This is a genomic window from Gordonia sp. HS-NH1 (genome assembly GCF_001418765.1).
Taxonomy (GTDB): Bacteria; Actinomycetota; Actinomycetes; order Mycobacteriales; family Mycobacteriaceae; genus Gordonia.
On sequence record NZ_LIYC01000042.1, the window covers coordinates 1 to 40,970 of the forward strand.

Below are 40,970 nucleotides of genomic sequence, written 5' to 3' on the forward strand. Positions count from 1 at the left end.
GAAATCCCGGGAGGGATCAGTCGCAGCGTGCGCGGTGTCGGTCAGCAGCGCCAGACTTCCCGTGATCACCGACCCGACCAACTGGGCCACGACAATGATCCCCGTCAGAACAAACGCTATCGCCAGACGGACACGCAGCGACGAGTCGCTGGACGCAGGATCGGTTGGTCCGTGGTTGTGTCCGGCTCCCATACTTCGTACTCCCTCTCATCCACACCCAGATAGCCACGCTACCCCTATATATCAATACATGCGCATGTGACTATATGACAGACCGGGCCGGAACGGTACCAGCGGATCACGTCACGACTGACTCGGGATGTGCTGAGATGGCCCGACGTTGGCGGCGTGGAGGCGGTGGTTGTTCGGTCTCGTGAGGGTGCGGTGACCGGAAACAGGGGGACGCTGTGGACGTCGAATCGGGGCCGCCACCACAGGGCTCAGATGGGTAGTTGAGTATCGGTGATGAACGCGTCGCGCACCCACACGATGAATTGGTCCCACAGGCCGGTGATCAAAGCGATGCCCACCGCGATCATCATGGCCCCGCCGGCGATCTGGATCATGCGGGCGTGGGTGCGCAACCAGCCGAGGCTTCGCAACGCCCACGCCGAGGAAAACGCAAGCACAACAAAAGGAATGCCAAGGCCGGCGCAGTACGCCACGATCAGCGCGACGCCCTTGGCTGCGGTGGCGCCTTCGGTGCCGCTGGCCGTAGCAATGACTGCCGCGAGTGTGGGCCCCAGGCACGGGGTCCACCCGAGTGCAAAGACCCCGCCGAGCAGCGGGGCGCCGGCGATGTTGGAGACGCGGCGGGGGGCGAACCGTCGTTCCTGTTGCAGTGCCGGCACCAGCCCGATAAACACCAAGCCCATGACGATGGTGACCACACCGCCGATACGTTGCAGGACTTCACGATTCACCACGAAAGTCGTGGTGACCCCAAGTACTGTGGCGGTCGCTGCCACGAAAACCACGGTGAAACCGATGACGAACAGGCCTGCGGCGAGCGCCACACGCGAGCGACCCCGTTTATTCGACTCCCCCACCGACACCGCCGGCGCCTCGGCGCCGACCACGCCAGCCAGATAAGACAGATACCCCGGGACGAGCGGGACCACACACGGTGAGGCGAACGACACCAGCCCGGCGATCATGCATGCGAGCAGCGCCAGCAGTAGCGGACCGCTGGCGACGACGTCAGCAAACGTCTCGCCGACCGAGGCTTGCAGTTCGACTGACTGCGCCGTCATGGGCGTTGTGTCACAGGCTCAGCGACGACGCGCTGAACTGTTGCCCCGAGTTCGTCGGCGGTGATGGCCTTGAGGAACACCGCGGCCGGACGGTGGTCGCGGTCGAGCACGATGGTCGTCGGCACCACCGACGTTGGAGTGGTCAGCGCAGCCAGAGTGATGCCGGCAAAGTCGTAGATCGAGGGAAAGGCGACTTTCCTGTCGACAATGAAGTCCTTCGCCGCTTGCCGGTTGTCGCGCAGATTGATACCGAGGAACTCGACCCCCGAGGTCTTGTTCTGGGCGTAGACATGCTCGAGGTCGTCGGCTTCTCCCCGGCAGGGTCCGCACCACGAACCCCATACGTTGATGACGACGACTTTGCCTGCGAAGTCGTTGAGTCCGACGGTCTGGTCGGTCACCACATCAGGGCCTGAGACGTCAGCGATCCTCTGACGGCTTGCAGGCGGGTCGTAGGTGATGACCGTCTGCCCGCCGGGTGAGACGAACTGAAAGGTTCCCCCCTGCGCAACGGCGTCGTCGCCAGCGCTACCACAACCCGACGCTACCCACGGCACCACGCACATCAGCGCCAGGATTGCCGCCCGCACCGCGGATATCCTTCTCTCCTGCTGCACCAGCACTCCTTGACCTTGATCTACTACGCAGCGTGGTAGATTAACGTTCGCGTTGTCAACATAGCCGTAGTTTTTGCGATCTGCACCGGCCCGTAGGCCCACGTCCCGCGGCGAGGGTTCTGCCGCGTTCATCTGACGTATCGGTGCGCTCAGCTGTGATTACGCTTGATTCGGTCGAGGTCCCGAGGCTGGGCATCATTGCTTATCTGCAACTACGTTCCCTAGTAATAGAGGCCGCCAGTTGCGACTGACGCTCAACCGGATCGTGTTACTGCTGTGACCTGTGGGGCCTATGGTTCGAACGGAGGGCTGCCAATCGGGGCCTCATGTGCACCTGGCGTGCGGTGCTGAACGTCAGTGCGTCGCGCCCGTCTCCGGAAGGTCTCGCTGGCATGCCTATGTCGTCCCTCATTCGCCGCTGCGGCGTTGCACGGCCCTGTCTGAGGCTGGGGGCCGTGGGAATTGTTGCTGCGGTTCTGCTGAGCCTCTCGCTTGACGCTCGAGCGCGCGCCGACGCAGATGACACCCATGTGGCCCAGCAGTTCGCCCAACTGGTCGCCGAGACGATCTCGGCATCCTTGGGGGGGCCGGCGATGGGGGAACTAGCCGACGAGATCCGGACCGTCAGCACATGTCTGGCCGATCGTGCGCGCCCAGTCGAGCCGTCGGAGCCAACGGATGACCCCATCACTGCGGTGGGTTGCTTTGCCGCCGTTCTCAGTGCGGGACGAGCAGCCGCCGAACTGGTTGTCGACGCGCTACCGATCGGGCGGTTGCTGGCGCTGCTGGCATTTGAGATGCGTCCCCACGATCCTGCGACCCCGCATCCCGCACCGAACGGTCCACCCGTCTATTCGTCGCCGTCGCCGGGGTCCGTAGTCGCTCCGACGAATGGTCGAATCACCTCCACCTTCGGTGACGGTCGAGGTCATCAGGGCATGGACATCGGCAACGACCTCGGCGCGCCGATTTTCGCGGTCACCGACGGCGAAGTGATCAACTCCGGCCCTGCCCAAGGCTTCGGATTGTGGGTACGTATCCGACATGCCGATGGAACAGTCACCACCTACGGCCATAACGACGACAACCTCATCGAGGTAGCGGCTCCGGTCACGGTCGGCCAACCCATTGCCACGGTTGGCAACCGAGGTAACTCAACCGGCCCCCACTTGCATTTCGAGGTGGCCGATGCATCCGGTGCTGCCCTCGACCCGGTGAGCTGGCTCGCCGAACGCGGCGTCCGTCTGCCCGCCGACGGCGAACCTACTATCCCTCCCAACGAACCGCCGAGCAGCGGAAGTGCAGACCTCTGGCGGTAGGGAGCAGCGCCGCGTAACCGCGATGACCCTCCGCGCCTGATATTGGTGAGGGAGCCGACTTTTCGTTGCCGCCATGTCGGTACTCGCCCGAGATTCGGGATTCCGGGCCCAACTATGCTACCTAGTAGTTAATCGACTACAGTCCGTAGTTACGGCCCGGGAAGTCGCACGCAGGATGCGCGTGTTGCTCGATCAGGGCCACCGTTTGTCCGACTCAGATGGAGGCCTGATGACCGCGGTGTCCCCGCGCCCACCCGAGGTGGTCGCTACGCGGCCCTACCCCGAGCGGCGCAAGTCCAGAGGGTCATTCATCTACAAGCTGCTGACCACGACCGATCACAAGTTGATCGGCATGATGTACATCGTCGTGTGCTTCGCGTTCTTCCTCATCGGCGGCCTGATGGCGCTGCTGATGCGCGGCGAGCTCACGACGCCGGGCATGCAGTTCCTCTCGACCGAGCAGTACAACCAGCTGTTCACCATGCACGGCACGATCATGCTGCTGATGTATGCCACCCCCATCGTGATCGGCTTCGCCAACTTCGTACTGCCCCTGCAGATCGGCGCTCCCGACGTCGCCTTCCCGCGGCTCAACGCCCTCGGCTTCTGGCTGTTCGTCTTCGGCTCGACCATCGCGATCGCCGGCTTCATCACCCCCGGTGGTGCCGCCGACTTCGGCTGGACCGCCTACACCCCGCTCAGCGATGCCATTCACTCACCCGGCGTCGGCTCGGACATGTGGTTTCTCGGACTGACAGTGTCCGGCTTGGGCACCATCCTGGGCGCGGTCAATATGGTCACCACGGTCATCTGTCTGCGCGCACCGGGAATGACGATGTTTCGCATGCCGATCTTCACGTGGAACATCCTGGTCACCAGTGTCCTGATCTTGCTGGTGTTCCCGCTGCTCACCGCGGCACTGCTCGGCGCCGAAGTCGACCGTCAATTCGGCGCGAATCTGTTCGATCCGTCCAACGGCGGCGCCATTCTCTGGCAGCACATGTTCTGGTTCTTCGGCCACCCCGAGGTCTACATCATCGCGCTGCCGTTCTTCGGCATCGTCTCCGAGATTTTCCCGGTCTTCAGCCGTAAACCGTTGTTCGGGTACTCAGGACTGGTCTACGCCACCCTCGCCATCGCCGCCCTATCGGTCGCGGTGTGGGCACACCATATGTATGTCACCGGCGCCGTGCTGTTGCCGTTCTTCTCCTTCATGACGTTCCTGATCGCGGTGCCGACGGGCGTAAAGTTTTTCAACTGGATCGGCACAATGTGGCGGGGCCACATGACGTTCGAGACACCGATGTTGTTCTCGGTCGGCTTCATGGTCACCTTCCTCTTCGGCGGACTCACCGGTGTGCTCCTGGCCAGCCCACCCATCGACTTTCAACTCTCCGACAGCTACTTTGTGGTGGCCCACTTCCACTACGTCCTCTTCGGCACCATCGTGTTCGCCACCTACGCCGGCATCTACTTCTGGTTCCCGAAGATGACCGGACGTCTGCTCGACGAACGCCTGGGCAAGATCCATTTCTGGCTGACGTTCATCGGCTTCCACCTCACCTTCTTGGTGCAACACTGGCTCGGAGCAGAAGGCATGCCCCGCCGGTACGCCGACTACCTGCCCTCAGACGGCTTCACCACGCTCAACATCATCTCCACCGCCGGCGCGTTCGTCCTCGGCATCTCGACCTTGCCGTTCCTGTGGAACGTCTTCCGCAGCTACCGCTACGGCGAGGTCGTCACCGTCGACGATCCATGGGGCTTCGGCAACTCCCTGGAATGGGCCACCAGTTGCCCACCGCCGCGCCACAACTTCACCGAACTCCCCCGCATCCGGTCGGAGCGTCCAGCGTTTGAACTGCACTACCCGCACATGGTGGAGCGGATGCGCGCCGAAGCTCACGTCGGCACACGGCACGGTGAACCCAGCGAGACCGCAGAAGAAGTCCGCCGTGCGCCGCTGACCACCGGAGACCATGAAGCATCTACAGATCCCGACCCGGAGAGCCGACCGTGAACAACTCCCCCTTCCCTGCCCTCGACCAGGCCGCCGTCCCGCGATCGCGCCGCCCGCTGACCGTTCCTCGATGGTTCGCCATCCTCGCAGTCGGCTACACCGCGTTGATGACCTTTGCGTTGACCCTGCTCGCGGGTTCTGTCCTCGCTCAGGGCACTCCCCTGCTGCTGTGGCTGATCGCGGCGACCGCGGCAGCCTGCGCGGCCCGCGGAGCAGCCGCGATCGCGGCCCGCACAGCACAACCAGCGCGCGGCCGTGCGCTGCGGCGGTAGCCGGTCGCGTCATCCATCGGCCCAACTCTGCGTGATCAGAGCCTTGCCTGCGGGGCGTGGTGCTGCACAGCGCCACGTGGGCCATGTCGAGACTGCACGCCCCGATGCATAGCTGACGCGATCCCGGTATGACCCTGGTGACGTGGATTATGCATCCTGTTGCGACAGTCTCTCGGCTGGCGGGTCCGATGGCGAAGATGCACTCTGGGCCTCGCGGGGGCGGCGCGCGCGGGGCGTGCGCGCAACACCATGAGACACGCGCCGGTGAAGGTCGTCGTTACCGGTGGCGCAGATGAACGAAACGTCACCGGGTTTGCGACACTAACTGCTGAAGAGTGAACGTGGCGGTGCGGGGACTCACGCGGTGAGCCCATGCGCAACAACTGAGAGCACCGGAAGTGCTGCAACGGTACACAATGCGGCACCCAGAAGTGGCAGTACACTCGCCGCTGCGTACTTCGATTTGGTCGGCTCGATCACGCCATTGTCGAGCATGCGCAGCCGGTAGCGCGTGGAGTGCTGCATGGGGGTCCCGGGGCCTACGCCCTGACCGGTGACATGGGCCAGTGCGCTGCGTACCGCAGCCGTGCTGGTGACCCGGGCTGCCGACATGTCGGCATCCACTTCGATCAGGGCCGCGACCGCCGCTGGCGCCCGCCGAAACAGCGGTACGAAGGGCAGAGCACGTGCCATGACGTCGCAGACCGCCAGGACCCGGTCGTGACGAGACCTTAGATGGGCGAACTCGTGTGCCAGTACTGCTGCCCGCGCCTCGGCCGGCACGCGTGTGCGCAGCGCGCTGGTGGCTACCACGAAACCGCTGCGTCCGCCGACGCAGTAGGCCATGGGGTGGGGATGATCGATCCAGAGTACGTCGGGGGTATCGGGTTCGGTGCTGCCTACCACCGCAACGACGTCGCGATGAAGGCGTTGCACACGTTGCACATCGCGCGTGTGACGAGCGCACGACATCGCGGTGCGAGCGACCACGGCGAACAGCACGACGGCGACGGTGATGCCATACACCTGGCTGAAATCGTCGCGCACCGCATGCAGGACAGCGCCAGCGCACCGAGCCAACGTGTCGACGAAACGCTCCGCAGGCGGCGCATCGGGCCATAAGGCCGACAGCGCCGACAGGAGAAGCAGTCCCACCGCAGTGGCAATGCTGCTGACCCATGCGGTGATCACTACCCGCGGTGACCATCGCTGTGGCAATCGGTCGAGAACGTAAGGACCCAACACACCCAGCACGGCCGCGCCCACCAGGTGGGCCAAAGCAACGCTCACACTCTCAGCGCCTTCTCGGACGATCCGTCCGCGTCCGGGACAAGTGTTCGCTAAGGACCTCGCGCTCCTCGGGGGTAACCATCCGCGCGAAATGCATCAGGACCGCCGTGGAATCGCCGCTGGCATCGAGCACCCGTCGCAGTGTCTGCGACGTCGCCTCCTCCCGCGACTGCAACGGGAAGTACCTGTAGGCGCGGCTGATCTTCTCGCGTCCGGCGAAGCCCTTCTTGTGCAGATTGGTTACCACGGTCAACACCGTCGTGTACGCCAGATCGCGATCGGCCAACGCATCGACAATGTCGTGCACACTCATCGCCGCAGAAGCGCCCCACAGCACGTCCATCACTGCGCGTTCCAACGAACCCAATTGAGTCACCGTCGCCTGCCTGATCGCCTTGTCTTTGCTGCCAGTCTAGAACAAACTACCCTGCTTAGTAGCCGAAGGTGGCTTCGCCAGGTTGGCCGCCACCATCTGACACACTTTTCGCATTTCCTGCGGTGCCATGACTCACCTCACCGCCTACTGAAAGCGCCACTCGTGACCGACCTCGTTGACGACACGTACTCGACCCGCCGCATCCAACTCGATGTAGGTGGCATGACCTGCGGTGCGTGCGCAGCCCGAGTGGAACGCAAACTCAACAAGATTGACGGCGTACGCGCCTCGGTGAACTACGCTACTCGGCGGGCCACCGTGGAACTCGATAGCCACGCAGGCGTGGCCGATGCGATCGACGCTGTTCACACGGCAGGCTATTCGGCTACGGAACTGACCGAGCAGGCTCCTCCTGTCAACGAGGATGCGTCGACGGCGAAGGCGCTGTTCACCCGACTGATCGTCGCGCTGGCCCTGTTCGTGCCGCTGGCCAACCTCTCCGTAGTGCTCGCCGTCATCCCGGACCTGCGTTTTCCCGGGTGGCAAGCGGTGTTGGTGGCGCTTGCCGCACCAGTCGTGACCTATTGTGCGTGGCCGTTCTACCGCACCGCGGTGCGTACGTTGCGGACCGGTGTGGCCACGATGGACACGCTCGTCTCCCTGGGAGTGCTGGCCGCGACCGCCCTGTCGATGTATTCGATGTTCTCGGCCGATGCGATGTCTGCCGCGGGTCAGGGGGTGTGGTCAGCGATCTTCTCCAGTGACTCGATCTACCTCGAAGTTGCCGCCGGCGTGACGGTCTTCGTGCTGGCGGGACGCTACTACGAAGCGCGTGCCCGCACACAAGCTGTCCAGGCATTGAGCGCGCTGGCCGCGCTACGCGCAACCGAGGCCCGCGTCGAGTGTGCAGGGGGTACGAGCATGCTCATACCCCTGGCGGAACTCAAAGTCGGTCAACGACTCATCGTGCTGCCGGGTGAGACCATTCCCTCGGACGGGCATGTGATCGAGGGCACAGCCAGTGTGGACCTCAGTGCGATGACCGGAGAGACGACGCCGGTGCAAGTATCAGCCAACCACCGCTCCACCGCAGTCGGGGGCACTACCTGCCTCGACGGGCGATTACGGGTGGAAGTCACTGCAGTCGGTGACGACACACGCCTTGCGGAGATGATCGCGCTGGTCGATAGCGCACAGATGGCCAAGGCCCGCGCTCAACGGGTCGCTGACCGTATCGCCGCGATCTTCGTACCATGCGTCATCGCCCTGGCTGTGAGCACTGTCGTGGGCTGGTCACTAACCGGAGCGTCCTGGGAGCACGCCGTGAGCGCCGCGGTGGCCGTGCTGGTCATCGCCTGCCCGTGCGCGCTGGGCCTGGCCATGCCGATGGCCCTGGTGATCGCCACCGGGCGCGGCGCCCAACTGGGAATCTTCCTCAAAGGGCATTCCGCATTGGAACTGTCCGGGACGATCGATGTGGTGGTCTTCGACAAGACCGGCACTCTCACCAATGGGCGACCTCAGGTCAGCGGCGTGTACACCGTCGACAACAACAGCACGGAGTTGATCCTTGGCTGGGCCGCGACACTCGAGCAGCACACCAGCCACCCCATCGCTACCGCTATCGCCGCAGCGGCCGGTCCGCAGTCCCTTCCTGCACCGGTCGAGGTGGTCACCGACGTCGGCAGTGGCGTGCGTGGAGTGATCGACGGCCTGAGGGTGCAGGTGGGCTCGCCGACGTGGATTGCCCGTACCGCTGCGGTGCCTGCCGCGCTCGACGCGCAGCGCGCTGACGTCGAACGCTCTGGTGGCACCGCGGTGTACGTCGCGGTCGACGATGCAGTTCGGGGCCTCATCGACATTCGCGATAGCGCCAAACCCTCTGCTCGCCAGGCAGTCGATGAGTTGCACCGCATGGGACTTCGCACGTTGTTGGTCACCGGCGACAACGCCGGCGCAGCGCAGCGCGTAGCAGCGCAGGTCGGCATCGATGACGTGACCGCCGGGGTGCTCCCGGCTGAGAAAGTGGCCATCATCGACGACGCGCGCAGGAGCGGTGCCTGTGTGGCGATGGTCGGTGACGGCATTAACGACGGGCCCGCTCTGGCTTCGGCGGATCTGGGCATTGCTATCGGTGGCGGTACCGATGTCGCTATCGGCGCCGCCGACATCGTGTTGGTGCGCGACGATCTCACCACCGTCGCGTTGGCCCTGCACCTCGCCTCGGCCACCCGACGGACGATGCGCACCAATCTGGCATGGGCGTTCGGTTACAACATCGCCGCACTGCCGCTTGCTGCCGCTGGACTGCTCAACCCCCTGATCGCCGGGGCGGCAATGGCCTTGTCATCGTTTTTCGTCGTCTCCAACAGCCTGCGTCTGCAGAACTTCGCGCGTGTAGACCACTGAGGGTGACAGTTGCTGGGTCGGTGCCAGCTGAGACACCATCGCTGCGACGGTTCGAGAGTCGCTGCCATCAATGGCGACGGACTCGGGCAGATCGGGCCGGCGTTCGGCACGCACCCACTGCACCAACAGCACCAGGCAGACCACCACCATCGGAATCTCGCTGATCACTGCGGCCACCACACCGCCCGCCCACTGCGTGCGCGCGAGGTCGGGACCCCACGGCAGTTGCAACTGGCTGTAGAAGGATTCACCGATCACCGTCGTGGAGGTCATCAGTGCGATACCAAAAATGGCGTGAAAAGGCATGACGGCGAACAGCAGACCTAGGCGCGCCAGAATCGGCAACTGCTTGGGGCCCGGGTCGATCCCCACAGAGACCCAAAAGAACAGGTACCCAAGGGTGATAAACAGCACGCTCATCAAGACGTGCCCCCAGTGGTAGCGGACGAGTACGTCGAACACCGGTGTGAAGTACACCAGAAACGACGAGCCCACAAACAACGCGAACGCGACAACTGGATTGAGCAGTAGGTGCACGCCTCCAGAGCCGAGCAGAGTCAGCAGTCCCCGCCGGCACGCCGCTCCACCAGTGTTACCTGCCGTTGGCAGCACCCTCAACAGCAACGTGATCGGTGCGCCACCCACCAGCAGAATAGGTGCGATCATGGTCAAAGCCGTGTGTTCGGCCATGTGCACGCTGAACAGAGCATTGCCGTAGGCCTTCAATCCGGAGCTGGTGGATACCACCACCACAGCGCAGCCCGTGACCCATGACGCGGTCCGCCGTATCGGCCAGCGATGTCCACCGCCCCGCTCCCGCCTGGCGGCTACGACATATCCCACGGCGCTCACCACCGCTGCCACACCCACCACAAGATCAACACGCCACAACGACACCAGCGACCCGACACCGGGCGGGCCAGGAAGCGAATAACCCAGGTACACGTCCCACGCAGTGAATGGGTGGGCAATCAACCCGGGTGCGACCCGGGTGTCCATCACCGCCCAACACGCCACCGCTGCCAGCGCAGCCCCCGCGGCAAGGGAAGAAGCAGTTGCCGACATCGGCACACCCCGGCGCAGGCGCACAACATCGGCGATCACAAGCACCGCCAGTACACCCACCAACAGCCCCGCAGCGCGACCGAAAGCCGACGACCACACGCCCGGAGTCCGCAGCAGCACCACCACACACACCGCGCCCACCAGAGCTGTCACATCGGCGCCCAAGACGACATAGCTGACACGTCGGTCGGCCGCCCTGTCGATGGTCGCCGACCCCAAACCACGAGCCCTAAACCGGTCGGCCCACCGCAGCCCCACCGACACCGCCAAGCTCGCCGCGAACACAATCACCGCGCCGGTCGTGTAATCGTGGTCAGGCCCCTGCGCGGCATTACCGACCACAGGCAGCGCGAGCACCCCGACCGTCGCGGGAACCACCAGCGCCACCTGGACCGACCACCGCAGCGACACCGAACCGACCAGCACCACGACACCCGCTGCCGCCACAACCAGCCACGCCAGCGCCGGCAAACTCACACTGAACGCGTAACCAACCTTGCCGCTGGACACCATCGCGCCCACGGACACACCAGTGGTGTCCGCGGCCGACGTAACCGCCATCAGCACCGCAACAACCACACCAAACCCTGCAGCGCGGCGGACGCGGCGAAACACCGGATACACCGCAGCGTCAATGAACCCCTGCGAGTCGGGAGACGCGGTGAGCACCACCGAAACTAACCCTCCGAGGACCGCCGCAGCCAACGCAAAGCCAGCAAAATTGCCGACCACATCGGCCACAGCCGTACCCATCCCCGGGTAAGGATCCGCACTCTCGACATAGCGAGTGGCCCCGGACGCCCAGGCGTACACCGCCAACACCAGCATCAGCCCACCGACCAGCAACGGCGCCACCACCCGAAGAGGAACTGCGCGCAGCAGTCGCGACTGGATTGACGAGGTGTCAGCCTCCGGCAACGCCTTTGATTCGCCCACCAACCGTATGCTACTACTGCGCATAGTAGTTAACTCACATGGATCGAGGGCCGCGGTGATCGACGACCTACTCCTGCGGTGGATCGTCACCGCCATGTTCGCGATCGGAGCGATCGACAGCATTCGCACCCTAGCCGCCCACCGCAGCGACCTGCGGCTCTCAGTCGTGCACTGCCTCATGCTCCTGATGTCGCTGGCGATGATCGTCATGGCGTGGCCACAAGGCAATCAGCTCCCACTGCTGCCTCTGATGCTGCTCTTCGCTCTCGCCACAGCAATCGCGGTCGTCTTCGCGGTGCCGAAGACGACCGCGCGGCGGCTTTACGTCTCTACCGCAGTGATGATGGCCTCGATGGTGTGGATGTATGCGGTGATGAGCCGGCACAATTCCACATCCGCCGTTCCCGCTGCCACCGCCCCCGCACACCACGGAGGCCCGTCGGGGGCCGACGCCATCAACGAGATGACACCGCTGCACGGCCCGTCATCAGATCCCATGTGGATGGGGTCGGTCACCTTGCTACTCGTGCTCGGCTTCCTCGCGCTCACCCTCTACTGCGCAGCCCGGTCAATTCAGCTGCCACGCACCGCGGCCCCAGCGCCACCACTGTCAAACGCTGTAGCGACGCTTCGCCGCCCGCATCTAGAGTTCTCGTGGATATGCCACACGTTAACCGCCGGTGGGACAGGAATCATGTTCGCCGCTCTACTCTGACAGGCCACCCGAGCCTCAGAGTGAGCGGTCATTCCCGATATCGCTACGGCCGCCGCGCAGCGCATGCTCATCACTGTCGCGTCTGCGGCTGTTCATGACCGTAACGCAGAAGCGATATCGCCGGGAACCGGCATCGGGCGCATCAGACCGGCGGCAACACGTCCGGTGTTGCCCTCGGGGTAGCGTCCGCTCAGCGATCCGGGAGCGGAAACGATGATGCGCACCACCTGGCCGAGCGCTTCGCGCCGATCATGTTGGTGCACAGCGAATCTGAACATCGAAATGTGGTTCTGAGTATGCAACCACGGGTCCGGCTGGGACACGATGTGGGCGCGTTCAAGATGGTGCCAGCGCTGCTCTGCCACCTCGGCGGCGGCGGCCGCTGCCATCTCTGCCCGGTAGAGGTCACGGGCTGCCTCACTAATGCGAGCCATCGCCAGCCTCCTCGGCGCAGCACGGATCATCCAACGCAAGTACCAGCCCGAGTAGATCGTCGAGTGCATGACCAATCCGGCTATTAGCCAGTTCATACCGACTCCGTCGACCCTCAGGTACCGCGACCACCAAACCGCATCCCCGTAGGCAGGCCAGGTGATTCGACAACGTTTGCCGCGACACCCCAATCGCCTCAGCCAAGTCCGCCGGATAGGCTCCACCATGGCGCAACCGAACCAACACCTGCGTTCGCGTCGAATCGGATAGTGCGTATCCAAACCTCGTCAACGCGTCATGCTGCGCTTCTACCACCGTGCTCACGCCAAAATGATACATGACTCGATGTATTCACGCACATCTGAACAGTAAAGGTCAGGACTTCCGTCCGGCTCGATTAAGGCATAATCCTTTGCCTGTGCCTGACATAGCATAAGTTATCGGCGAAATATGTTGTGCTGCTTTATATTACGTCACCAGTGACGTAATGCAACGCGAACTAGCAGTTCAAGGAGACCGATCATGGCAACGCGGACCACGGTGCGCACCGAGTTCCTGTGCGACGTTTACACCTGCGCACTTGAAGGCGGTATCGGCTACTGGTCGACCTGTACCGACTATCGCTGGAGCAGTGATCCGCGAGCGACTGTCGAGGAAAGCTCCGGCGATCCGCACGTGATCACGCTCGACACGATCGCCCGGGGCGTGAACTCCATCGTCAATGGCGCAGCAATGATTCCGGATGTGCAGCGTCGTAGGATCGCCGCCGCTGTCCGCACCCACGATGCCGAGACCATCGACGCGACAGATGCAGACGCCATTGTTCAGGCGGCACTGTTTGGCTCCCTCGTCTACGGGTGAGACCAGCGGTCACTGCGGTCTCGACGAGCTGAGGTGTTTCCGATTGCGGTGCCGATGTAGTGCTGAGCGGATAGTGGGCCCTGGTCCGAGTTCTTTCGCGATCGACAGTTCGCCGGCCATCAGCAACGCCAACCACCCGAGAATGGCTAGCGTCCATCCTGCCCCGACGAAGACTCCCGACGGCCACGCGGTGGCGGTAATCCGCCAGAGCGCGCAGAAGCCAGCGAGGAGCACGCCGACGGGCAGGGTAGCCAGGCCGACCAGGCCGGTGGTCCATTTGAACCGGGCGGGCGGCGGTGTAGGTCCAAGCTCAGGGTGCGGCTGCCAGCGCACCGCCCGAACAGGTTGTGTTGCCGCGTCTATGACAGCGGCCACGCCGAATCTCGACCAGTAGACGAGGCCGCTCAGGAGCAGGATCTGCCAGACGAATCCGGCCGCTACCGCTTGATTCAATGCGGCGTCCTTTCTTCACGGTCTGAACAGGCGTGATTGGTGGCTCAATCGCCGATGCGCGATGCGCACCGCCGGCAGAAGGTACCGGTGTGTTGACGGGTATGCCCATCGGGTAGCCGTTGGGTTTCCGTCGCGAGGGTGGGGCTGTGGCCTACTACGGCGCAGATGACGGGTATCCCTGTACCGCTGTCATATTCGGCGTCGGAACGCACCCAAGAACTTCATGCGCAACGCGACAAACGCCGCGACGCCTACGCCCACGGCGATGACGATCGCCAGGGGGAATGGCAGCACCGTGCGGAAGAAAATGAGCCCGGCAATCATGATCGCCGCAGGGATCAGCAGGGTCATGACGATGAAAGAGCGAGACTCGCCGTCCTCGCTCGGTGTCTGGCGCCCTCCGAGTATGAGTCCGATAGTCGCCGCGCCCACCCAGAACACCGCAATCATCACCCATCCCACGGCCGCGCCCCATGCGCCGGACGGGACGATCGACGTGTCGGGAAAGTTGGCGTCAGCAGCAAGGATCATCGGCGTTGTCCTTCCGGATTGGTTCGACCGGTGTCGAAGCCGAGGGCACGAAGGTGCTGGACATCGGGAATGCGAACCCGCGCAATGAGGAAGCACTCGACCGCTCCCGCAACAAGCACCACAGCGCCGCACACCCACGTCGTGGTGTTTCCGTCGTTGAGGGCGGCTGCGGTGGCGCCGCATACGACTGTGATCGCCGCAAAGGTCATCGCAACTCGCTGGAATTGCCGTGCACGGGCAACAGCGGTCGCGGCGTCCTTGTGTGGGCGAGGCTGAAAACGGTTAACGCGTTGCCGAATTACCCCGGCGGTGATTATTGTGACGGCTCCGGCAAAGAGCAGGATGATCGCCGTGGTTTCCATAGGTGTTATTTCCTTCTGTTGGCGATGAGCGCGAGGACTTCGGCGACTTCCTCGTTCTCAGTGACCTCGCCGCGTGCCGAGCGGGTCAGGAACTCAATGTCGTCACGTTGCGGGTTCCAGCCGTCGAGGACGTTGTTGTCGATCGCCTGCACGACACCGCGGACCTGCAGATCGGTGAGTCCTGAGAACAACTCCGGCCAACGGGCGATCCACTGTGACTCGATCATCACTCACCTTTCGGATTGGTTCACCTGTAAGGCACTGTCGCACAGTGGTCCGACAGTCTCGCGTCGGCGACACTGCGGTGGGCGGGGGTGAGCCCTACCAAGGGCCGTCATCTCCACCATCGACGCCCGACTCGATGCCACGATGCGTCCGAGAGTCACACAGGTCATCAATCCGGAAGTAGCTGCGAAGCAGGTATGTCGAAGTGGTCAGCGATCCGGTACAGCGTCCCGACGGTGATGTTCTCACCGCCGGACTCGATCGCCGACAAGTGTGTCCGGTGCACGCCAACAGCTTTGGCTACTTCGGCCTGCGTCTGACCGCGACCGGTCCGCGCGTCACGCACCCGGCTGCCCAGCTCCCGAAGTCTCTCCACGATGTTGACTATAACCCACACCTATGTAGACTAAAACCATCATCGCTGATGATGCGGTGAACCTTCGCTGCCGACTCGGGCAGAAACAAGAGTGGTCCGCGGGTGCTGGAACACCCACGGACCCGACGCACACCACGGAAAGGGCCGTGACATGCACCAATGCCCCACTCTACTCGAACAAGCCTCCGGCTATCTCGCCGCCGATCACACCATCCGCCGCATCACCCCGACCGCCCGGGCGAGCGCCGCAGCGGCGATCCTGGCGCACTACCCGCCGACCTCGGCGTTCGATGCTGGATTCCGACAGCGGCTTGTCGAGTTCACTCCTGACGTGGCGTCTGCCGATCAGCGAAAGGGGCGGTAGGCCAATGGAGTTCGCAACTCTCGGAGTCCTGGCCGACGCAGCTCCCCTCATACCGGAGGCCCCTGAGGCCTTTGTGCAGGTGGCGGCCAATCTCGGATGGGGGGCCTCGATCATCGGGGTGGTCATCTTGTTGGGGGCGGGCCTGCGAGCCGCCATTGCGAAGAAATCAGGCGGGGGCGCCGCCGCCGTCGTTCCACTTGCGGTCGGTGGTGTCATCCTCTCCTCCGTCGGACTCGTTCTGACACTGGTCGGCCCCGGCCCGGATCGGGACAGGCAGCCAACCTCCCCCGACGCGTCCCCCGCGCCACCGCCGCCGGCCCCGGCCGAGCAGACACCGTCTGCCCCCGAGGCGCCCACCGACTACACGACGCTGTGGATCATCTGCGGAGCCGCCGCGGCCAGCCTCATCGTCATCGCTGTCGCGGTTCTCGCCTGCCACAAAGTGAGCCAAGCACGTTCTCGCCGAGCCGTTCTGGTGACGAGTGTGCGTGCTCAGTGGGTCAAGGCGGCCGACGTCCTGGGCTCCATCGACGCCGAGTACGCCGCCTACCACGCCGACCTCGCCGACCGGTTGTTCGCGCGCCCACTCCTCGACGACACCAACGATCCCCGCACCGCGGCGTTCCTCGACGCCTACACCGCGGCCCACGCTGCGGCCTACGACTCCCGGCCCCTGGACAGAGACCTCGCCGACCGTGCCGTCGCCACCGCCCTCGCTGCCCGCGACGCACGGGACAGTGCCTCACGCCATGCCCGCGAGACCGGCCTGAACATCCAGCCCGCCAAGCGTGGAAAGCTCACCCGAGCACGCAAAATGCTCGACCAGGCACTGGACCCGACCATCACCGACGCCTACCGCGACAACCTGCTCGACCGCATCACCACACTCATCGCCGAGGCCGGCGCACGCCGCATCCCACCGGTCCGGGCGCTGGTCGCAGAAGCTGTTCAGCGGCAACTCAACACGGCAGTCTGTCGGCCGCAGCTGCAACAATGACCCACATTGAACGCCACCGACCTACGAAAGGGGTCAACCGTGTGGTCCTTCCTGTACTTCGCCGTCGCCTTGCAATTGGCCGGAGTCCTCGCCCTGGCTGTCGCCAACTCGGCATACCCACACCGTCGCCGAGGGGTGCGTCTGCTCGCGGCCGCACCCCCGGTGGCCTCGACCGTCACCCTTGTGACCGGCGCAGTCCTCACGATCGCCTCCGGCCAGTACCAGGCCGGCGACGTAACTCTAATCACCCTCATGGCGATCTTCTGCACCGTCGTCAACGTTTTGATCCTCGGACTGTTCGGATTCTGGGCCGAGCTACGCCGCGCGCTGGACAACCGTCGGCGGTCGTCCGGCCCGCCGGACATCGAATCCATTCCCTGACGAAGGGTCCGCATCTAGTGAACGACAGGACGATTCGCGCCGGCACCGACCGCGCCGACTTCGTCGCGCACGTCGCCGAACGCATCCGCACCCATCCCGACCCCCTGCTGAGGGCGCGGGCAGTCCAGATCGTCCTCGCCGCAGACGGCGTGCAGGCGAGCGGCAGCTTGGCAGACCCCAGAGGCGCTGTGATCGCTCACAATGAGCTACGCAGGCGGGTGGACGAGCTGGCCGCGGCCGCGGAGCTGGCCGACCTCAAACAGGACTTCCGCCTCAGCGGACAGCACCCGGCTCGACATGGCGGCGACATCGCCTTCTATGGCTTCTTCGGACTGACGGGTCCAGCAGCGTACCTCCTCGGCGCCTTCGGCTTCGAGCTGCCGCCGTCCCTGGACGGGTTCAACGTCGTAGCAATGGTCATGGCCGCTCTCACCCCCATCGCCGCCTACTGGTGCTACTACACCCTTCACCACTCCGGCCAGGATGCTCGCGGCTGGCAGGGCATAGTTGAACAGGCCGCCCACGTCGCCTACGCCGGTCGCGACGACGACACTCCCGACCAGCCGTCCGTCGCCGGGGACGACGACCTCGCCCGGCGCCGAGCCGCCGCCGCCCGCTCGCTCGATGACCTGCTCGCCGCCTGGGGGCACTACAAACTCGACACCGAAGCCTGGTACCTCACCAAACCCCTGCTGCACGACACCACCGGCACCGTTGCCACCACGGTCGCCTACACCAGCGCCATGACCGATCTCGCGGCCGCCGTCGACGCCCTAGGCGAACACTCCACCGCCAACGACGTCGACCACACACTGGCCCTCGCCGACCGCGCCTGGGCGGCCTGGCACGACGCGAATGACCACGCCGCCGCCGTCGGGCTCGACGATCGCAGCCCCACCGAACGCGCCGCGCTGCAACGCCTCAACAAACTCGTCACCCGACTCACCCGCAGCAGCGCCGACGATCCCGAACTCGCCGCAGTCAAACGCGACATCACCGCCTGCCTCGACCGCATCCACACCGTCTCGGTGTCCTGGGCCGACATCGCCGCACTGCCCGCCCTCGACCAGCAACTCATCCCGCAGTTGCCCACCGGCGCCGCCTGAGGCCACGTCGCCGAGGCGGCCAGCAGGAAGTGTCTGCGATCACAAACGCCAAGTGCGCGCGCGGCGGTGACTACAGCAAAGAGACGATTTGCTAGTGTGGCGGGACGTTCTTCTGAGTTGCCACACCCAACCGAAGATCGTTCCTCACAGGATAGGAGGGGAGGGCGGCGAACTCCCCCGAATGTGCAGCCCCCTCCCCTCCCTCCTGGCTACGCGCGGCGACGACCAGCCGGTGCGGGTCTTCACTGAGGGTCGTGGAGTGTTAGCGCCCGATCTGCTGAAGTAGTTGCGAAATCGGCACTTTCAGCGCTCCGGCGATGCGCGCCAGGGTGATGACGGTTGCCCGCCGCGATCCGTCTTCCACGCCGCGCAGCATGTTGCGCTCGACGCCGGCCTCGAGACCAAGGGCCCGCTGACTGAGGCCCAGTTCCTCGCGGCGGGTCGTGATCGCTTCTCCGAGAGCGCGTAGCAACGCAGGTTCGTCGATGTCGACGGCCATGACGGCTCCTCCTCCCCTGTCGCCCGCCAGGTCGGCGGGCACACTCGGCATGGCTGAGCCTACCGGCGAGGTCGCCACGGGCGGCAGGACGACGGCGGTGCGCCCGGCCGACGCGGGACAGCTACTCACTGCGCGGGTTTCACGATCGTCACGGTCAGCTGGTCGTCGTCGATGTGCTCGTCGAACTCCTCAATGGCCAGCCAGTGGCCGCAGACGTACTGGTCGCGCTCGGAATCGTCCATCGCTGCCCACTGCTCGGGCAGCGGGCCGACATAGCGCTGCACCCGGCGTACCAGATACGACCGCTCGACAACCTCGGTGCGCGCCAGCTCCGGCATCGCTTGCTCGACCAGCCCGACCAGGGCGGCGGCCGCGTCATGTTCAGCGTCGACACCTCCTGCGAGGTCGCAGGCTTGGCGCCACCGCTCGATGCCTGCGGCGATTGCTCGCGCATGAACGCTCATCGGTGTTGCCGCGCAGGTGTTTTCGGTGGTCGTGGCCATGTGCTGCTCCTTCTTTCCTCCGTGCCTCAGTGGTTGCCTATAGGCTACCGTTAATGGTAGTCTATAGGCAACCACTAAGGATGGAATGAGCGAGGAAACGACGATCATGGGGCACATCATCTCGAAGACAGCGGAACATCGACCGGCGCTGCGCCGCAGACGATTCCGTCACGACAACCCGACCGCGCTGGACTTGTTCTCGGGATTCGGCGGATTCACCCAGGGCATCGAGGCCGCCGGATTCGACACCATCGTCGGGGCCAACCACAACCGCTACAAGGTCGAGGTGCACGAGGCCAACCACCCGCATGTCGAGCACTGGATCGCCGATCTGATCAACACCGACTCCGACACCTACCACTCGGTGCGCGAACTCCCGGCGGCCGATCTGCTGGTCGCCGGGGTGACCTGCACCAACCATTCCCAGGCCAACACCCAGCGCGCCTACGAACAGGGTCTGACGTTGTTCGACCTCGACGACCCCGAGTTCGAGGAACGCGCCACCCGATCCGAGCGGGACCGCGCAACGGCCAACTGTGTGCTGCACTACGCCGACCAGCACCACCCCCTGCTGATCCTGGTCGAATGCACCACCGAGTTGCAGTCCTGGGGTCCAGCGGTCCCCGGCCGACGCAAGGTCGGCGACGGGTCGACGTATCGGTGGTGGCTGCGCGAGATCACCAAGCTCGGCTACGAGCACAAGGTGCTCTACCTCAACTCGATGTTCTTCGGCGTCCCCCAGAGCCGGGACCGGCTCTACATCGTGTTCTGGGACCGCACACTGCCCGCCCCCGACCTCGACCACCGCCCCCAGGCGTGGTGCGGCCCCTGCGACGAGGCCGTCGAGGCGATGTGGGCGTGGAAGACCGGCGTGCCCGCGAGCGGATCGGTGCGCTACGGCAAGCAGTACAACTACCGCTGCCCGCGTTGCTTCGGTGAGGTCTCCCCCACCGCCACACCGTCGCTGACCGCCTTGGACCTCACCCACCTGGGAACCCGGATCGGCGAGCGGGCCAAGCCGCTGGCCCCGGCGACCATGGCCCGCGCGGAGCGGTGCCGTCAGAAGTTCGCCGAGTTCCCCGCCGTGCTGATGCCGGCCAAGGCCCAACGCGGCGTGGAACGCCACCCGCTGCAACCGATGTCGACGCAAACCTCGCAGCAAGAGACCGCGCTGCTCAGTACCGGCGCGATCATGGTCGCCGCCGGAAACACCTTCGAGCGCCCCGGATCGCAGTGCCGGACCCGAACCCTGGGGCAGCCGCTGTGGACCCAGACCGCCACCAACGCCACCGGCCTGCTCACTCCCCCGGTCGCGATGGCCATCAACAACTTCCAGGGCGCACCACGCGGCCTCGATGAGGCGCTGCCCACCCAGGGCGGTTCGGAAACCCTGAGCATCGTGTCCTCCGGTGTGGTGCCCTTCCGCAAACACACCACCCCGACCAGCCACGCCCAGGCCATGCCGACGGTCACCGCCGAACAGACCCCCGGCCTGCTCACCGCGACCGGCGACCCCGCGCTGCTCGCGGGCTGGTTCAAGCAGAACGGCAGCACCGGCACCGAGACCGCCGCGCACCCGCTCACCGATCCGCTGGGCACCCTGACCAGCCGCGACACCACCGCCCTGCTGGCCACTCACTGGCGCGACGCCCTCGCCGACATCCCGCTCGATGAGTGCTTCTTCCGCATGATGACCCCGCACGAGGTCGGCCGCGGCTGCGGATTCGACCCCGACTTCGGCGACCACAAGGGCACCTTCACCGTCTGGGGCAAAGGCCGCGACCAGATCGACGGCTACGGCAACGCCGTCACCCCACCCGTCCCGCTGTGGATCGGCACCCGCCTACGCGAAGTCCTGCACCCCACCAGCGGATGATGACGTCGACCGCCCCGGCACACCGTGACCACTGTGCCGGGGCATCCGGCCCAGTCCACACGGACGGGCCGCGCTCGGACAGCTCGGAAAGCCTCACCGATCACGCCCGTTGCTATTATTGCTGCATGATTGACGCTGGCCGGTGGGGTGCGATCCGCGACCTGGCTGATCGCCAGTTCGGGCTGTTCACCACCGCCCAGGCCCGCAACCTCGGCGTCGCGCCGTATGTCCTGGCTCGCCTCGCTTCCCGTGAGGCCATCGTCCGGGTACACCACGGTGTCTACGAGGTCCCCGAGTCCTCGGCCTGGACCACGCTCGGTGACTGGGCGGCACAGTGGTTGGCGCTGCACCCCGCCGCTGACATCGAGGACCGCCGCACCCACCCTGACAGCGTGGTGAGCCACGCCGCCGCCGCCCAGGTCCTTCGGCTGGGCACGATCACCGCATCCGGGCTCGAGCTGAGCAGCCCGCATCGCATCAACGTCCGCGACCCGTCGGTGCGCACCTGGCGCCGGCCGATCGGTGACCGCGGCCGCGACTGGGACCTCGTCGACGGACTGCCGGTGACCACACCCGCGCGCACCGTGGTCGACCTGCTGCTCACCCACGGCGACGGCGGGCACATCGGGACCGCGCTGCACACCTGCCTGACCGAATCGCTGGTCGACGCCGACGAGCTGATCGCGGCATGTGATCGGGCCGCGCCGCGCTGGAAGTACGCCTCGGGTGCTGAGCTGTTCGCCTCGTTGCTCGATCAGGCCCAGATGCCGGCCGAACCGGTGCTGGTCGGCTGATGGCGTATGCGTCCGAAGAGGCCTTCCGTGCCGGGCTGAAAGCCCGCCTGTCCGCCGAGGCTCGGACGAGCAGATTCAGCCGTGACGAGCTCGCTCAGACCGTGACCCTCCAGTTGTTCCTGGCCCGGCTGTTCCGTTCCCCCGACGCCGACCAGTGGATCCTCACCGGCGGCACCGCCCTGCAATTCCGGGCGCCGACCCAGGCCCGCCCCACCGCCGACGCCGACCTGGCGACCCGCCTCGACGCCGAACACATGCAGCACTCGCTGCGCCAGGCCGCCCACCCCGGACCCGGCGACTTCGGCGAGTTCGACATCACGATCACCGCGACTCGTAGCCCGGGCTTGTTCGCCGGGCGTATCCGTTACAACCTTGCCGGACAACGGTTCTCCGACGCCACGCTCGACCTCGCGACCCACCGGGAGATGCTGCTACCGCCCGAGACGATCAGCCCGCGCCCGGTGCTCGCGCTCGACGAACTCGACCCCATGCCCGTGATCCGGATGCAGGCCGCCGCCGAGGCAGTCGCCGACAAAGTCGCTGCCCTCTACGAGCTGCACGGCCCCCACGGCGACAGCCCCTCGACCCGCGCCCACGATCTGGTCGACCTCGTCATCCTCGCCCGCACCCAGTCGTTCGACGCCGAGCAGCTGCATGCTGCGATCTGCCACCAAGAACAGCGCCGCGACCTGACGATCCCTGCGCCGTTGGTGCTGCCCAACCCGACCTGGGAGCGCGACTACCCAGAGCGCGCCGCGCACAGCGGCTTGCCGGCGCACCTGCACCAGGCCGACGCCGCGCTCACGGCCGCCAACAGCCTCATCGAACCGATCCTGACGGGCGCGACAGAGAACGGCCAGTGGAACCCCGACGACGGTGTCTGGACTTCGGACAGGCCACGTTCGATTGGAGAACTGCTCGCCGACACCCGTGCTGCACAGGCGGCACCGCGCACACCGGCACCGGGGACCTCCCCGCGGCCATCGTCGCGTAGCACAGAACGCTCCCGCGACCACGGACCCGAGCTTTAGATTTGACCAGCGGCCCCGCCGCAAAGCGGGAATGGCGCAGCGAAGGCAGGAGGACGCGATGCGTGATGTGTTCGGTGAGTGGTACTCCGATGGCGACGATGAGCGCCGCGATTTCGTCACTAAGGCCAGAATCGCGTTGGATGCCAACGTCCTGCTGGGCCTGTACCGGATATCGAAGGAGTCCCGCGAGAAGATCCTCGTCCAGCTCGAACGGGACGATATCCGTCCGCGCCTCTTCCTTCCCTACCGCGCCGGCTTCGAATACCACCGTCAACGACTGTCCGTCGCAGCCGATCACGCCAAGCAATACACCAGAGCGACGAACATCATCTCGGGAGTCAAGGGCAAAGGCGTCAATAGTCAGCTCCTGCAGGAACTTCGCGCGGCTATCAGGGAAGTCAAGGACACCGGAGTACAGAAACGACTACTCGACGCGGCGGACACGGCATTCAAGGAAGCCGCGACTACCATCGACGGAGCGATACGGGCAGAGCGTGAGTCGAATATCCTCCACCCCAAACAAATTCAGACAGATGACCCAATCCGGGATCGTATCGAGAAGCTGTTCACCGATGCCGGTCAGATCGGTCGTCGGCGGACATCGACCGACCTCCGGGCATGGGAGGACCAGGCACGTGCTCGGCTCGCCGCTGCCATGCCCCCCGGGACCGGAGTCGATGAGTCCAAGCGGGACGGCGGGATCGGTGACCCACTCATCTGGATGGAGATGATGGACCTGGCCCGAGCTGTCGAGCAGGACGTGCTGTTTGTGAGCGACGACATGAAGGCAGACTGGCGTCAGATCGTTGACGACAAGGACTTCGGGCCTCTACCTGACCTTCTGCGTGAGTTCGCTGACGAAACCGGCCAGCGATACCACCACGTGAACTCGGACACCTTCCTCGAAGACCTCAACACCTATCTCGACGCCGATGTGGACAACGATGTGATCGACGAGGTCAAGAATGCACGCATTTCTGTCTCCGATTCTGGTTCGAGGATCGTTCTGCCCGAAGAGACTATGGAGCGCCTGAGGGAATGGGTTCGCACCAACGAGGCGTTTGACACGACGCTGCGCTCCGAGGCGTTCCGGAACTTCATGTACGGGGAAGACAATCCCGCATCTAAGTCGTTCCAGAAGTTTATGTACGGGCCAGGCAATCCGGCATCTAACCTCGATGTTTCGTGAGGTGGCGGTCCCTTGTTGAGTGGCCCGGTTGGGTGGTCTGAGGACCGGATTTCGGGCGTGGGCCGTGTGGTGTTGTCCGAGGCGTCGGTGTGCGTCGGGTTTCACGGCCCCGAGGTGTGAATGTCCTTTCTGGATCGAAGGTTGGTCGGCCTGGTGGTCAGGCCGGCGCTGGAAGTGCTGCAAGCCTTGCTAGCCCGTCGAGTAGCAGATCGACGTGCGGAGCGTGGGTGGCCAGCTTCATGCGGGTTCGCCGGGCGTGGCGGCTGATCTTGGCCGCGATCGAGAACACGCGGTGGCGCAGTCGCTTGGGTTCCCACCGGCGAGCAGGGTGATCGGTGAACGCGAGCATCTGCGTCCAGGCGATCAACTCGCAGGCGAGCATCACGATCGCGCACCAGATCCGGTTCTGATCGAAGCCGTGCAGCGGGAGATTCGTCAGGCCACAGTCTTTGGCGGTACGGACCCGGTCCTCACATCGAGCCCGCCGCCGGTGACACAGCTCCAGATCAGCGAGTTGGCCACGGACGGTGTTGGTGGCGAACGCGGTCAGCCGCAACCCATCACGGTCGGTGAACCGCAATTGTGCACCCGGGTGCGGCCTCTCCTTCCGGACGATCACACGCATCCCCTGCGGCCAGCCCGATAGGTCGATCAACCCGGTCAACTCGGCCACCCACGCCCCGTCGCGTTGCACGCCGTCGGCATCGTAGGCCGGGGTCCACGCCTCGGGACTGATCCGGTCGGTTGCGGCCGCGATGGTCTCGGTCAGCCCGAATCCCACTGAATAGGCCAGGCGCCGGCGGGTGAGATAGCCGAGGAACTCGTGGGTGCCGCCGGCCGAGTCGGTGCGTACCAGCACCGACTTGCCGACCCGATACCCCTGCACCGTCGGTAGCTGCTCGAGTGCGGCGGCGGTGACCGTGATGTGGTCGGCGGCGGTGTTGGCGCCGGCGTTGCCGGGCCGCAATTGGATGGCCAGGGGTTCGCCAGTGCCCTGGCTACCGTGATCGACAAACGCACACAGCGGGTGGAAACCGAACCCGCGCTTGTAGGTTGGTGCCGCATCCTGTTTCTCCGAGTGCGCGGTCACCAAGGTTGCGTCGAGATCGACGATCAGGGGATCGCCAGTATCGGCGTCGTGATCGGGGGCGGACGTGGCGGCTGCTGACCAGCACTCTGCCCGGGCAGCAGCGCGGGCGGAGTTGATGGCCGTCAATGCCGCTGGGGCGTCGGCGGCCAACGCCGAGATCAGTCGTGACACCGTGGGGTCAGAGGCGACCTGACCGAATACGGCGGGGTCGGCGCGCAGTTGGTTGATGTCGGCCAGACAATCACCGCCGATCGCGACTGCCACGGCCAGATCCGTGATGATCTTGCCTGGATCGTGGGTCGCCAGGGGTTTACGCCACGGTGTCAACGCGTCCGATAAATCGGTGGTCAGGCCCGTTTTCTCGGCTGTCCGCAGCAACACCGTGGCGCCGGCTTGCGACACTACCCCGGTTCCGGTGCCATCTGCAGACAGCACGGGATAGGGCGACGTAGACTTACTCACCTGAATGGTGCTCCTCGATCTGGTCCGATTGATGACTTCGCAATCTCAATCATCCCAGGTCAGGGCACCATTCTTCATTCACGACACGGAATCAGCGTGAAAGCACGAGGCTAGCTCCCGCACGGCCGCGGACAGCTCATCGCGTGACGATGCCCTTGCCAGAGTGGTGCCTTGTTCTTCGTCCACCGATCCGGGGGCTACAGGTCGTGGCGCTGCTGCGGATCGGTCGTCGGCGGACACGCCAGCCATGAGCGCTGGGGTGTTCGTTGGATTGTGACGATCGGCGAGCGCGGTGGCCGCGGCCCCGCCGGCTACACAGAGAACCACCGCGGCCACGAGCGATCCACTCAGCCCGGCAACGGCCGTCGACCTGGCTGATGCGCCCGAGACCTTCTCGTCGTCGAGCACGTCGAGAAAAGCAGATCGAACTTGCTGACTGCCTTGGCAATCGAGACCGGACGCCCGCTCCCATGGAGCAGTAGGCGGTGCGGCCCTGGGTTCCTGCCGAGATCGACCGTGCGCGGTGTGCGCGGTGGCCCGAAACCCCTATGATCGAACCGGGCTGCGCGCGGCCATACATCATGCGAGCGAGACGTGTATGGACGGCCATCGCGAGGTAGATATGAAGATGAAGACGTCCCGGGCGCACCCCCCGACCGAGCGTGCGACGCGCGCGGGGGAACAGAGGTAGCGGGCCGGATGGACCTGACCACAGCTTCGGGGGAGGGAGGCATCCGATGTCGCCCCGCCGCACGCGCGACACCCGAAGGCTGCGGCCCCGTGGCTCCGAGGGTGAAGGCCGCCGAGGCACCGCGAGGGGACGTGTGCATACCAATGGGGAGCGGGCTGGGGTCAGCTTTGCGATGCCGTGCCAAGGAAGGTCCTTCAGTCCAAGAGTCGTCCCGGATGGAACAGATCGATATCAAACGAGCCACGAACAGGTTACTACTACGTGGGTTAGTTTCTCTCCGCGCGGGCGCGCCGAACCGGCGCCCCTCACGGTTCCATCAGCGTTTTAAGTTGACCAGTGGGTCAGGGCTATGCGCTGGGGCGGAAACAGTTCGCAACGATGACAGCGCCCGACTAAAGCGTTTGCACGAGCGACCCCGCTAGGCGCGGTAGAAGCCCCACGTTGCCGGAGGCCTTGAACTACGTCGATGGTAGTAGTGCCACAGTGGTAGTAGTGCCACAACGGTGCAGCGCCCCTGAGCACAACCATGGACCAACCGAAGGACGGCTGTCTACCGGTTACGGCCTCGAATAGCACTTCATTCTTTGGAGCCGATCGCCGCTGTCCTCCGTGATCTGGGCCGTGCAGACCGGGACGACGGTCAGAGGCCGAATGCGCCGCCGCTGACGAGGATGACGATTCCGAGAACGATCAGCACGAGCGGGAACAGGATGTGTTCCCACCGTTCCAAGATCTCGGCGATGGCCTTGCGGGTGGTGAGGAACTTCGCGGTGAACACCAGCACGGCGACCAAGAGCAGGAACACGACCGAGTAGGCGACGATCGCCGCTGTACCCACGGTCGCGAAGACCGGGACGTAGACGCCGATGTTGTCGCCGCCGTTGGCGAAGGTCACCGCCGCCACCGTCCAGACCGCGACCTTCTTGCCCTCGAACCGTTCATCGTCGTCGCCGTTGTTGCGCCATGCTCTCCAGGCGGCGAGCAGACCGAGCAGCAGAGGAATGAGCCCGAAGTAGGCGATGGCTTCTTCGGGCAGCAGCGCCGTGACTCCCAGCGCTACGAGGACCGACGCGGCGAGGATCGCTCCGAAACCGAGATATTGTCCGGTCGCGATGGCGGCCGTTGTTCCGCGGGTTCCCGCGCCGCGGGCGAAGAACAGCGAAAGCACGATGATGTCGTCGATGTTGGTCACCAGGAAGAGTCCGATGGCCTGCAGGATCGAGGTAACCATTCCGGCGGATGCCCTTTCTCTGGGAGTGCACTGCTGCTCGGCTGACACGCAGTTGTGTCGCGTGCCGTAGCCGCTGTCATGGGAGTGGCTATTTCAGTTTCGATCACGCGCCGGTGATGTCGGCGCGGGCGCAGGAGTGTGGTTGGGGAGTTTGGCGGCGATGGCCGCGGCCAGTAGTGCGCTGATGGCGGCGCTGGCAAGGAACACTGCGGACATGGCGTGGCTGTAGGCGTGGGCGCTGGACGCGGCCAGATCGGCGCCCGCTGGGCCGGGAATCTGGGTCGCGGCAAGTTGCGCTCCGGCGATGTTGTCACGCGCCGCGCTGACCACTGGTTCGGGCAGGCCGCTCAGGTGGGGGTCGAGGTCGCGGGTGTAAACGACGGTGAGCAGGGTGCCCAGGATCGCGACGCTGAACGCGGCACCGACCTGTCGAATGGCCATCAGCAACCCAGCTCCTGCGGCGCTGCGATGCTCGGGCAGGCTCGCCATGACCGCGTCGACAGCCGGCGCCAACGCCAGCCCGGCTCCCAGGCCCACGGTCGCCAGGCACACCGCGACGAAGCCGTAGCCGGAGTCGACGGTGATGCGGGATGCGAGCACGAATCCGGCCGCGGCGATCACCATGCCGGTGGCGATCGGGATTTTGGCGCCGAGTCGGGTCACGATCTTGTCCACAGCGGCTGCGGCGACGATGATCGCCAGCACCAGAGGCACCAAGCGCAGGCCGGTGCCGAAGGCGTCGTGGTAGCGCAGTATCTGCAGGTATTGCGGCAGCACGAACAGCACGCCGACCAGGGTGAAGGTGCCCGCGGTTGCGGCCAGGGTGGGCCAGGTGAAGGCCGGATTGGTGAACAGTGCCAGATCGACCAATGGGTCGCGGGCACGGCTTTCCCACACCAGAAATCCCGCGATCAGCCACACACCGGCCGCCAGAGCCGCGAGCACGACGGGATCGGTCCACCCGTACGCGGGAGCCTGGATGATGCCGAATACCAGCGCCGCCGTACCGGGCACGGCGGTGAGGATCCCGAGCCAGTCCAACGCCGGTGCATGCGGGTCGACCGATTCGGGCAACAGCACCACACAGGCAACCAGGGCGGCGACACCGACCGGGACGTTGATCAGAAACACCGAGCCCCACCAGAAATGCTGCAGCAGCCAGCCACCGACGATCGGCCCCAGCGGCAACCCGACACCCAGTGCACCGACCCACACCGCGATCGCGCGGCGACGCTGGTCGGGGCCGAACAGGGTCGGCAGGATCCCCAGCGACAGCGGCACGATGATCGCGGCCCCGATGCCCATGACCGCGCGGGCGGCGATCAGCGAGCCGGTGGACCCGCTGAAAGCGGCCCAGGCCGAGGCGGCGACGAAGGCGACCAAACCTATCAGCAGCAGCCGTTTGCGACCGTAGCGGTCACCGAAGCCGCCGGCGGGCAGCATGAGCGCGGCGAAGACCAGGGTGTAGGCGTTGACGATCCACTGCAACTGGGTGGTGCTCGCGCCGAGGTCTTGGGCCAGGGTGGGCAGGGCGACGTTGAGAACCATCAGGTCCAGCCCGACGGTGAGCAGGGCGACGACCAGCGCCGCCAGCCCTGCCCACCGACGTGACGGGCCCGGCTCAGTCCCGGTCGTCGGCGTGGTGTTCGGGTGAGAGTGGTTCTCGCTCATCGGAGTTTCCGATCAGAGTGGCGATGATGAGGGCGGTCGCGCCGAGCACGATGAAGGTGTCGGCGAGGTTGAAGGTGGGCCACCAGCCGGTGTGCAGGTAGTCGGTGACCACACCGTCGGGGGCCCGGTCGATGACGTTGGCGGCGGCACCGCCCAGGATCGCGGCGAGCGCGACGCGGGTGAGCAGGTTCGCGCGCGGCGCGACCACCCATCCGCCGACCGCGACCGCGGTGGTGATCACCGTGGTGAGCGTGAGCATCACCCAGCTCGGTGCGTCGGCGGCGATCGAGAACGCCGCTCCCGGGTTGAACGCCAACTTAAGGTCCACCGGACCCGCCTCGATCGGGGCCCCGGCCAGCGTGGTCTGCGCCCACGCTTTGAGCGTGAGGTCGATACCGGCCAGCGCGGCCGCGGCAGCGACCCACCGCAGTCGCCGCCCCCACCGCGACACGGTGGGAGCAGACGACGCGGTGGCGGTCACGCGGGCGCTCCGGCCAGTACCGGTGCGGGCTTTGCCGCCGAATCGGTCAGCGAGGCCAGGGGTTTGGTGCGTCCGGCGCGGACACCGTTGGCGATGACGACGATCTCGGCGAGTTCGTGCACCAGCACCACCGCCGCCAACCCGAGAATCCCGAACAGCGCGAGCGGGATCAAGATCGTGATCAACCCCAACGACAAACCGACGTTTTGCAACATGATCCGGCGAGCCCGACGAGCGTGCTCGAGAGCCCGCGGCAGGTGCCGCAGGTCCTCACCCATCAACGCCACATCCGCGGTTTCGATAGCGACATCGGTGCCCATCGCGCCCATCGCCACACCGAGGTCGGCGGTTGCCAGTGCGGGGGCGTCGTTGACGCCGTCGCCGACCATCGCGGTGAACCGGTCGCTGCGCAGTTCGCCCACGATGTGGGCCTTGTCCTCCGGGCGCAGATCCGCGTGCACGTCCTCGATCCCCGCCTCAGCGGCCAGAGCGGCGGCGGTGCGGGCGTTGTCACCGGTGAGCATCGAGACCCGGATTCCCAGCGCGTGCAATCGGTCGATGACCTCGTGTGCCTCGGGCCGCAGTTCGTCGCGCACAGCGATCGCACCGATCACCTGGCCGTCGAGCTCGATCAGCACCGCGGTCGCCCCCGCGTGCTGCATCCGTTCCACATCGGCGGCCAGAACACCCGGTTCGATCCAGCCCGGACGGCCCAGCCGCGCCCGGCGTCCGTCGACGCGGCCGGTCAACCCGGCACCGGTGACCGCCTCGACGTCGGTGGCGGGAGTGACGGTGTCGACGGCGGCGAGGATGGCGCGGGCGAGGGGATGTTCACTGCGCGATTCCAGCGCGGCCGCGACCGCCAGCACCCGGTCCCCGTGCACACCGCCGGTGGCGGCGATCTCGACGACGGCAGGCTTGTTCGCCGTCAGCGTGCCGGTCTTGTCCAGCGCGACCTCGCGCACCCGGCCCATCGCCTCGAGTGCGGCACCGCCCTTGACCAGCACACCCAGCTTGCTCGCCGCACCGATCGCGGCGACCACGGTCACCGGCACCGAGATCGCCAGCGCGCACGGTGAGGCGGCGACCAGCACCACCAGCGCACGTTCGATCCAGGTGACCGGATCCCCGAAGAGCGCGCCAATCACCGCGATGGCTGTGGCGGCGATCATGATGCCGGGCACCAGCGGTTTGGCGATCTTGTCGGCCAAGCGTTGAGCGTCGCCCTTGCGGGCCTGCTCGGCCTCCACGATCCGCACGATCCGTGCCAGGGAGTTGTCCTCGGCGGTCGTGGTGACCTCGACGGTCAGCACACCGGTGCCGTTGATCGCCCCGGCGAACACCTCCGCGCCCGGCCCGGCTTCTACCGGTACCGATTCGCCGGTGATCGCCGAAACATCCAGCGCGCTACGCCCGTCGACGATCACCCCGTCGGTCGCGACCCGCTCACCGGGGCGCACCAGCATCCGATCCCCGACGCGCAGCTCGGCAGGGGCGATGACGGTTTCGGTGCCGTCGCGTAGCACGGTGGCCCGGTCCGGTACCAGGTTCAACAGGGCGCGCAGCCCGCGGCGGGTGCGCGCGACCGCGTACTCCTCGAGGCCCTCGCTGATGGAGAACAGGAACGCCAGCATGGCGGCTTCGCCGACCTCGCCGAGGATCACCGCGCCGATCGCGGCGATCGTCATCAGCGTGCCGACACCGATCTTGCCCTTGGCCAGCCGTTTGAGCGTGGAGGGGACGAAGGTGTATGCACCGACGAGCAGTGCGGCGATCTCCAACCCCAACTCGACGGCGCGTGGGCCGCCGGTCCAGCCGACGATCAGTGCCGCGACCAGCAGCACTCCGGCGACCGCGGCGGCGCGCAGTTCACTGACTTCCCAGAGCTTTTCGGGTTCGCGTTCCTCGGCCTCGCCGTCACCGGCGGGTTCGTCGTGGCCGCAGCCGCATGCGTCGCTCATGCTCGTACCTCCGCGCTCTCCGTCTCGGTGGTGGAGTCGGTGCCGTAGTTCGGGCACAACGCCACCGCATTGCCTGTCGCCGCGAGCAAGGTCTCTGCCGAGGCGAGTAGGTCCATCAACTCCGGGCGGGCCAGGCTGTAGAACACCTGCCGCCCTTGCGGGCGGCCCACGACCAGCCCGCAGTCGCGCAGGCACGCTACGTGCGCCGATACCGTTGACTGAGCCAGTCCGAGCCCGGCCATCAGGTCCAAGACCCGCGCTTCCCCGCACGCCAGCCGGTGCACGATCGCCAACCGTGTCGCATCGGAGAGGCTGTGGAACAGGGCCACCGCCGGATCCAACCCCTGCGTCTCGACGAGGCAACCCCCGCCATCATTAATCGCCATAAAGCGATGATAGCGGCGAAAGCTATTGATATCGAGTGAGAGTGTGATTAATCTCGTTTCAACGATTACATCGTGATATGGCGATCAATTCGTGGTCGCTACGGAGGGAGGACGCGTGAACCAGCAGAAGTCCGCCGTCGTCGAGAACTCGCCTCAGCAACCATCGCCGCCGGGCTCGCCCGGAGTGCTATATCGGTGGGGCGTTCTGATGGCCCGGCGCAGACGTGCGGTCCTGGCGGTCTGGGGACTGCTGCTGGTGGTGTGCGCGGTGGCCTACCCGCTGCTCGAGAACCGGCTCGGTGCGATGGATTTCGGTGTCGAGGGCTCGGAGTCCACCGAGGTGGATCGCCTGGTTGCCCGGCACTTCCCGCAGTTCGGTACGGAACAGGCGGTCATCGTGCTGCAGTCTGGCGCGGTCACCGCCACCGACGCCGAGTTCCGTGCAGCGGTGGCTCGCACGATCACCGCCGCCACCGCGGTCGAGGGCGTGGTCGACGTCGTCGGCCCCTACGACGGGCTGCCCGGATCCCAGATCTCGGCCGACGGTCACGTCGCGATCGCGCTCGCCGGCATGGACGGCGACATGGCCGAACGCGCGAAAGTCGCGCGCGACCTGCAAGACGCCATCGCCACCACCGGCGACGATTCCATCGACGTAGGGGTCACCGGGTACTCGGCGGTACAGAACGCGGCCACCGAACTGCAGAACGCCGACCTGGCCCGCGCCGAGGCAATCGGCATCCCGGTCGCGCTGGTCCTGCTCGTCCTCGCCCTCGGCGCCCTGGCCGCAGCGGCGGTCCCGATCGCAGTGGCCATCGCCGGGATGCTGACCGCGGTCGGAGTGTTGTTCACCCTCACTGCTGTGACCGCGTTCGATTCGCTGACCGTGGCCATGGCCACCATGGTGGGCCTCGGCGTCGGTATCGACTACGCGATGTTCATCGTCAGCCGCTTCCGCGAAGAACTCACCCACCACACCGGGCCAGACCATGCCGCGATCAGCGGCGCCGTCGGTCGCTCCCTCGCCACAGCAGGCAAAACGATTCTGGTCTCGGGCTTGGTGGTGATGATCTCGCTGTGCGCGTTGATCATCATCCAGGCACCGATCTTCCGTGGCATCGCCATCGGCGTCGCCACCGCCGTCACCAGTATGCTCACCGTCGCCGTCACCCTGCTACCCGCCCTGCTCGCCGCCTTGGGCCCGGCTGTCAACCGCGGTAGTCTCCCGGCCCGCTGGCGCCCTGCCGACAGCGCCACCGACGCTCCCGGCGTTCTCGGTGGCCGCTGGGCGCGCTGGGCGTATCTCGTCATGCGCCGACCCGTCCTCTTCGGCACCGCGGCCGCAGCGGTGCTGGTCCTCGCCGCGCTGCCGGTATTCGGGATCCGCTACGGCCTCGACATGGGCACCACCGCCCTCGACGACACCCCGACCGGACGCGCCAGCACCGCATTGAACACCAACTTCCCGCCCGGAGCACTCTCCCCGGTCGAGATCATCGCCACCGGCCCCAGCGACACCCCACTCACCGCAGACGCCGAAGCACGGGTCAACCGATTCCTGACCGAGATCGACGGCGACGCCCGCATCGACACCGTCCTGCCCGCCCAGCTCAATGACGGTCGAATGCTCGCGATGGCGATCCCCTCGGTCACCTTCGACTCGATGGCCGCCACCGACCTCGTCCGCGACCTGCGCAACACAGCCGCCGGCGCAGCCGGAGCCGAGATCCGCATCGGCGGCAGCACCGCCGAATTCGTCGATCTCTCCGACGAAATGACCACCAAACTTCCGCTGGTCGTAGCCCTGGTGCTGACCGCCTCGCTGGTCTTCCTCATCGCCGCTTTCCGCAGTATCGCCTTACCCCTCAAGGCCATCGCGATGAACCTGCTCGCCACCGGCGCCGCCCTCGGTATCACCGTCGCGGTGTTCCAGTGGGGTCTGGGCGAGAATGTCCTCGACTTCACCAGCCCCGGATTCGTGCAGGTCTACCTACCCACCGTGGTGTTCGCGCTACTGTTCGGGCTCTCGATGGACTACGAGGTGTTCCTGATTCGTCGCATCCGCGAATACTGGGACGCCAGCGGCGACAACCAGCGCGCCGTCGCGGCCGGGCTCACCCACACCGCACGCCCCATCACCGCGGCCGCCGCGATCATGATCGCCATCTTCGCAAGCTTCCTCACCGCCGACATCCTCGAACTCAAACAACTCGGACTCGCCCTTGCCGTCGCCGTCGCCATCGACGCCGTCCTCATCCGCCTCGTCCTCGTCCCCGCCCTCATGCGCCTGCTCGGCGGCTGGAACTGGTGGCTGCCCGCCCTCAGGTTTCGCCCACCCAACACTCGCGCACCACGGGCCGCCGCTGAGTAGCGCGGCGATCAGACCAGGTTGATTCGTCGCGGACACGGGACCGGCCGCCGGGGCCACACCGCCCTCGGGGGCAACCGTCACGGCCGGTCTGACCTTCGAGTCGAGTCGAAGGTTCAGGGTCGCGGGGTGGTGATGATGCGTATTACCCAGCTGGCGCGGCGGAGCGGTGTCCCTGCCACCAGCTGCGGCTCTACGTCGGATCTGGCCGAGTTCGTGGAGGCCGGACCGTTCCTGGAAGCGTTCCTCGTGTTGATCGTCATCCCACTGACGCTGGCGTGGCTCACCCCAGGTGTACCGCGCGCCGGGACCGGGCAGCGGGTCTCGGCGCGCGGTGAGCACCGGCGATGGCGCCGTTGATGGCTACGGTGCTGATCACCGTGGTGGCCTCGCAGGCGCCAAACTCGGTGACGGCCTGAGCCAGGTCGCGGCGGTGGTGCGGGCCGGAGTGCCCGCGTCGCCGGAAGGTGTGGCTGCGCAGCCCTCATCGCAGCCGCGGGCGCGAGTCATTGGCGGGACCAGATCAGTCCGAGGAGCCCGAGTCCGATGGGCGAATCCGAGCGGTTGGAGCCATGACAGGCTCACCAGCAGCGTGCCGCTGCTCAGTGCTACGGCCGCGATCAGCAGCGGGGCACCACCGCGCAACAGCCCAGGCAGCAGTGCCGCGGTCCCGATGCAAGCCCGCCAGCGGCGTGTCTAGGTCGCAGCAGCCACAACGGCCTCCCCCGCAGCTCGCCGAGCCACCGCTGCCTGGCGCTGGGTTCGGTGTCGATGGGACAGGGCAGCAGGGGGATTCGCTGCGCTCGAGCAGGTCTTCGCGTCCGGCCGCCAGCGCGGCGGCCAGGGTGTCGCCGGACCGCGGTGAGTTCGGCGAGCTCGGCATCGACCTCGGCGAGCTTGACACCCAGTCCCAGCCGCGGTGAACCCGCCGACGGTGAGCGGCTGCCGAGACGTGAGGGCTGTCGAGGGCGTTCATGTCCGGTCACCGTCCGGTACCTGGTCGATGCGGGTGCAGCACGTCAGGGCGGCGGCGTTGTCGGCCGCGAGCAACCGGGCGAGCAGCACCAGTTCGGCCACGCGCGGGTCTCCGACCGTGTACCGCAGCTTCTTGCCGTCGCGGCGCGCGACGATGTATCCGCAATCGGCCAGACACGACAGGTGCACCGACACCCGCGGCTGGGAGATGCCGGCGTGCGCGACGCAGTCGGCCGAGGTGCGTTCGCCGGCGAGGATGTATTCCAGCAGCTTCAACCGGGTCGGATCCGACAGGGCGCGAAAGAACTTCGCCGTCGTATCCAGATGTGTGCACGCCAGCTCGTCGCCGGGCACGGCGGTCGTGGACCGGGACATGGGGCACCTCCACACCACTTGAACTATTCGCTTAAGCGCATAGTATGAGCCCTGTAGGTATTCGTCAATGCGAATAGCAGCCGTTGGCTGGCGACGCGGTTGCTCAACCCCTCAGGAGGCAGGCGTGGCCACGACACAATCCCGTCCGGATCTGGCGATCGTCGGGTCCGGTTCGGCGGCGTTCGCCGCCGCTATCGCCGCGGTCGGCCACGGCAGGTCCGTGGTGATGATCGAGCGCGACACCGTCGGTGGCACCTGCGTGAACGTCGGGTGTGTGCCGTCGAAGACGTTGCTGGCCGCCGCGGAGGCCCGCCACGCCGCAGCCGCCGCCGACCGGTTTCCCGGCCTGGGTGCCGCTGCGGTGCCGCTGGATTTTCCGGGCCTGATCGCCGGTAAGGACGCGCTGGTCGCGCAGCTGCGGGCAAACAAGTACATCGAGCTGGCGGGCGAGTACGGGTGGGAGATCGTCTCCGGCACGGCAGTGTTCGACGGCACGAGTGCGGCGCCGGGGTTGCGGGTCGGAGCGAACGACGGCGGGACCCGGGTGATCGAGGCTGGCCATTACCTGATCGCGACCGGTGCGACGCCGTGGATCCCGCCGATCGACGGTCTGGTCGAGGCCGGGTATCTGACCTCGACCACCGCCATGGACCTGAAGCGGCTCCCGGAGTCGCTGATCGTGATCGGCGGCAACACTGTCGGGCTCGAACAAGCCCAGTTGTTCGCCCGCCTCGGCGCCCGGGTGACGGTGATCGAGGCCCTGGGGCGGCTGGCGCCGGGCGAGGAACCGGAAATCTCGGCCGCGATCGAGGCTGTCTTCGCCGATGAGCATATCGCCGTGTTGACCGCGGCCACCGTCGAGAAGGTCCTGGCCGGTGGCGGCCACAAGCTGGTGAGCGTGCGCACTCGGGCCGGGGTCAGCGAGCTGCGGGCCGAACACGTGTTGGTCGCGACCGGTCGCCGCCCGAACACCGCGGGGCTGGGCCTGGAGGCGGTCGGGGTCGGTGTCGACGGGCGCGGCGCGGTGATCGTCGATGACCGTCAGCGCACCGGCAATGCCCGGATCTGGGCGGCCGGGGACGTGGCCGGGGGCCCGCAGTTCGTGTATGTGGCCGCCGCGCAGGGAACGCTGGTGGCCGACAACGCGTTCGCCGACGCGGATCGGGTCCTGGACTACGCCACAGTGCCGCGGCTGACGTTCACCAGCCCCGCCATCGCCGCCGTGGGGCTCACCGAGGCCGAGGCGGTGACGGCCGGATACCGGTGCCGGTGCCGGACGCTGGCGTTGTCGAGTGTGGCGCGGGCGCTGGTCAATCGCGATACCCGTGGCCTGGCCAAGATCGTCGCCGACGCCGATACCGGCCGGATCTTGGGCGTGCACGCGCTGGCCGAGGGTGCCGGAGACCTGATCACCGCCGCCGGATACGCGATGACCGCGGGTATGACCGTCGACCGGCTCGCCCACAGCTGGGCGCCGTATCTGACCATGGCCGAAGCGTTGAAACTGACCGCCCAGACCTTCACCACCGACGTGACGAAACTGTCCTGCTGCGCAGGCTGACGATCTCCTCCAGGAAAGGCCGAGATGAACGGGCACATGACGATCGGCGTGTTGTCGGCGCGGACCGGGGTGAGGGTGAAGGCGTTGCGTGAATACACCGACCTCGGGCTCATCCACACCCTGGGGCGCAGCGCGGCCGGCTACCGCCTGTACACCGATGACGCACTGTGGTGTGTGCGGTTCATCGGCGAGCTGCGCGGGCTTGGGCTCACCATCGCCGAGATCTGCCAGCTCACCGATGACGCCGTCGATAGTGGAGACGGAGCGGTCGGCGCGCGTCTGGCCGAGCTACTGGAGCGGTCGCGACAGCGGCTGCACCGCCGGATCAGCGACGCCCAGCAGATCCTCGACCGCATCGACGACTTCACCAGCATCCACCGTGCGCGGTGGGCCGCCGACGATGTGTGCTGGACCGAGGTCCGTGCCGATGCCCGACGCGGGCTTGACTCTGCCCCCGGGGGCAGACCCTACCGTCATCGACATCGCACCCGACGCATTCTCGGAAAGGCTGACTCTCATGAGCACCGACTCCATTCCCGCCGACGTTTTCGCCACGATCGCACCAGCCGACCGTGACCGGGCGCTGCTGCGGGCCGCGCTGCGGCTGCTGGCCCACGGAGCGCCGGTCACCGTCACGGAGTTGGCGGCCGCAGCCGGTGTCGACGCCGGAGATCTCGAAGAGACACCGATCGGCGCCGACATCGAATACGACGAGCAGGGCCGGGTCCTCGGGTGGGGATTGACCCTGAATCCGACCCCGCACCGATTCACCGTCGCAGGCCATCAGCTCTACACCTGGTGTGCGCCCGACACGCTCGTCTTCCCCGCCGTGATCGGGGCGAGCGCACACGTCGAATCCGAGTGCCCGGTTACCGTCAGCGCCGTGCGATTGACCGTCGATCCAGTCACGGGAGTCACCGACCTGCAACCGGCCGCCGCGATGGTGGCCTTCGTCGACCCCGCCGGGATCCGGGGCGGGCAGGTCCGCGCCACCTGCTGCAATCCGCAGATGTTCCTGGCCACTCCCGACGCCGCCGAGCAGTGGCGATCCGAGCATCCTGGGATGACCGTGCTACCGGTCGCCGACGCCTACACCCAGCTCGCACGCCCACTGGCCGAGGCGCTCATCGACCCGGCCGGCGAGGCGCCGTGCTGCTGACTCAGAACAGGGTGTCGCGCACCCACAAGGGCCGGTACCCGGTCGGGCCGAGCTGGGCGAGTTCGGCGTCGATATCGGTCTTGAACGCGCCGAAGAAGACCTCCGATCACACCAAGAGGTCAAGCCGCGATCTCGAAGGACGCGTCCTGAGCGGGCCCGAACGCCTTGATCGGGTCGTAGTGCTGACCGGTTTGCAAGCAGTAGTGGAGCTGCCCGAGCAAGCGGTCGAAGAGGTGCCGAAGCGCAGCGGCGTGCCGATCGCCGCGGTCGCGTCCTCGGCGTTAATGGTCTTGGGGTGCGCCGGCTTTCGCCATCGCGGCGAACGCCCAAAGGAATCCTGCAGCGTTGAGTCGGTTGTTCTTCACCACGCGGCGGGTAATCGAGATGCTGCGCCCGGAGGCCCGCGTGATCAGCACAGAACCGGCGTAGGTCCTTCAGCGAACGGGCGTCGGTGAACCGCTCGCGGTCGTCGCCGATCTCGCCGAGCACCCGAGCGCCGGAGAGGTCAGCCAGGCCAGGAAAACTGGTGATCACCGCGTAGTCGGGGTACTGCTGGAATGCCTCGGTAGTGGCCTCGGTGAGCTGATCCACGGCGGCGCATTCAGCATCGACGCCACCCAGCAGCGCGAGGGCCTGGCGGCCGAAGGCATCCGCTGATCTACAGATCGAGAGTCAGGGTGGCGGTGCGCGCTCGAGATACGCACGGGTAGATGACTCCGGTGACGAGCGCTACTGACACGAGTGACGAATCCCCAGGTCGCCAACTGACATCCAAATGACGGATCTCAGGCCACGTGTTGCATCTGATGCAATATGCAGGGGCTTACTTGACATAAGATAGGGGCTTCACCGTAGGCGGCTTTGTAGGCGGCCGCGAACCGTGCCACATGAGCAAACCCATTGTCGTAGGCGACGTCTGCAACGGTGGCTGCGCCTCGAGTTCTGTCGGAACGGGTGGAGAGTGTCAGAGCGCCGCGGTCAGATCGTGGGGGTCAAGTGCGAGCGTCGACAGGGTGTAGAGCGAGTCCTTCTTTCGGATGGAAATGGGCATGTATGCGATTGAGTCGTTCGATCCACTCGATGCCGGTGAGTGAGTCTGGTCCGTGGTCGAATGGGCAGGTTCAGTCCTTGGACTGCGGTCGACATGAGTAGTGCGCGACTGTGTGGTGCCTAGGTGGTCTGGTCGTCGACTGTGGCGTCGCCGGCGTTGTGTTTGACCGACTCGATCCCGGTTCGCGCTGAGGCCTTCGACTCATATGCGTGGCTGGCGGCGATGATTTCGCCGTTGGCTGCTTCAGATGGAAACGGTTCTTGCCGGGCCTCGTCGGTGAACAGTTCGAACTTCGCGGCCATCGTTGGGGTTCCTTCCGGTCGGGAGTGCCGCAGTCACTACAAATCGAATATGCGCGACCGTGGGCTCGACTTCTCCCCTCGAGACCTGATCCGGTGCTGATTTGTCCCTGGCCTTGCGGTCCTGCACAACGCTGGATGTGCGGCGTCGGCGATGCCGGTATCTCATTCTTATTCATCGGTACCATCCGTCGTTAGGTGACGAATCCTGACACCAGCGGGCGCGGCGGTCACCACGCCTGCCGTTCACGTCTCTCGCCGAGTGTGCAGACCGAGTATGATCCAGGCGCCAGGTCTCGATGAGTCCGCAAAATCTGTAGACGATTGAGCGCGATGTCGAGATTGTGGATGGCGCGGTGATGGTTGGGCCCGCCAGAGACGTGTAGTGCCAAGCTGGATCTCTCCGCCGTGAGAGCGAGTCTTTCAGCCGCCCGCACTACTAATTTCCGGGGGGACACAGCTCCTCGCCCCTGGATAATTTCGGCCGCCCGCTCGACTTCGGGCCGATGGCGGCGAGTAGGTATTTTGCGCGGTGGGAGGTGTTGCGCGCTTCGCGGACGGCGTCGAAGGGGTACAGCTCATTCAGACGATATGTTGTGACGAGTGCGGTCAACAACTCGACGACCTCTGCTAGGTCTGCGTGGTCACCGGCTGCGTCGCGCGGTCGTCGCGCCCGGGTGTCGAGCCGAGCGCGTATTAACAGCCGGTGCCGATCGAGTTCAAGGGCGAGCAGTAGCCCCTGCAGGCGTGTGGTTGCGCGGCTCTGCTCAAGTGGGACCATTCGGATCAGCCTCAATCCTCAGTTGCCGCAGAATGTCGGTTTGCGTCGCTTGGTTGGTCGACGTGACAAGCCAGCGGCGCGCGTCCGAGAACTGGATCTGTGAGCTTTGCCCGCGAGGGTGGGGAAAGGTCCACGAGATCGAGGGTCATCAATCGCCTGAAACGCCCCGGGTTTGT

General features: G+C 66.0%; 40 protein-coding genes. 18 read left to right on the forward strand and 22 right to left on the reverse strand.

Annotated elements, in window-relative coordinates:
• Positions 1-440 precede the first annotated feature (440 nt).
• Together AMD30_RS20420 and AMD30_RS20425 are read right to left on the reverse strand one after the other, a co-directional pair.
• Positions 441-1,253 carry a cytochrome c biogenesis CcdA family protein gene (locus AMD30_RS20420; protein ID WP_055476895.1) on the reverse strand — a complete coding sequence of 271 codons (813 nt, stop codon included), beginning with the start codon at positions 1,251-1,253 and terminating at the stop codon, positions 441-443.
• Positions 1,250-1,819 carry a TlpA family protein disulfide reductase gene (locus tag AMD30_RS20425; protein ID WP_101821343.1) on the reverse strand — a complete coding sequence of 190 codons (570 nt, stop codon included), beginning with the start codon at positions 1,817-1,819 and terminating at the stop codon, positions 1,250-1,252. Before AMD30_RS20425 ends, AMD30_RS20420 begins: the two co-directional genes overlap by 4 nt.
• Positions 1,820-2,262: 443 nt before the next feature.
• Between AMD30_RS20425 and AMD30_RS20430 the strand changes: the two genes are divergently transcribed.
• The 3 genes from AMD30_RS20430 (at position 2,263) to AMD30_RS20440 (ending at position 5,481) form a co-directional block, all read left to right on the forward strand.
• Complete coding sequence (locus AMD30_RS20430; RefSeq protein ID WP_055476918.1) at positions 2,263-3,189, forward strand: M23 family metallopeptidase; 927 nt, start codon at positions 2,263-2,265, stop codon at positions 3,187-3,189.
• Between the two features lie 229 nt (positions 3,190-3,418).
• Entirely contained in the window at positions 3,419-5,209 is a 1,791-nt protein-coding gene (gene ctaD / locus AMD30_RS20435; RefSeq protein WP_055476897.1) for an aa3-type cytochrome oxidase subunit I, read from the forward strand.
• Positions 5,206-5,481 (forward strand): hypothetical protein, encoded by a 276-nt coding sequence (locus AMD30_RS20440; RefSeq protein ID WP_055476898.1) that lies wholly within the window; start codon positions 5,206-5,208, stop codon positions 5,479-5,481. Before ctaD ends, AMD30_RS20440 begins: the two co-directional genes overlap by 4 nt.
• 357 nt (positions 5,482-5,838) lie before the next feature.
• Here the strand turns inward: AMD30_RS20440 and AMD30_RS20445 are convergent, their stop codons facing one another.
• Both AMD30_RS20445 and AMD30_RS20450 read right to left on the reverse strand, forming a co-directional pair.
• Positions 5,839-6,672: a M56 family metallopeptidase gene (locus AMD30_RS20445; RefSeq protein ID WP_231632806.1), complete on the reverse strand. Its 834-nt coding sequence runs from the start codon at positions 6,670-6,672 to the stop codon at positions 5,839-5,841.
• A 103-nt stretch (positions 6,673-6,775) separates the two neighbouring features.
• Positions 6,776-7,147 carry a BlaI/MecI/CopY family transcriptional regulator gene (locus AMD30_RS20450; protein WP_055476900.1) on the reverse strand — a complete coding sequence of 124 codons (372 nt, stop codon included), beginning with the start codon at positions 7,145-7,147 and terminating at the stop codon, positions 6,776-6,778.
• A 162-nt stretch (positions 7,148-7,309) separates the two neighbouring features.
• Between AMD30_RS20450 and AMD30_RS20455 the strand changes: the two genes are divergently transcribed.
• Positions 7,310-9,556, forward strand: coding sequence for a heavy metal translocating P-type ATPase (locus tag AMD30_RS20455; RefSeq protein ID WP_055476901.1), 2,247 nt, complete (start codon positions 7,310-7,312; stop codon positions 9,554-9,556).
• Here the strand turns inward: AMD30_RS20455 and AMD30_RS20460 are convergent.
• Positions 9,494-11,557, reverse strand: a complete 2,064-nt coding sequence (locus AMD30_RS20460; RefSeq protein ID WP_223258964.1) for a cytochrome c oxidase assembly protein — start codon at positions 11,555-11,557, stop codon at positions 9,494-9,496. The two genes, AMD30_RS20455 and AMD30_RS20460, sit on opposite strands and share 63 nt — an antisense overlap.
• A 55-nt stretch (positions 11,558-11,612) precedes the next feature.
• Between AMD30_RS20460 and AMD30_RS20465 the strand changes: the two genes are divergently transcribed.
• A complete protein-coding gene (locus AMD30_RS20465; protein ID WP_055476902.1) occupies positions 11,613-12,272 on the forward strand; it encodes a DUF5134 domain-containing protein in 660 nt (219 codons plus the stop codon).
• Between the two features lie 92 nt (positions 12,273-12,364).
• On the opposite strand, the gene AMD30_RS20470 is transcribed toward AMD30_RS20465, so the two are convergent.
• Positions 12,365-12,706 carry a DUF3703 domain-containing protein gene (locus AMD30_RS20470; protein WP_055476920.1) on the reverse strand — a complete coding sequence of 114 codons (342 nt, stop codon included), beginning with the start codon at positions 12,704-12,706 and terminating at the stop codon, positions 12,365-12,367.
• Positions 12,693-13,043, reverse strand: coding sequence for an ArsR/SmtB family transcription factor (locus AMD30_RS24745; RefSeq protein ID WP_078111946.1), 351 nt, complete (start codon positions 13,041-13,043; stop codon positions 12,693-12,695). Before AMD30_RS24745 ends, AMD30_RS20470 begins: the two co-directional genes overlap by 14 nt.
• A gap of 183 nt (positions 13,044-13,226) precedes the next feature.
• Between AMD30_RS24745 and AMD30_RS20475 the strand changes: the two genes are divergently transcribed.
• On the forward strand, positions 13,227-13,565 hold the full coding sequence (locus AMD30_RS20475) for a hypothetical protein (RefSeq protein ID WP_055476903.1): 339 nt from the start codon (positions 13,227-13,229) through the stop codon (positions 13,563-13,565).
• A 9-nt stretch (positions 13,566-13,574) separates the two neighbouring features.
• Here AMD30_RS20475 and AMD30_RS25125 read toward each other — a convergent pair whose 3' ends face one another.
• From AMD30_RS25125 to AMD30_RS20490, 5 genes are all read right to left on the reverse strand, one after another.
• Positions 13,575-14,018, reverse strand: coding sequence for a hypothetical protein (locus AMD30_RS25125; RefSeq protein ID WP_156354350.1), 444 nt, complete (start codon positions 14,016-14,018; stop codon positions 13,575-13,577).
• Positions 14,019-14,207: 189 nt separating this feature from the next.
• Positions 14,208-14,549: a hypothetical protein gene (locus AMD30_RS20480; protein ID WP_055476904.1), complete on the reverse strand. Its 342-nt coding sequence runs from the start codon at positions 14,547-14,549 to the stop codon at positions 14,208-14,210.
• Complete coding sequence (locus tag AMD30_RS25130) at positions 14,546-14,911, reverse strand: hypothetical protein (RefSeq protein ID WP_139115549.1); 366 nt, start codon at positions 14,909-14,911, stop codon at positions 14,546-14,548. The genes AMD30_RS20480 and AMD30_RS25130 overlap by 4 nt, the downstream gene beginning before the upstream one ends.
• A gap of 5 nt (positions 14,912-14,916) precedes the next feature.
• A complete protein-coding gene (locus AMD30_RS20485; protein ID WP_055476921.1) occupies positions 14,917-15,138 on the reverse strand; it encodes a hypothetical protein in 222 nt (73 codons plus the stop codon).
• A 167-nt stretch (positions 15,139-15,305) separates the two neighbouring features.
• Positions 15,306-15,512 (reverse strand): helix-turn-helix transcriptional regulator, encoded by a 207-nt coding sequence (locus AMD30_RS20490; RefSeq protein WP_165630006.1) that lies wholly within the window; start codon positions 15,510-15,512, stop codon positions 15,306-15,308.
• Between the two features lie 368 nt (positions 15,513-15,880).
• Here AMD30_RS20490 and AMD30_RS20500 point away from each other — a divergent pair, with 368 nt between their 5' ends.
• Genes AMD30_RS20500 through AMD30_RS20510 form a run of 3 tightly spaced genes read left to right on the forward strand, consistent with a single transcriptional unit; the run spans position 15,881 to position 18,360 of the window.
• The gene (locus AMD30_RS20500; protein WP_055476907.1) at positions 15,881-16,873 is read left to right on the forward strand and encodes a hypothetical protein; all 993 of its coding nucleotides are present in this window, start codon (positions 15,881-15,883) and stop codon (positions 16,871-16,873) included.
• Between the two features lie 39 nt (positions 16,874-16,912).
• Positions 16,913-17,254 carry a hypothetical protein gene (locus AMD30_RS20505; RefSeq protein ID WP_055476908.1) on the forward strand — a complete coding sequence of 114 codons (342 nt, stop codon included), beginning with the start codon at positions 16,913-16,915 and terminating at the stop codon, positions 17,252-17,254.
• Between the two features lie 17 nt (positions 17,255-17,271).
• Entirely contained in the window at positions 17,272-18,360 is a 1,089-nt protein-coding gene (locus AMD30_RS20510) for a hypothetical protein (RefSeq protein ID WP_055476909.1), read from the forward strand.
• Positions 18,361-18,622: 262 nt separating this feature from the next.
• Here the strand turns inward: AMD30_RS20510 and AMD30_RS20515 are convergent, their stop codons facing one another.
• Together AMD30_RS20515 and AMD30_RS20520 are read right to left on the reverse strand one after the other, a co-directional pair.
• Positions 18,623-18,859, reverse strand: coding sequence for a helix-turn-helix domain-containing protein (locus AMD30_RS20515; protein WP_055476910.1), 237 nt, complete (start codon positions 18,857-18,859; stop codon positions 18,623-18,625).
• A 125-nt stretch (positions 18,860-18,984) separates the two neighbouring features.
• Positions 18,985-19,362, reverse strand: coding sequence for a hypothetical protein (locus AMD30_RS20520; protein WP_139115548.1), 378 nt, complete (start codon positions 19,360-19,362; stop codon positions 18,985-18,987).
• Positions 19,363-19,447: 85 nt separating this feature from the next.
• Here AMD30_RS20520 and AMD30_RS20525 point away from each other — a divergent pair, with 85 nt between their 5' ends.
• The 4 genes from AMD30_RS20525 to AMD30_RS20540 all read left to right on the forward strand — a co-directional run bounded on the left by AMD30_RS20525 (position 19,448) and on the right by AMD30_RS20540 (position 24,252).
• On the forward strand, positions 19,448-21,238 hold the full coding sequence (locus AMD30_RS20525) for a DNA cytosine methyltransferase (RefSeq protein ID WP_231632807.1): 1,791 nt from the start codon (positions 19,448-19,450) through the stop codon (positions 21,236-21,238).
• Positions 21,239-21,363: 125 nt separating this feature from the next.
• Entirely contained in the window at positions 21,364-22,032 is a 669-nt protein-coding gene (locus AMD30_RS20530) for a type IV toxin-antitoxin system AbiEi family antitoxin domain-containing protein (RefSeq protein ID WP_055476912.1), read from the forward strand.
• On the forward strand, positions 22,032-23,063 hold the full coding sequence (locus AMD30_RS20535) for a nucleotidyl transferase AbiEii/AbiGii toxin family protein (protein WP_055476913.1): 1,032 nt from the start codon (positions 22,032-22,034) through the stop codon (positions 23,061-23,063). Before AMD30_RS20530 ends, AMD30_RS20535 begins: the two co-directional genes overlap by 1 nt.
• A gap of 58 nt (positions 23,064-23,121) precedes the next feature.
• Positions 23,122-24,252, forward strand: coding sequence for a PIN-like domain-containing protein (locus tag AMD30_RS20540; protein WP_137809386.1), 1,131 nt, complete (start codon positions 23,122-23,124; stop codon positions 24,250-24,252).
• A 157-nt stretch (positions 24,253-24,409) separates the two neighbouring features.
• Here the strand turns inward: AMD30_RS20540 and AMD30_RS20545 are convergent, their stop codons facing one another.
• The 6 genes from AMD30_RS20545 to AMD30_RS20570 all read right to left on the reverse strand — a co-directional run bounded on the left by AMD30_RS20545 (position 24,410) and on the right by AMD30_RS20570 (position 32,225).
• The gene (locus AMD30_RS20545) at positions 24,410-25,804 is read right to left on the reverse strand and encodes an IS1380 family transposase (protein ID WP_055476915.1); all 1,395 of its coding nucleotides are present in this window, start codon (positions 25,802-25,804) and stop codon (positions 24,410-24,412) included.
• A 1,331-nt stretch (positions 25,805-27,135) separates the two neighbouring features.
• Positions 27,136-27,726: a cadmium resistance transporter gene (locus AMD30_RS20550; RefSeq protein ID WP_005179560.1), complete on the reverse strand. Its 591-nt coding sequence runs from the start codon at positions 27,724-27,726 to the stop codon at positions 27,136-27,138.
• A gap of 93 nt (positions 27,727-27,819) precedes the next feature.
• Positions 27,820-29,397, reverse strand: coding sequence for a DHA2 family efflux MFS transporter permease subunit (locus AMD30_RS20555; RefSeq protein ID WP_005179563.1), 1,578 nt, complete (start codon positions 29,395-29,397; stop codon positions 27,820-27,822).
• Positions 29,348-29,878 carry a signal peptidase II gene (gene lspA / locus AMD30_RS20560; protein WP_005179567.1) on the reverse strand — a complete coding sequence of 177 codons (531 nt, stop codon included), beginning with the start codon at positions 29,876-29,878 and terminating at the stop codon, positions 29,348-29,350. The genes AMD30_RS20555 and lspA overlap by 50 nt, the downstream gene beginning before the upstream one ends.
• Positions 29,875-31,839, reverse strand: a complete 1,965-nt coding sequence (locus AMD30_RS20565) for a heavy metal translocating P-type ATPase (RefSeq protein ID WP_006902503.1) — start codon at positions 31,837-31,839, stop codon at positions 29,875-29,877. Before AMD30_RS20565 ends, lspA begins: the two co-directional genes overlap by 4 nt.
• Positions 31,836-32,225, reverse strand: a complete 390-nt coding sequence (locus AMD30_RS20570; RefSeq protein ID WP_005179570.1) for an ArsR/SmtB family transcription factor — start codon at positions 32,223-32,225, stop codon at positions 31,836-31,838. Before AMD30_RS20570 ends, AMD30_RS20565 begins: the two co-directional genes overlap by 4 nt.
• A gap of 208 nt (positions 32,226-32,433) precedes the next feature.
• Here AMD30_RS20570 and AMD30_RS20575 point away from each other — a divergent pair, with 208 nt between their 5' ends.
• The gene (locus tag AMD30_RS20575; RefSeq protein WP_007240197.1) at positions 32,434-34,596 is read left to right on the forward strand and encodes an MMPL family transporter; all 2,163 of its coding nucleotides are present in this window, start codon (positions 32,434-32,436) and stop codon (positions 34,594-34,596) included.
• Between the two features lie 132 nt (positions 34,597-34,728).
• Positions 34,729-34,953 carry a hypothetical protein gene (locus tag AMD30_RS20580; RefSeq protein WP_223374213.1) on the forward strand — a complete coding sequence of 75 codons (225 nt, stop codon included), beginning with the start codon at positions 34,729-34,731 and terminating at the stop codon, positions 34,951-34,953.
• Positions 34,954-35,565: 612 nt separating this feature from the next.
• Here AMD30_RS20580 and AMD30_RS20590 read toward each other — a convergent pair.
• On the reverse strand, positions 35,566-35,943 hold the full coding sequence (locus AMD30_RS20590; RefSeq protein ID WP_005179587.1) for an ArsR/SmtB family transcription factor: 378 nt from the start codon (positions 35,941-35,943) through the stop codon (positions 35,566-35,568).
• A 124-nt stretch (positions 35,944-36,067) separates the two neighbouring features.
• On the opposite strand from AMD30_RS20590, the gene merA reads away from it, so the two are divergent.
• Genes merA through merB form a run of 3 tightly spaced genes read left to right on the forward strand, consistent with a single transcriptional unit; the run spans position 36,068 to position 38,663 of the window.
• Complete coding sequence (gene merA / locus AMD30_RS20595; RefSeq protein WP_055476916.1) at positions 36,068-37,504, forward strand: mercury(II) reductase; 1,437 nt, start codon at positions 36,068-36,070, stop codon at positions 37,502-37,504.
• A 24-nt stretch (positions 37,505-37,528) separates the two neighbouring features.
• Positions 37,529-38,080, forward strand: a complete 552-nt coding sequence (locus AMD30_RS20600; protein ID WP_005179589.1) for a MerR family transcriptional regulator — start codon at positions 37,529-37,531, stop codon at positions 38,078-38,080.
• Entirely contained in the window at positions 38,022-38,663 is a 642-nt protein-coding gene (merB, locus tag AMD30_RS20605) for an organomercurial lyase MerB (protein ID WP_005179592.1), read from the forward strand. Before AMD30_RS20600 ends, merB begins: the two co-directional genes overlap by 59 nt.
• Before the next feature lie 1,170 nt (positions 38,664-39,833).
• On the opposite strand, the gene AMD30_RS20610 is transcribed toward merB, so the two are convergent.
• Complete coding sequence (locus AMD30_RS20610; protein ID WP_055476917.1) at positions 39,834-40,016, reverse strand: YegP family protein; 183 nt, start codon at positions 40,014-40,016, stop codon at positions 39,834-39,836.
• Positions 40,017-40,970 lie beyond the last annotated feature (954 nt).

Bases quoted from the DNA above. Each gene is read 5' to 3' on its own strand.
- AMD30_RS20420 (WP_055476895.1), bottom strand. From the start codon at position 1,253: ATGACGGCGCAGTCAGTCGAACTGCAAGCCTCGGTCGGCGAGACGTTT.
- AMD30_RS20425 (WP_101821343.1), bottom strand. From the start codon at position 1,819: ATGTGCGTGGTGCCGTGGGTAGCGTCGGGTTGTGGTAGCGCTGGCGAC.
- AMD30_RS20430 (WP_055476918.1), top strand. From the start codon at position 2,263: ATGCCTATGTCGTCCCTCATTCGCCGCTGCGGCGTTGCACGGCCCTGT.
- ctaD (WP_055476897.1), top strand. From the start codon at position 3,419: ATGACCGCGGTGTCCCCGCGCCCACCCGAGGTGGTCGCTACGCGGCCC.
- AMD30_RS20470 (WP_055476920.1), bottom strand. From the start codon at position 12,706: ATGGCTCGCATTAGTGAGGCAGCCCGTGACCTCTACCGGGCAGAGATG.
- AMD30_RS24745 (WP_078111946.1), bottom strand. From the start codon at position 13,043: ATGTATCATTTTGGCGTGAGCACGGTGGTAGAAGCGCAGCATGACGCG.
- AMD30_RS20475 (WP_055476903.1), top strand. From the start codon at position 13,227: ATGGCAACGCGGACCACGGTGCGCACCGAGTTCCTGTGCGACGTTTAC.
- AMD30_RS20480 (WP_055476904.1), bottom strand. From the start codon at position 14,549: ATGATCCTTGCTGCTGACGCCAACTTTCCCGACACGTCGATCGTCCCG.
- AMD30_RS25130 (WP_139115549.1), bottom strand. From the start codon at position 14,911: ATGGAAACCACGGCGATCATCCTGCTCTTTGCCGGAGCCGTCACAATA.
- AMD30_RS20485 (WP_055476921.1), bottom strand. From the start codon at position 15,138: ATGATCGAGTCACAGTGGATCGCCCGTTGGCCGGAGTTGTTCTCAGGA.
- AMD30_RS20500 (WP_055476907.1), top strand. From the start codon at position 15,881: ATGGAGTTCGCAACTCTCGGAGTCCTGGCCGACGCAGCTCCCCTCATA.
- AMD30_RS20515 (WP_055476910.1), bottom strand. From the start codon at position 18,859: ATGGCCGTCGACATCGACGAACCTGCGTTGCTACGCGCTCTCGGAGAA.
- AMD30_RS20520 (WP_139115548.1), bottom strand. From the start codon at position 19,362: ATGGCCACGACCACCGAAAACACCTGCGCGGCAACACCGATGAGCGTT.
- AMD30_RS20525 (WP_231632807.1), top strand. From the start codon at position 19,448: ATGAGCGAGGAAACGACGATCATGGGGCACATCATCTCGAAGACAGCG.
- AMD30_RS20530 (WP_055476912.1), top strand. From the start codon at position 21,364: ATGATTGACGCTGGCCGGTGGGGTGCGATCCGCGACCTGGCTGATCGC.
- AMD30_RS20535 (WP_055476913.1), top strand. From the start codon at position 22,032: ATGGCGTATGCGTCCGAAGAGGCCTTCCGTGCCGGGCTGAAAGCCCGC.
- AMD30_RS20540 (WP_137809386.1), top strand. From the start codon at position 23,122: ATGCGTGATGTGTTCGGTGAGTGGTACTCCGATGGCGACGATGAGCGC.
- AMD30_RS20550 (WP_005179560.1), bottom strand. From the start codon at position 27,726: ATGGTTACCTCGATCCTGCAGGCCATCGGACTCTTCCTGGTGACCAAC.
- AMD30_RS20555 (WP_005179563.1), bottom strand. From the start codon at position 29,397: ATGAGCGAGAACCACTCTCACCCGAACACCACGCCGACGACCGGGACT.
- AMD30_RS20565 (WP_006902503.1), bottom strand. From the start codon at position 31,839: ATGAGCGACGCATGCGGCTGCGGCCACGACGAACCCGCCGGTGACGGC.
- AMD30_RS20570 (WP_005179570.1), bottom strand. From the start codon at position 32,225: ATGGCGATTAATGATGGCGGGGGTTGCCTCGTCGAGACGCAGGGGTTG.
- AMD30_RS20575 (WP_007240197.1), top strand. From the start codon at position 32,434: ATGGCCCGGCGCAGACGTGCGGTCCTGGCGGTCTGGGGACTGCTGCTG.
- AMD30_RS20580 (WP_223374213.1), top strand. From the start codon at position 34,729: ATGATGCGTATTACCCAGCTGGCGCGGCGGAGCGGTGTCCCTGCCACC.
- AMD30_RS20590 (WP_005179587.1), bottom strand. From the start codon at position 35,943: ATGTCCCGGTCCACGACCGCCGTGCCCGGCGACGAGCTGGCGTGCACA.
- AMD30_RS20600 (WP_005179589.1), top strand. From the start codon at position 37,529: ATGAACGGGCACATGACGATCGGCGTGTTGTCGGCGCGGACCGGGGTG.
- merB (WP_005179592.1), top strand. From the start codon at position 38,022: ATGAGCACCGACTCCATTCCCGCCGACGTTTTCGCCACGATCGCACCA.
- AMD30_RS20610 (WP_055476917.1), bottom strand. From the start codon at position 40,016: ATGGCCGCGAAGTTCGAACTGTTCACCGACGAGGCCCGGCAAGAACCG.